This window comes from Synechococcus sp. CS-1333, assembly GCF_025128015.1.
GTDB lineage: Bacteria > Cyanobacteriota > Cyanobacteriia > PCC-6307 > Cyanobiaceae > MW101C3.
In genome coordinates this window covers 114220-165556 of the sequence record NZ_JAHLYO010000032.1, presented here as the reverse complement: position 1 = coordinate 165556, position 51337 = coordinate 114220, and the positions used below count along the sequence as shown (strand labels likewise).

The 51337-nt window shown below is 66.7% G+C and carries 56 protein-coding genes and 1 tRNA gene (1 of these 57 cut by a window edge); 26 read left to right on the top strand and 31 right to left on the bottom strand.

Annotated elements, in window-relative coordinates:
- From KQ303_RS13070 to KQ303_RS13060, 3 genes are all read right to left on the bottom strand, one after another.
- Positions 1 to 180 (bottom strand): DUF4331 domain-containing protein (locus KQ303_RS13070; protein WP_259730620.1); only part of this gene is annotated, 180 nt, incomplete at its 3' end.
- 361 nt (positions 181 to 541) lie between these two features.
- Positions 542 to 907: a hypothetical protein gene (locus KQ303_RS13065; protein WP_259730619.1), complete on the bottom strand. Its 366-nt coding sequence runs from the start codon at positions 905 to 907 to the stop codon at positions 542 to 544.
- A gap of 850 nt (positions 908 to 1757) precedes the next feature.
- Entirely contained in the window at positions 1758 to 2216 is a 459-nt protein-coding gene (locus tag KQ303_RS13060; protein WP_259730618.1) for a hypothetical protein, read from the bottom strand.
- Between the two features lie 22 nt (positions 2217 to 2238).
- Between KQ303_RS13060 and ruvA the strand changes: the two genes are divergently transcribed.
- The 6 genes from ruvA to KQ303_RS13030 all read left to right on the top strand — a co-directional run bounded on the left by ruvA (position 2239) and on the right by KQ303_RS13030 (position 4924).
- Positions 2239 to 2901 (top strand): Holliday junction branch migration protein RuvA, encoded by a 663-nt coding sequence (gene ruvA, locus KQ303_RS13055; protein ID WP_259730617.1) that lies wholly within the window; start codon positions 2239 to 2241, stop codon positions 2899 to 2901.
- Positions 2902 to 2972: 71 nt separating this feature from the next.
- Complete coding sequence (gene rpsO, locus KQ303_RS13050; protein ID WP_094513390.1) at positions 2973 to 3242, top strand: 30S ribosomal protein S15; 270 nt, start codon at positions 2973 to 2975, stop codon at positions 3240 to 3242.
- Between the two features lie 8 nt (positions 3243 to 3250).
- Positions 3251 to 3685 (top strand): PAM68 family protein, encoded by a 435-nt coding sequence (locus KQ303_RS13045; RefSeq protein WP_094513393.1) that lies wholly within the window; start codon positions 3251 to 3253, stop codon positions 3683 to 3685.
- Positions 3686 to 3964: 279 nt separating this feature from the next.
- Positions 3965 to 4273 carry a CsbD family protein gene (locus KQ303_RS13040; RefSeq protein ID WP_399233761.1) on the top strand — a complete coding sequence of 103 codons (309 nt, stop codon included), beginning with the start codon at positions 3965 to 3967 and terminating at the stop codon, positions 4271 to 4273.
- Between the two features lie 152 nt (positions 4274 to 4425).
- A complete protein-coding gene (locus KQ303_RS13035) occupies positions 4426 to 4572 on the top strand; it encodes a lmo0937 family membrane protein (protein ID WP_259730616.1) in 147 nt (48 codons plus the stop codon).
- Positions 4573 to 4633: 61 nt separating this feature from the next.
- Positions 4634 to 4924 carry a hypothetical protein gene (locus KQ303_RS13030; protein WP_259730615.1) on the top strand — a complete coding sequence of 97 codons (291 nt, stop codon included), beginning with the start codon at positions 4634 to 4636 and terminating at the stop codon, positions 4922 to 4924.
- A gap of 156 nt (positions 4925 to 5080) precedes the next feature.
- Here the strand turns inward: KQ303_RS13030 and KQ303_RS13025 are convergent, their stop codons facing one another.
- The 9 genes from KQ303_RS13025 to KQ303_RS12985 all read right to left on the bottom strand — a co-directional run bounded on the left by KQ303_RS13025 (position 5081) and on the right by KQ303_RS12985 (position 16240).
- The gene (locus KQ303_RS13025) at positions 5081 to 8623 is read right to left on the bottom strand and encodes a DNA polymerase III subunit alpha (RefSeq protein ID WP_259730614.1); all 3543 of its coding nucleotides are present in this window, start codon (positions 8621 to 8623) and stop codon (positions 5081 to 5083) included.
- Between the two features lie 93 nt (positions 8624 to 8716).
- Entirely contained in the window at positions 8717 to 10177 is a 1461-nt protein-coding gene (gatA, locus tag KQ303_RS13020; protein WP_259730613.1) for an Asp-tRNA(Asn)/Glu-tRNA(Gln) amidotransferase subunit GatA, read from the bottom strand.
- A gap of 30 nt (positions 10178 to 10207) precedes the next feature.
- Positions 10208 to 10435, bottom strand: a complete 228-nt coding sequence (locus tag KQ303_RS13015; RefSeq protein WP_399233757.1) for a DUF1816 domain-containing protein — start codon at positions 10433 to 10435, stop codon at positions 10208 to 10210.
- Between the two features lie 103 nt (positions 10436 to 10538).
- Positions 10539 to 12668 carry a 23S rRNA (guanosine(2251)-2'-O)-methyltransferase RlmB gene (gene rlmB / locus KQ303_RS13010; RefSeq protein ID WP_259730612.1) on the bottom strand — a complete coding sequence of 710 codons (2130 nt, stop codon included), beginning with the start codon at positions 12666 to 12668 and terminating at the stop codon, positions 10539 to 10541.
- 18 nt (positions 12669 to 12686) lie between these two features.
- Positions 12687 to 13067: a ribonuclease III domain-containing protein gene (locus KQ303_RS13005; protein ID WP_259730611.1), complete on the bottom strand. Its 381-nt coding sequence runs from the start codon at positions 13065 to 13067 to the stop codon at positions 12687 to 12689.
- Between the two features lie 22 nt (positions 13068 to 13089).
- Positions 13090 to 13440: an STAS domain-containing protein gene (locus KQ303_RS13000; RefSeq protein ID WP_094513062.1), complete on the bottom strand. Its 351-nt coding sequence runs from the start codon at positions 13438 to 13440 to the stop codon at positions 13090 to 13092.
- 115 nt (positions 13441 to 13555) lie between these two features.
- On the bottom strand, positions 13556 to 14692 hold the full coding sequence (gene carA / locus KQ303_RS12995; protein ID WP_259730610.1) for a glutamine-hydrolyzing carbamoyl-phosphate synthase small subunit: 1137 nt from the start codon (positions 14690 to 14692) through the stop codon (positions 13556 to 13558).
- The gene (gene trpD, locus KQ303_RS12990) at positions 14689 to 15753 is read right to left on the bottom strand and encodes an anthranilate phosphoribosyltransferase (protein ID WP_259730609.1); all 1065 of its coding nucleotides are present in this window, start codon (positions 15751 to 15753) and stop codon (positions 14689 to 14691) included. The genes carA and trpD overlap by 4 nt, the downstream gene beginning before the upstream one ends.
- Before the next feature lie 163 nt (positions 15754 to 15916).
- Positions 15917 to 16240 carry a DUF3288 family protein gene (locus KQ303_RS12985; protein ID WP_094513003.1) on the bottom strand — a complete coding sequence of 108 codons (324 nt, stop codon included), beginning with the start codon at positions 16238 to 16240 and terminating at the stop codon, positions 15917 to 15919.
- Positions 16241 to 16401: 161 nt separating this feature from the next.
- Between KQ303_RS12985 and KQ303_RS12980 the strand changes: the two genes are divergently transcribed.
- From KQ303_RS12980 to KQ303_RS12935, 10 genes are all read left to right on the top strand, one after another.
- Positions 16402 to 18150 carry an ABC transporter ATP-binding protein gene (locus KQ303_RS12980; RefSeq protein WP_259730608.1) on the top strand — a complete coding sequence of 583 codons (1749 nt, stop codon included), beginning with the start codon at positions 16402 to 16404 and terminating at the stop codon, positions 18148 to 18150.
- Positions 18151 to 18273: 123 nt separating this feature from the next.
- Positions 18274 to 18537, top strand: coding sequence for a hypothetical protein (locus KQ303_RS12975; RefSeq protein ID WP_259730607.1), 264 nt, complete (start codon positions 18274 to 18276; stop codon positions 18535 to 18537).
- Between the two features lie 25 nt (positions 18538 to 18562).
- The gene (gene msrA, locus KQ303_RS12970; protein WP_399233750.1) at positions 18563 to 19321 is read left to right on the top strand and encodes a peptide-methionine (S)-S-oxide reductase MsrA; all 759 of its coding nucleotides are present in this window, start codon (positions 18563 to 18565) and stop codon (positions 19319 to 19321) included.
- Positions 19322 to 19393: 72 nt separating this feature from the next.
- On the top strand, positions 19394 to 19750 hold the full coding sequence (locus KQ303_RS12965) for an MliC family protein (protein ID WP_233133014.1): 357 nt from the start codon (positions 19394 to 19396) through the stop codon (positions 19748 to 19750).
- Between the two features lie 5 nt (positions 19751 to 19755).
- On the top strand, positions 19756 to 19956 hold the full coding sequence (locus KQ303_RS12960; protein ID WP_259730606.1) for a hypothetical protein: 201 nt from the start codon (positions 19756 to 19758) through the stop codon (positions 19954 to 19956).
- A gap of 2 nt (positions 19957 to 19958) precedes the next feature.
- Positions 19959 to 20324, top strand: coding sequence for a hypothetical protein (locus KQ303_RS12955; protein WP_259730605.1), 366 nt, complete (start codon positions 19959 to 19961; stop codon positions 20322 to 20324).
- Positions 20325 to 20339: 15 nt separating this feature from the next.
- Positions 20340 to 20413, top strand: a tRNA-Pro gene (locus KQ303_RS12950).
- A gap of 133 nt (positions 20414 to 20546) precedes the next feature.
- Entirely contained in the window at positions 20547 to 20672 is a 126-nt protein-coding gene (locus KQ303_RS12945) for a hypothetical protein (RefSeq protein WP_259730604.1), read from the top strand.
- 81 nt (positions 20673 to 20753) lie between these two features.
- Positions 20754 to 20897 carry a hypothetical protein gene (locus KQ303_RS12940; protein ID WP_198948291.1) on the top strand — a complete coding sequence of 48 codons (144 nt, stop codon included), beginning with the start codon at positions 20754 to 20756 and terminating at the stop codon, positions 20895 to 20897.
- Between the two features lie 100 nt (positions 20898 to 20997).
- Positions 20998 to 21156: a hypothetical protein gene (locus KQ303_RS12935; RefSeq protein ID WP_259730603.1), complete on the top strand. Its 159-nt coding sequence runs from the start codon at positions 20998 to 21000 to the stop codon at positions 21154 to 21156.
- Positions 21157 to 21292: 136 nt separating this feature from the next.
- Here KQ303_RS12935 and KQ303_RS12930 read toward each other — a convergent pair whose 3' ends face one another.
- Positions 21293 to 22429, bottom strand: a complete 1137-nt coding sequence (locus KQ303_RS12930; protein ID WP_259730602.1) for a hypothetical protein — start codon at positions 22427 to 22429, stop codon at positions 21293 to 21295.
- A gap of 316 nt (positions 22430 to 22745) precedes the next feature.
- Between KQ303_RS12930 and KQ303_RS12925 the strand changes: the two genes are divergently transcribed.
- The 5 genes from KQ303_RS12925 (at position 22746) to KQ303_RS12905 (ending at position 27318) form a co-directional block, all read left to right on the top strand.
- Positions 22746 to 23108 (top strand): helix-turn-helix domain-containing protein, encoded by a 363-nt coding sequence (locus KQ303_RS12925; protein ID WP_259730601.1) that lies wholly within the window; start codon positions 22746 to 22748, stop codon positions 23106 to 23108.
- An 87-nt stretch (positions 23109 to 23195) separates the two neighbouring features.
- Positions 23196 to 23591, top strand: a complete 396-nt coding sequence (locus tag KQ303_RS12920) for a DDE-type integrase/transposase/recombinase (RefSeq protein WP_259730600.1) — start codon at positions 23196 to 23198, stop codon at positions 23589 to 23591.
- Between the two features lie 51 nt (positions 23592 to 23642).
- Positions 23643 to 23774, top strand: coding sequence for a hypothetical protein (locus KQ303_RS12915; protein WP_259730599.1), 132 nt, complete (start codon positions 23643 to 23645; stop codon positions 23772 to 23774).
- Between the two features lie 200 nt (positions 23775 to 23974).
- The gene (locus KQ303_RS12910; protein WP_259730598.1) at positions 23975 to 24607 is read left to right on the top strand and encodes a hypothetical protein; all 633 of its coding nucleotides are present in this window, start codon (positions 23975 to 23977) and stop codon (positions 24605 to 24607) included.
- A complete protein-coding gene (locus KQ303_RS12905) occupies positions 24604 to 27318 on the top strand; it encodes a nitric oxide synthase oxygenase (protein WP_259730597.1) in 2715 nt (904 codons plus the stop codon). Before KQ303_RS12910 ends, KQ303_RS12905 begins: the two co-directional genes overlap by 4 nt.
- Positions 27319 to 27393: 75 nt before the next feature.
- Here KQ303_RS12905 and KQ303_RS14820 read toward each other — a convergent pair whose 3' ends face one another.
- The 7 genes from KQ303_RS14820 to KQ303_RS12875 form a co-directional block, all read right to left on the bottom strand.
- Complete coding sequence (locus KQ303_RS14820) at positions 27394 to 27528, bottom strand: DUF1651 domain-containing protein (RefSeq protein WP_399233743.1); 135 nt, start codon at positions 27526 to 27528, stop codon at positions 27394 to 27396.
- A gap of 443 nt (positions 27529 to 27971) precedes the next feature.
- The gene (locus KQ303_RS12900; protein WP_259730596.1) at positions 27972 to 29045 is read right to left on the bottom strand and encodes a CHAD domain-containing protein; all 1074 of its coding nucleotides are present in this window, start codon (positions 29043 to 29045) and stop codon (positions 27972 to 27974) included.
- 31 nt (positions 29046 to 29076) lie between these two features.
- Complete coding sequence (gene corA / locus KQ303_RS12895; protein WP_259730595.1) at positions 29077 to 30180, bottom strand: magnesium/cobalt transporter CorA; 1104 nt, start codon at positions 30178 to 30180, stop codon at positions 29077 to 29079.
- On the bottom strand, positions 30177 to 30329 hold the full coding sequence (locus tag KQ303_RS12890; protein ID WP_259730594.1) for a hypothetical protein: 153 nt from the start codon (positions 30327 to 30329) through the stop codon (positions 30177 to 30179). The genes corA and KQ303_RS12890 overlap by 4 nt, the downstream gene beginning before the upstream one ends.
- A 122-nt stretch (positions 30330 to 30451) precedes the next feature.
- Entirely contained in the window at positions 30452 to 31564 is a 1113-nt protein-coding gene (locus tag KQ303_RS12885; protein WP_259730593.1) for a PstS family phosphate ABC transporter substrate-binding protein, read from the bottom strand.
- Between the two features lie 141 nt (positions 31565 to 31705).
- On the bottom strand, positions 31706 to 31960 hold the full coding sequence (locus KQ303_RS12880) for a hypothetical protein (protein WP_259730592.1): 255 nt from the start codon (positions 31958 to 31960) through the stop codon (positions 31706 to 31708).
- 128 nt (positions 31961 to 32088) lie between these two features.
- The gene (locus tag KQ303_RS12875; RefSeq protein ID WP_259730591.1) at positions 32089 to 33093 is read right to left on the bottom strand and encodes a 3'-5' exonuclease; all 1005 of its coding nucleotides are present in this window, start codon (positions 33091 to 33093) and stop codon (positions 32089 to 32091) included.
- A gap of 150 nt (positions 33094 to 33243) precedes the next feature.
- Between KQ303_RS12875 and KQ303_RS12870 the strand changes: the two genes are divergently transcribed.
- Together KQ303_RS12870 and KQ303_RS12865 are read left to right on the top strand one after the other, a co-directional pair.
- On the top strand, positions 33244 to 33711 hold the full coding sequence (locus KQ303_RS12870; protein ID WP_259730590.1) for a peroxiredoxin: 468 nt from the start codon (positions 33244 to 33246) through the stop codon (positions 33709 to 33711).
- A gap of 35 nt (positions 33712 to 33746) precedes the next feature.
- Entirely contained in the window at positions 33747 to 34544 is a 798-nt protein-coding gene (locus KQ303_RS12865; protein ID WP_259730589.1) for a DUF1350 family protein, read from the top strand.
- On the opposite strand, the gene KQ303_RS12860 is transcribed toward KQ303_RS12865, so the two are convergent.
- Both KQ303_RS12860 and acs read right to left on the bottom strand, forming a co-directional pair.
- Entirely contained in the window at positions 34493 to 35455 is a 963-nt protein-coding gene (locus KQ303_RS12860; RefSeq protein WP_259730588.1) for a hypothetical protein, read from the bottom strand. The genes KQ303_RS12865 and KQ303_RS12860 overlap by 52 nt on opposite strands.
- 21 nt (positions 35456 to 35476) lie before the next feature.
- The gene (gene acs, locus KQ303_RS12855; protein ID WP_259730587.1) at positions 35477 to 37441 is read right to left on the bottom strand and encodes an acetate--CoA ligase; all 1965 of its coding nucleotides are present in this window, start codon (positions 37439 to 37441) and stop codon (positions 35477 to 35479) included.
- Between the two features lie 825 nt (positions 37442 to 38266).
- Between acs and KQ303_RS12850 the strand changes: the two genes are divergently transcribed.
- Entirely contained in the window at positions 38267 to 38917 is a 651-nt protein-coding gene (locus KQ303_RS12850; RefSeq protein WP_259730586.1) for an HAD family phosphatase, read from the top strand.
- A 39-nt stretch (positions 38918 to 38956) separates the two neighbouring features.
- Here the strand turns inward: KQ303_RS12850 and KQ303_RS12845 are convergent, their stop codons facing one another.
- Together KQ303_RS12845 and KQ303_RS12840 are read right to left on the bottom strand one after the other, a co-directional pair.
- A complete protein-coding gene (locus KQ303_RS12845) occupies positions 38957 to 40183 on the bottom strand; it encodes a hypothetical protein (protein WP_259730585.1) in 1227 nt (408 codons plus the stop codon).
- Between the two features lie 50 nt (positions 40184 to 40233).
- Complete coding sequence (locus KQ303_RS12840; protein WP_259730584.1) at positions 40234 to 41703, bottom strand: iron uptake porin; 1470 nt, start codon at positions 41701 to 41703, stop codon at positions 40234 to 40236.
- A 276-nt stretch (positions 41704 to 41979) separates the two neighbouring features.
- Between KQ303_RS12840 and KQ303_RS12835 the strand changes: the two genes are divergently transcribed.
- Positions 41980 to 42780 (top strand): prohibitin family protein, encoded by an 801-nt coding sequence (locus KQ303_RS12835; protein ID WP_094512986.1) that lies wholly within the window; start codon positions 41980 to 41982, stop codon positions 42778 to 42780.
- A gap of 59 nt (positions 42781 to 42839) precedes the next feature.
- On the opposite strand, the gene KQ303_RS12830 is transcribed toward KQ303_RS12835, so the two are convergent.
- Together KQ303_RS12830 and KQ303_RS12825 are read right to left on the bottom strand one after the other, a co-directional pair.
- Positions 42840 to 43223, bottom strand: a complete 384-nt coding sequence (locus tag KQ303_RS12830; RefSeq protein ID WP_259730583.1) for a hypothetical protein — start codon at positions 43221 to 43223, stop codon at positions 42840 to 42842.
- Positions 43220 to 45748 carry a type II CAAX prenyl endopeptidase Rce1 family protein gene (locus tag KQ303_RS12825; RefSeq protein ID WP_259730582.1) on the bottom strand — a complete coding sequence of 843 codons (2529 nt, stop codon included), beginning with the start codon at positions 45746 to 45748 and terminating at the stop codon, positions 43220 to 43222. The genes KQ303_RS12830 and KQ303_RS12825 overlap by 4 nt, the downstream gene beginning before the upstream one ends.
- 148 nt (positions 45749 to 45896) lie before the next feature.
- Between KQ303_RS12825 and KQ303_RS12820 the strand changes: the two genes are divergently transcribed.
- The gene (locus tag KQ303_RS12820) at positions 45897 to 46892 is read left to right on the top strand and encodes a sensor domain-containing diguanylate cyclase (protein ID WP_255100765.1); all 996 of its coding nucleotides are present in this window, start codon (positions 45897 to 45899) and stop codon (positions 46890 to 46892) included.
- 59 nt (positions 46893 to 46951) lie between these two features.
- Here the strand turns inward: KQ303_RS12820 and KQ303_RS12815 are convergent, their stop codons facing one another.
- The 5 genes from KQ303_RS12815 to KQ303_RS12795 all read right to left on the bottom strand — a co-directional run.
- Complete coding sequence (locus KQ303_RS12815; RefSeq protein ID WP_259730581.1) at positions 46952 to 47815, bottom strand: RodZ family helix-turn-helix domain-containing protein; 864 nt, start codon at positions 47813 to 47815, stop codon at positions 46952 to 46954.
- A gap of 308 nt (positions 47816 to 48123) precedes the next feature.
- Positions 48124 to 49095: a solanesyl diphosphate synthase gene (gene sds, locus KQ303_RS12810; protein WP_259730580.1), complete on the bottom strand. Its 972-nt coding sequence runs from the start codon at positions 49093 to 49095 to the stop codon at positions 48124 to 48126.
- Between the two features lie 23 nt (positions 49096 to 49118).
- Positions 49119 to 49952 (bottom strand): glutamate racemase, encoded by an 834-nt coding sequence (gene murI / locus KQ303_RS12805; RefSeq protein WP_259730579.1) that lies wholly within the window; start codon positions 49950 to 49952, stop codon positions 49119 to 49121.
- A complete protein-coding gene (locus KQ303_RS12800) occupies positions 49949 to 51031 on the bottom strand; it encodes an N-acetylmuramoyl-L-alanine amidase (RefSeq protein WP_259730632.1) in 1083 nt (360 codons plus the stop codon). Before KQ303_RS12800 ends, murI begins: the two co-directional genes overlap by 4 nt.
- 35 nt (positions 51032 to 51066) lie before the next feature.
- Positions 51067 to 51337, bottom strand: the 3' portion of a protein-coding gene (locus KQ303_RS12795; protein WP_259730631.1) for a carbon-nitrogen hydrolase family protein. The gene runs 548 nt beyond the window's last position; only the last 271 of its 819 coding nucleotides appear in the window; the start codon falls outside the window, past its right edge — the gene reads right to left on this strand; it ends in the stop codon at positions 51067 to 51069.

Genomic DNA, 51337 nt, shown 5'->3' with positions numbered 1-51337 from the left:
GTCGATGTTAACGCGGTAGATGGCATCGGGATGGAGCGCGTCGGCCGTCGGATTGGCATTGAGGATGATCACGGTCCTCGACGGGTCCTTGGGCGACTGGAACGCATAGAGGTCACAGAGGTCGAGTCGTTGGTCCCCGAGAGGAGGACCGAGATTCAGTCCAGTGAAATGGTTCGACACTGCTGTTCTCCTTTGAGCCGAGATTCCCAATTATGGACCGGTTGCCGCTCCTGTGGCGGTGCGCACTGAGCCGCGCGCAGCCCTCTAGAAACGACATGAGCCTTCATGGGCGCGACGAGCGCTGCGGGGGGGCTGGAACGAGTGAGGTATCTGATTCATGATCATGAATCAATACAGCGCGGGAGAGCTGCTTACAGGCGAGGACGCCGTGGTACGCCTCGTGGGTTTCCTGGGCCAAGGCGATGCACGTTGTGTGCGGCACTTCCCATCTCTATGAGTTCCCTCGCGCCTGTGGCGCCTAACGCCCCGCATCAGCGGCGCGGGCCTCCCGCGTCCGCTGGATGGGGTTGTTGGGCTTACTTCAGCGGGACTTGTTGCGCCTGATCAAGCCAACGATCAGGACAATGACACCAAGTAGCACCCCTGTAGACGCAGGAATAGCCATGCTCATTGCGGCCCAGTACATAGTTTCAATCGCATATTGTCTGAATCCACATGGGTAAGTCTCACCGAGCCAGCCTCCGCATCGACCGGAATAGGCGGGGAGCCACACCAAGACGCTGAAGACAAAGCCGGCAATGAAGGGTCCGATCAACGCAAGCGGGAGCTGAAACCATGCCGACCGACCGAAGGCTTGCCGAAAGACAGAGAGCCACACGGCTAAGGGCGGCAAAAAAATCAGCACCTTTGAAATGCTGATGAAGGATAGAGCGATAACGATGTCCATGATGTTTGAACTATCCGTGGAGCCTTACCTAGCGACAAGTCGATCGAAATGCTTTTCTCACTAGGCAACCCTGATGCCCAAGGCCGAATGGGCGGATCCGCATAAAACGCCCTTCAGACCTCTTTTGCAGCATAAGCGGGGAATCCCCTGACGCAACATGACCAGATTCCTTTCTTAGACTGGTCTTTCTGATTCCCCTGCAGGCCCTTGGCGACTTAACCGGGTCCGTATAACACTGTTCAATACGATACAACTTGAGAGACTTCATCCCTCCCTCTGGCAACCTGGAATTGTGACCCAATGGCCTTCAAGTGTCCTTGTTGGTCTGCAAGCTTCTAGATCTGATCCAGTCTTCCCACGCGATTGCCTGGGCGATTGTCCAGAGATGCTCATTGCCACTTTGGCTGGAGGCTCCCTATGGCGGCCCGGCAATCTCCATCACATCGTGCTGATGATGGAGGAGATCACAAACTCCCCTGCTTGGAAACTCCCGAGCCTTCGAACTCCACAATCAGCGGCTCCGTGACTCGCACGAGCCTTTTCCCGCGGAGCACCCCCGCAAGCGTCCGCACAGGCGTCTGTTGTCGACCTCAGCGAACGCGTGGAGTTCCACATCAGTGCTGCTGCGCCGGCGTTCGCATTCCTCCCCGTCAACGCGAGCGATGTGCCGGCTGGCATCGTCGCCCCGGTCTTCCACCAGCACGCCGTTGGGGGTGCTCCCATTGAGCGGTTCCTAGGCGATGGCGAGGCGCACGTCTCACAGGTCCGCCAGGTAGCGGCAGCGTTGCAAGGCGCACCCGATCACCGCCCTTGTCGGCCGGCCGTCAGTCATTCGACATGGGCAGCGCGCTTACCCCTTCAGCGGCAGTGGATCGGTCACCCAGCCGGGGCGGTCGCCCTCTGCGCTGGGCCGCGCCAGGCGCCAGCTCTGCCCCTTTTCACCGCGCAGCAGATACAGCTCGAAGGCGCTGTCCACCCGGTAGGGGTCATTGGCGAGCCGCCAGTCGAACTGGCCGCTGAGGTGAAGCCCCTGGCGATCGCCGATTGGGACCTTCTCCTGATGGCTGACGCGCACCCGGCTCACCTGGGGCGCTCCGGGGGGATCAAGCGCGAGCGCCGTCGCGATCGAGCGCTGGGTGAGGGCGATCTGCAGCTCCAGGGCACTGAGCAGCACCTGCTGCGACGGCTGGCCCACCCCCTGGCAGCCGCTCAGCGCCAGCAGCAGCCCGAGCGCCACAGCAATCAGGCAGGCGCCCAGCGGTGGCAGCGCAGACCGCCCACTGGCGGAGAGAAGGGGACCGGGCAGCATGGGGGCGCCTCAAGATGTGCCCATGATCGGCTGGCTGCAGGGCGCTGTGGCGGAACGGTGGCAGCAGGGACACCGCTGCGGCCTGCTGCTCTGCTGCCAGGGGGTGGGCTACGAGGTGCAGCTCACCCGCCGCCACTGGGAACGGCTCCCGGGTGAAGGCGCCGTGCTCACCCTGCACATCCATCAGTCGATCCGCGAAGACGGCTGGACCCTGTTCGGTTTCGGCGGGCGGCAGGAGCGGGACCTGTTCCGCTTGCTGGTGGCGGTCAGCGGCGTTGGCCCCCAGCTGGCTCTGGCCCTGCTGGGCGCCCATCCGCCCGAGGAACTGGTGCGCGCAATCGTTCAGGCCGATCTGCGCAAGCTCTGCCAGGCGCCGGGGGTGGGCAAGCGCACCGCCGAGCGCCTGGCGGTGGAGCTGCGCGGCAAGCTGGCCGAGAGCGACGGCGGGGCGGCCGCGCTGGCTGGCGGGGCCTTCGGCCTCGATGACGGCGGCGCCGACGATGGCACCACCCCCCTGGCCGCCACCCGCGACGAGGTGCAGATCACGCTGGAGGCGCTCGGCTACGCGCCGCTGGAGATCAACCGGGCCCTGCACGCCGTGGGACGCGGCGGGCTGGAGCCGGCCGAAGGCCCCGATGCCTGGCTGCGCGAAAGCCTGCGCTGGCTGGCCCAGCAGGCCGCCTGACTCCCTCCGGCCCAGGGGGCGCCCACGGGGCGGTAAGTTGTCTGTTTGCACCGTCAGGGCCCGACGCCGGCATGCCGCTCGATACCACCAAGAAACAGGAACTGATCAACAGCCACCAAACCCACGGCACCGATACCGGTTCCGTCGAGGTGCAGGTGGCGATGCTGAGCGAGCGGGTCTCCCAGCTCACCGGTCACCTGCAACAGAACAAGCACGACTTCTCCTCCCGCCAGGGTCTGCTGAAGATGATCGGGCGCCGCAAGCGCCTGCTCGGCTATCTCCGCGCCCAGAGCGAAGATCGCTACGCCCAGCTGATCGCCAAGCTCGGCATCCGGGGCTGAGCGGATCCATGGCGGCCAAGCGCAAGCCCCGCCCGAAGGCCTCCGGTCTTGCCCCCTCTGCCACGGCCGGAGCGGGCAAGTCTGGCGGCGGCGCTGCCGCCAAGGCCAGTGGGGCCAAAGTGATTCCGCCTGCAGTGGCCAACCGCATGGCACGCCGCATCGCCCTGGCCACGGGGGTTCCCTCCGTGCTGGGCATGTCCGCGTTCGTGGTCAGCTACCTGCTGGTGAGCCGCAACATCTACGACGTCCCCCCGGTGCTCACCCTCGCGGTGTCCGGTGGCCTGTTCCTGCTGGGTGTGCTGGGCCTCAGCTATGGCGTGCTCTCGGCCAGCTGGGAAGAAGCGGCCGGCAGCCTGCTGGGCTTCGAGCAGATCGGTGTGAACATCAGCCGTGTGCGTGCCTCCATTCGGGCGATGCGCCAGGGCAGCAACGCGCCCGGCTGATTGATCCCCGCTTCAGCAGCAGCACGCCGCCAGCACGCCACACGCCCCCTGGGATTGCCCCTGCACCGCTCGTGCTGCTGAACGTGCAGCAGACAAGGTGCTGGCGAAGCGATGCGCCTGAAGGTGCTGCAGATCTGCCCTGGAATGAATCCTTGCTGAGCCGTTTGTGGTGCGTTCGTGGCCGCTTGGGGGAGCGCTGGCTAGGTGTTGGAGGTGCCCTTGCAGACCTAGCCCATGAAACGAATGGATCGGAGGTTCCCGATTTCCCTGATTCTCGCCGTGGTCGTGATGATCGCCTCCTGCGTGTTTCAGCCCCCTGCAATGGCCTCGACCAGCTTCGTAACCACCACCCCCTTTGCCGCCAGAATCATGTCCAAAGATCTCTCTGCCTCCGCCAAGCAAGCGGAAGGCCGGCTTGAAGCTGCCCACGGCGAACTCACCGGAGACACCGGCGAAAAGCTCAAAGGGCAGGCCAAACAGGTGCAGGCTGCAGCGATGCAGGCCGGCTCCGACCTCAAACAGGGCGTGAAGTCGACCGCTAACAAGGTGAGCGATGCCACCGCCAAGGCCGCTGACAAGATCAAGTGACCAGGGCCTGAAACACAAAGGCCAATCAGTGGAGTTCTCCGCTGCTTGGCCTGATCCGTTGCATCACGCCCGGGGGCCTGCTGCTAGGCCTGCTGTGGTGATCCACAGGATTCAATCCCAATAGCTACTTCAATCGTTCAGGAGTGCCTCCCATGCTGGAAACCGTGGCTGTCGTGCTGCTTGTGTTGTGGCTGTTGGGTCTGGTCAGTTCGTTCACATTGGGTGGGTTGATTCACCTGTTTCTTGTGGTCGCTGTAGTGATCATTGTGCTACGGCTGCTGCAACGCTCCCGGATCTGATGGATCTGATGGATGCGTTTTCAGGCCTTGCTGCAAGGCCGATTTCTTCTTGTTGCTCTCGATGATTCGGCTGCTGACAACCTTCAGGCTTCAGGTGGTGATAGCGGTGTCTGCATTCATCTCCGTGGTGCCTCTGGATATTCGGGCACAATCCATTGATGCCCGTAATCTAGCCATGCACTTCTGCCAGCTTGCTGTGAATAATGAAGTGAAGCGCTCGGGTCAGAGTGTGCCTGAAGGGTTAACACAATCCACTTGCCAATGCTTTCTCAGGCAGTTTGATTTCAACAGCAATCTCAAAGCGGCTGAAAGTGTCTGCCGGCAAGAGACGCTGCGCAAATACGGGCTTTGATGGCGTTCGGTTCACGGCTCAGCGCCCCACTCCGCGAACCTTTGCGTGCACGTCTCACCGCATCCAGGCCCGTGCGTGAGCCCCAGGTCCATGCGTAATCCAGCCAGGCGTCTCAAGCCACCGGTCTGGCAGCCACAGCATCAGCCCAGCCGCAGATCAGGCCAGCTGCAGGGGTGAGTGCAGCCGGGCGGTGAAGGCGGCGGCGTGGAGGGTGTCCACGGCGGCCACGCCATCGCGCACGCAGAACTGGTGGCCGAAGCGTACGTAGCGGGTCTGGTCGTGCAGCTTCACCAGCGCCACCACCGGCACCCGCACCCCCGCTTCGTCCTGCTCCGGCCGGTGCCGCACCAGGCATTCGCGCAGCTGATGCTGCACGGCGATGTCGGCGGCCTGCTCGGCCTCCAGTTCCACCAGCAGCAGCTGCAGATCATCGATGGCGCGGCAATCGTCCACGATCAGCTGCACCCGGTCGTCGCGTCGATCCACCGAGGCCCAGATCAGCAGGCGTGCATCCACCATCAGGTGATCGCAGAGCCGGGCGAAGGTTTTTGGAAACACCACCGCTTCGGCAGTGCCGGTGAGGTCTTCGATCTGCAGCACCGCCATGCGGTCGCCTTTGCGGGTGGTGACATTGCGGATCTCCGGCACCATCGCCACCACACTCACGCGCGCCTTGTCGGCCTGCTCCTCGAGCGTGGCCAGGCCGATCGGTGAGAGCAGCCGGATCGGCTGCGCGAGTTGCCTCAGCGGGTGATCGGAGAGATAGAAGCCCACCAGCTCCTTCTCCAGCCTCAACTTCTCCTTCGGCGGATAGTCGCTCACAGGAGCAGCTTTCGGCGCCATGCTGTGATCAGCGCCCCCAGCGCCGCTGCCTGCTTTGCCGCCGCCATCGGCAGGCGGGGGGGCAAACAGATCGAACAGGTTTCCCTGTCCACTGGCCCGGTCGCGGGCGCGAGAGCCTGCCCAATCCAGCACCAGATCGAGATCCGCCATCAGCTGGGCGCGGTTGGCGTTGGGCTCCAGCGCATCGAGGGCGCCGCAGTGGATCAGCGATTCGAGCGCCCGCCTGTTCATCAGGTTGGTGGGGATGCGATCGCAGAGATCAGCGAGCGAGGCAAAGGGCCCATCCATGTGGCGGGCCTCCAGCAGCTGACGGATGGCGCCATCCCCGAGGTTGCGCACCGCCGAGAGTCCGAACAGGATGCGATCGCCGGTGGGGGTGAAGTCGATTCCCGAGGCATTCACATCGGGTGGCATCACCTCGATGCCCATGGATTGGCAGTTGGCGATGTAACGCTGCACCTTGTCGGTGCTGCTGGCGTTGACGGTGAGCAGGGCAGCCATGTAGGCCACCGGATAATGCGCCTTGAGATAGGCGGTTTGATACGTCACTGCCCCGTAGGCGGTGGAGTGGCTCTTGTTGAAGCAGTATTCCGCGAACAGCACCATCTGCTCGAATAGCTTTTCCGCCACCGCACTGTTCACGCCGCGGGCCGTGGCCCCCTCCACGAACTGGCTGCTGTGCTTCTGCATCTCCGACACCTTCTTCTTGCCCATGGCGCGGCGCAGCAGATCCGCTTCCCCCAGCGAATAGCCGGCCAGATCCTGCGCGATCCGCATGATCTGCTCCTGATACACCATGATCCCGTAGGTTTCCTTCAGGATCGGCTCCAGGGCCGGGCAGGCGAAATCAATCGCTTCGCGGCCGTGCTTGCGGTTGATGAATTTGGGGATCAGGCCGGCATCCAGCGGGCCGGGGCGGTAGAGCGCCAGGATCGAGGAGATATCTTCCAGGGAAGAGGGTTTCAGATCGCGCACGATCTGACGCATGCCGCTGGATTCCAGCTGGAAGATGCCTTCCAGATCACCGCGGGCCAGCAGTTCATAGGTGCCGGGGTCATTGGCCGGCAGGGCATCGGGGTCGATGCGTTCACCGCTGCCCCGCTCCACCAGATCCACCGTCTTTTCGATCATGGTGAGGTTCTTGAGGCCGAGGAAGTCCATCTTCAGCAGCCCCATCGCCTCCACATCTTCCATGAAGTACTGGGTGATCACCTGGCCGTCGTTGTTGCGCTGCAGCGGCACCAGCGAATCAAGCGGTTCGGCGGCGATCACCACACCGGCGGCATGCACACCGAAGGTTTTGTTGGTGCCTTCGATGCGGCGGGCCATGTCCACCCAGCGGCGCACATTGGCGTCGTTTTCATACTTTTCGCGGAACTCCGGTGCCGGTGACTCCGGCCCGATCATCTCGGCGAGCTTGGCCGGTTTGCCCCTCACCACCGGAATCAACTTGGCCAGCCGGTCGGCATCGCCGTAGGGGATGTCGAGCACGCGCGCCACATCCTTCAAGACCGCCTTGGAGGTCATGCGGTTGAAGGTGATGATCTGCGCCACCTTGTCGTCGCCATAGCGCCGGGTGACGTACTCGATCACCTCGCCGCGCCGCTCGATGCAGAAGTCGGTGTCGATGTCCGGCATCGACTTGCGCTCGGGGTTGAGGAAGCGCTCAAACAGCAAGCCGTGCTCCACCGGATCGAGCGCCGTGATGCCAAGCGCATAGGCCACCAGCGAGCCGGCCGCCGAGCCCCGACCCGGACCCACCGGGATGCCCTGCTCACGGGCGTAGCGGATGTAATCCCACACCACCAGGAAGTAGGTGGGGAAGCCCATCTGCTCCATCACCTGCAGCTCGAAGGCCAGCCGCTCGCCATAGAGCGGCGTGAACGGCTCGGCGGCCGAGAGCCCCAGCCGCTTGCGCAGCCCCTGCTCACTCACCTCGCGCAGATAGCTCACCGCCGTGTGGCCATCGGGGATCGGGAAGCACGGCATCTGCTGGCGGCCGAGGATGTCGTAGGCCTCCACCTTCTCGGCCACCACGGCGGTGTTGGCGATGGCACGGGCCACCACGGCGGCATCGAGATGATCGGCGAACAGACGGCCCATTTCCGCCTCGCTCTTGATGTATTCCGTGCCGGTGTACCGCAGGCGCTTCTCATCGGTCACCAGCTTGCCGGTGAGCACGCAGAGCAGGGCGTCGTGCGCTTCCACGTCACCGCTGGTGAGGTAGTGGGCGTCGTTGGTGGCAATCAGCTCGATGCCGAGTTCGGCGGCGATGCGCACGATCTCCACGTTCACGATCCGGTCTTCCGGGGAGCCGTGATCCTGGATTTCCAGGTAGAAATCCTCCCCGAACAGCTCCTGATACCAACGGGCCACATCCCGCGCCACATCCGGGCGGCCGCGCAGAATCGCCTGGGGGATCTCACCGCCGAGGCAGGCGGTGGCCACAATCAGGCCTTCGCTGTACTGCTGCAGTAGTTGTTTGTCGATGCAGGCGCGGGCAAAGATGCCGCGCCCCCGCATGCCGCGCAGGTGGCTGATGCTGGTGAGCTTCACCAGGTTGCGGTAGCCGGTGTCGTTCTTGGCGAGCACCACCAGGTGGTAGCGGCGTTCTTTCTTCGGCTGCGGATCCTCGATCGAGCCGTTGATCACATACATCTCGTTGCCGATGATCGGCTTGATGCCGGCCTTGCGGCACAGCTTCAGCAGTTCGATCGCGCCATACATCACGCCGTGGTCGGTGAGGGCGAGGGCCGGCATGCCCAGCTCCACCGCGCGCTCCACCATCTGCGGCAACTGGCTGGCCCCGTCCAGCAGGCTGTAGTCGCTGTGGTTGTGGAGCGGAACGAAAGCCAAGGGCGTGGGGTGGCTGAACCACTACGGGGTGTGCTTACCCTACGGGCACAACACTAGATCTGGCGTTTAGTTCCCTGTCAAGGCACCGCCGGCTCAGGCCACCAGGGCCGCCTCAGGCCGGCTGTCCATCACCCGCGCCGCCTGTTCGTAGTGGTGAGCCACCTGCAGCAGGCGCGGCTCCTCCAGCACGCCGGTGATCAGCTGCAGACCGATCGGCAGGCCGTCGGCGTCGAAGCCGCAGGGCAAGGAGATCGCCGGCAGGCCCGCCATGTTGGCCGGAATCGTGAGCAGGTCGGCCAGGTACATCGCCAACGGGTCGTCGGCGTGGGCGCCGAAGCGGAAGGCGGTGGTGGGTGAGGTGGGGGTGAGCAGCACGTCCACCTGGCCGAAGGCGGCGTCGAAGTCGCGACGGATCAGGGTGCGCACCTGCTGGGCCTTCTTGTAAAAGGCATCCACGTAGCCGGCGGAGAGGGCGTAGGTGCCGATCAGGATGCGGCGCTGCACCTCGTCGCCGAAGCCTTCGGCGCGGCTGCGGGCGGTCATCTCCGCCAGGCTGCCGGCCTGCTCGGAGCGGAAGCCGTACTTCACACCGTCGTAGCGGGCCAGGTTCGCCGACGCCTCTGACGGGGCGATCACGTAATAGGTGGCGATGCCGTCGTTGAAACGGGGGCAGCTCACCTCCACCAGCTCGCAGCCGAGGGCCTCCAGCTGCGCGGCGGCCGCCAGCACCGACGCCTTCACCTGGGGATCCAACCCCTCCTGTTCAAAGCATTCGCGCACGAGACCCACGCGCAGACCGGCGATGGGTTGCCGCAGCGCGGCCCGGTAATCCGGCACGGGGGCCTGCAGGCAGGTGCCATCGCGGGGGTCGGCGCCGGCGATCACCTGCAGCAGCTCGGCGGCATCGGCCACGCTGGTGCTGAACGGACCCACCTGGTCGAGGGAGCTGGCGAAGGCCACCAGCCCCCAGCGGCTCACCCGGCCGTAGGTGGGCTTGAGCCCCACCACGCCGCAGAAGGCGGCGGGCTGGCGGATCGAGCCGCCGGTGTCCGATCCGAGGGCCGCCATCGCTTCACCGGCGGCCACAGCCGCCGCGCTGCCGCCGGAGCTGCCGCCCGGCACCCGTTCGGGGTCCCAGGGGTTGCGGCTCGGGCCGAAGGCGGAGGTTTCGGTCGAGCTGCCCATGGCGAACTCGTCGAGGTTCGTTTTGCCCAGCAGCACCGCGCCGGCCTGCCACAGCCGTTCGGTGACGGTGGATTCGTACGGCGGAACGAAGTGCTCCAGCATGCGGCTGGAGCAGGTGGTGGCGATGCCCTTGGTGCAGAGGTTGTCCTTGATCGCCAGGGGGATACCGGCCAGCGGCGGCAGCGTCTCACCGGCGGCACGGGCGGCGTCGATGCGATCGGCATCGGCGCGGGCCCGTTCCGCCGTCACCTCCAGGTAGGCATGCACGGTGGGATCCACCGTGTCGATGCGGGCCAGGTGGTGATCGGTGAGCTCACGGGCGGACACGTCTCCGCTCTGCAGCCGCTCACGCCATTCGGCGATCCCCATCCCAAGCCCATCGTTGCTGGTGGGACGCTATCAGCCGGGCTCCTGAACGTCGGTGAGGGGTTCGCCCCGGTGCGTGCGGAGGATTTCATGGCTCAGCCCGCCGGGTGCCTCTGCCTGAAGATCGGCGAGAAAGTGCTCCAGTTCCACTTCCAGCTCCTGGCGCCGCATGAACGGGCCGAACCAGTAGATGACGTTGGGATCGTGGGTTTCAACCCGCGCCCACCATGCCATCCCCAGACCATTGGCCAGGCTGCGCAAAGGCCGGATCAGGGCGTCCATTCAGGCTTTTCGTACCGATCCATTGTGCCCTCGCATGGGGCCGTCCACAGCCGTTTTTCCCGAATGGTGTGCACCGTCGGACTCAGAGCTGGATGTCCCCCTGAAAGCCCGTGGGGCTGGTCGGCGAGAGCTCCAGGGTGAGCTCCAGAGGCGCTGAAGGAGGTGCTGGGGCAGCGGTGGATTCGCTGCTGGTTCCAGGCTCCTGAATGGTTGCGGTCTTCTCACTGGCTGCAGGCTCCACAACGGCTGCGAGCTCGTTGTGGGCCGCGGGCACCGCGTCCTCTGCGGGTTCCTGCACCTGCTCCGGGTCGATGCCGGCGAGGGAGTCGTACGCAGCCACTGCCTCCTCCACCATCAGCTCCCCATCAATGCGCAACTCCTCATCCACGGGGAACTCCCCATCGACGCGCTGTTCTTCAACGACGATCAACTCCTCTTCGACGATCAACCCCTCATCCACAGCCAGGAGCCCATCCACAGGCAGCTCCTGATCAGCGGTCAGCAGCCCCTCATCGGCCGGAAGCGCATCGCCCGGGCCGTCAGCAACGGCGGCCGGTTGGTCAACCGCCGCCGGGACTGCTTCTGTGTTGCTGGCTGCCGCCTTGCTCGGCAGCTGCGGACGCACGATGCGCGGAGCCGGGGCATTGCCGGTGATCGCCTGCATCCAGCCGCGGCGGGCTACCTCATAGAGCAGCAGGGCCGTGGCCACCGAGGCGTTCAGGCTGGGCGTGGCGCCCCGCAGCGGAATGCGGATGAGCTGGTCGCAGTGTTTGCGGGTGAGCATCGAAAGCCCCTGGCTCTCCGAGCCGGTGACCACCACCAGCGGGCCGTCGAGATCGGCTTCCGTGAGGCTTACCGTGCCTTCTTCAGCCAGGCCCACCACCCGGTAGCCCTCCTCCTTGAGCTGCTCCAGCGAGCGGTTCAGGTTCACCACCCGGGCCACGGGCAGGTGCTCCAGGGCGCCGGCGGCCACCTTGGCCACCGAGCCGGTGAGGCCCGCATTGCGGCGCTGTGGCAGCACCAGGCCATGGGCGCCAAGGGCTTCGGCGCTGCGCACGATCGCGCCGAGGTTGTGGGGATCGGTGAGTCCGTCCACCGCCATCAGCAGGGGCGGTTCGCCGATGCCGCGGCAACCGTCGATCAAGGTGCCGAGATCGAGGGTCTCGGCGGCGGCGACCTGCAGCACGATCCCCTGGTGCACCGCTCCACCGGTGAGCTGGCCGAGGCGGGCCCAGGTGACCTCCTCCACCAGCACCCCACCGGCCTTGGCTTCGCGCAGCAGCTGCAGGAAGCGGGGAGCGAAGCGCAGCTCAGGGGTGCACCAGATGCGGTGAATCGGCCGGTCGCTCTCCAGCGCGGCCTGGGCGGGATGGCGTCCCCAGATCAGATCATCGGCCGGTTCGGCGCCGAAGCGTTCCGATTCGCCCGTTGCTTGCGGCTCGCTGGCACCACGGTCCACGAACATCCCGCCGGAACCGCCGGGGCCATCAGGCCGGGGGGCGGAGAAGGGGGGCTTGCGGAAGGGCGGCCGGCCCGTGGGGCGGCCGCCGAAGGAAGGACGGCCGCCGAAAGAGGGACGGCCACCAAAGGAGGGGCGACCTTCCGGCCTGCGATCGCCGAAGCGGCGCTCACTGAACGGGCGGGCGCCCGAGGGCCGATCGCCGCCAGGGCGGTCGCTGGAGGGGCGATCGCCGGCTGGGCGGTCCACAGAGGGCCGATCACCTGCAAGCCGCTCCCCACCGGGCCGCTCGCCAAAGCGCCGCTCACCCCCGGCGCGATCGTCCGTGCCACGACGGGGGCCGAAGCGGGCACCACCACCAAAGCGGGCGCCGCCACCAGCGCCACCGAAGCGCGCACCGCCCCCGGCACCACTGCCGCCGCCGAACCGTGCACCACCGCCACCGAAGCGGGCGCCACCCCCCTCGGCCGGGGCCGCTCCCGCTTCCGGCCGGCGACCGGCGGGGCGCGAACTGATCACCCGGGCCGGGCGGCCTTCGCCGGCGGGGCGCTGCACGCGCTCACGCCGCTGCTTGCGCCATTCCTCACCGCCCCGGTCGGGGGCTTCGCGGCCGCCACGCTCCGGGGCCGGACCGCGGCGCTCAGGCCGCCCTTCGCCTGGACGGGACGGCCGCGCGCCGCGCGGGCCTGCTCCGGGCCGATCGCTGCCCCCGCCTGCGCCATTGGGCCGGCGGCGCTCGAAACGTTGGTTCATGGGTACGGAGGCAAGGGGTCAGGGGTCGGTCTGTTCCAGATGATCCAGCAGCTGGGCGAGCCGTCCGGGATTCCGTAAAAAGAGCCAGCCCACCATTGTCTCAAACCCTGTGGCCTGTCCGTAGCGTCCCGCATCTCCCCGGCGAGGACCACGGCCGGCTTTGTTGCGGCCACGCCGCACCCATTCCCGCTCTTCCGGCTCCAGCAGCGGCTCAAGCCGCTCCAGCGCCCGCGCCTGGGCATCGGCGCGCACTTCCTCCACCACGGCCCGGTGCAGCACATCGCTGCGGCCGGGGCTGCGGCAGTGGCGCAGACGTTGATGCAGTTCCCACACCGCATCGCCCAGCCAGGCGAGTTGGAGCGGCCCCAGCGCCTCGGCTTCCGCCGGTTGCAGGCACATCAGCCAGCGGACGGCCTCGGAATCAGGCGGTGGCAAGGGCACCCAGTGCCGTTTCCAGATCGGGCTGCAGGTGCAGGAAGCTTTCCAGGCGCACCAGTTTCACGGTCTGGATGACGCGGGCGTTGCCCACCACCACGAACTGGATGTTGGCTTCGGTGCACTGCTTCGCCAGCTGCACCAGCACGCCGAGGCCGGAGGAATCGATGAAATCGATGTGGGTCAGATCCAGCAGCAGCGGCAGCTTGTTGCTGCCCATCTGTTCGGTGATGAACTCCTTGAACTGCTTGTCGGAATAGGCGTCGAGCTGGCCAGTGAAACTGCACAGCAGGCAGTTTTCGCGACGCTCACAGCCGCCCCGTAAGGAAACGGTCAGTCGATGCAGTTCTGGAATCGCCCCAGCCCTCGATGCGAAACGAGCGACCGAAGTGTAATGAGCGATGGCAAGGCCCAGACCGCTCGCACACAAAACCGGAACACCCGCCGGTCGATCAGGCGCGGCGTTCAGCCATCAGGGCCACGAAGCGGCCGAAGTGGTGGTCGGCGTCGTGGGGGCCAGGACTGGCTTCCGGGTGGTACTGCACGCCGAACACGGGCCGGTGGCGATGGCGCAGGGCTGCCACCGTGTTGTCGTTGAGGTTGGTATGGGTGATTTCCACCTGTGCCGCATCCAGCGAGGCGGCCGCCAAGGCGAAGCCGTGGTTCTGGCTGGTGATTTCCACCACCCCATGGCCGCCGCAGGGATGGTTGAGGCCGCGGTGGCCGTAGCCGAGCTTGTAGGTGCTGCCCCCGAGGGCCAGGCCGAGGATCTGGTGGCCCAGACAGATGCCGAACACCGGCAGGCTGGGTTGCTCGATCAGCCCCGCCGCCAGCCGGATGCCGCTCTGCACGGCGGCCGGATCTCCGGGCCCGTTGGAGAGGAACACCCCCTCCGGCTCCTGGGCCAGCACCTCGTCGAGGCTGGCGCCCGCCGGAAGCACCGTGACCGTGCAGCCGTGGGCGCTGAGCCGCTCCAGGATCGCCCGCTTGATGCCGAAGTCGATCGCTACCACCCGGTAGGGCTCAGCCGGCGCCACCTGCTGGCGCTGATCGAAGCCGGCGCCGCAGAGCTGCTGCCACACGTAGCTGGTGGGTGTGCTGACGGTTTCCGCCAGGTTCAGGCCTTCCATCGAGGGGCTCCGGCGCACCTGCTCCAGCAGGGCGGCGGCGACGGTGCCATCGCTGCTGATCGCGCCGTTCATGGCACCCCGCTCGCGCAGGTGGCGCACCAGCGCGCGGGTGTCCACGCCGGCGATGCCCACCACGCCGTGCTCCGCCAGCCAGTCGGCCAGCAGGCCTTCGGAGCGCCAGCTGCTGGCCACCGGCGCCAGCTGGCGGGCGATCACGCCGCGCACCTGCGGGGTATCGGCCTCACGGTCGTCGGCGTTGACGCCGGTGTTGCCGAGCTCCGGGTAGGTGAAGGTGACCAGCTGGCCCGCGTAGCTGGGGTCGGTGATCACCTCCTGATAGCCGGTCATGCCGGTGTTGAACACCACCTCACCGATGGTGGTGCCCACCGCACCGAAGGCCGTGCCCCGCAGCACGGTGCCATCGGCGAGCACGAGCAGGGCGGCGGAGGGGGCGGTCAAGGGGCAGGGGTAGCGCTGGTCTGATCATCCTCCTGCGCCAGGACTGCACGCAGGTCCTCGAGCCGCTGCCACGGGGCCGGGCCCGCCAGCGCCGCCAGCGCCTGCGCCAGGCCGTCCTCCACGCTCTCGGCCCTGGCAGCGGCCCAGAGCACCAGCGCCGTGTTCAGCGCCACCACGTCGCGCTGGGCGCTGCTGCCCTCCCCCCGCAACACCGCCGCCAGGATGCGCTGGTTGGTCGCCACATCGCCGCCGGCCAGCGCCTCGATCGGCGCTTCGGCCAGCCCCAGGGCGGTGGGATCGAGGCGGAGCGAGCGGATCTGCCCCTGCTCCACCAGGCGCAGCTCGCTCGGACCGGACAGCGAGGCCTCATCGAGACCGCCATGGCCGTGCACCACCACCGCCCGCTCCAGGCCGAGGCGGCAGAGGGCATCGGCCATCGGATCGAGCAGGTCGGCGCGGGCCACGCCCAGCACCTGGGCTTCCGGCCGCAGCGGATTCACCAGCGGGCCGAGCAGGTTGAACACCGTGCGCACGCCCAGACGGCGGCGGATCGGTGCCAGCCCCACAAGGGCCGGATGCCAGCCGGGGGCGAACAGAAAGGTGACACCGCTCTGCGGCAGTGCCCCCACCACGGTGGCGGCCGACGCCTTGAGGTTGAGCCCCAGCGCCTCCAGCACATCGGCGGAGCCCACCTTGCCGCTGGCGCTGCGGTTGCCGTGCTTGGCCACGGTGGCACCGCAGGCCGCCGCCACGAAGGCCACCGCCGTGGAGATGTTGAAGCTGTCGGCCCCATCCCCGCCGGTGCCGCAGGTATCCACCAGGGGAAGATCGGGGCGGGGGCAGGGCAGGGGTGCCGCCTCGCGCAGCACCGCGGCCATGGCCGCCAGTTCCCCGCCGCTGACCCCCTTGCTGCGCAGGGCCGCCAGCAGCGCACCGGTGAGTTCCGGTTCGATCGCCGCGGCGATCCAGCCCTCCATCAGGGCGGTGGCATCGGCATCGGCCAGCGGCTGGCCCTGCAGCAGGGTTTCGAGCAGCTGGGACCAGGAAAGGGTGGAACGCATCGAGCCTGAGACGTGGTGGCCTGGTTGCGGGGAAAGGGCGCCCGGCCAGAAAAAAAGCCCGGGTGCAGGACACGCCGGGCCAGGTGATGGGGACGCTTCCACTATCACCTGAGAAACGCAAATCCGCTGATCATCGGAGCACACTGAGACCGATTCCCGTCGTTCAGGGCGTGTCCTGCGCGGCGGTGTCGAAGCCGCTGCCCACCGCCTGGCCCTCGGCGGCCGCAACCGGGCCGGGCCGGTAGCCGCCTTCCCACAACGCCCGCGTGCGGCGGTGCAGCTCCTCGCGGTTAAGGCCCCAGTGGGCCAGGGTCTTGGTGAGATCGGCGCGCAGATCCTCGGCGCCGGGAAAGCCGTCGTAGCGGTTCAGCAGGCGGGCCAGATCCACCAGCTGGCCGTCGCCGGGTTGGTCGCTGGCCAGCAGGCCATCCACCACCTGGCGATCGGTGCCATACAAAGGATGCGACTGGCTCTCGGGTGACGGCATGGGTAGGGGTGTGTTCGGGGCAGGGTGAGGCGCTGTGTGAGGCAGTGCGGGCGGCGGTGTGGGCGGGCCGGGGTGCTGATCTCCGCGGGGCCCGGCTCGAAGGCCTGCCACTCTCGCCCGGCCGGCGCGATCCGTAGGTTGGAGCCATTCCACCCCCCGCCATGGCCGCCATCCGCCTGGGTCTGATCTGGCGCTACCTGCGCCCCCACCGGCGGGTGCTGCTCGGCGGTGTGCTGGCCCTGGTGGTGGTGAACCTGCTGAGCGTGGCCATCCCGCTGATGGTGCGCGGGATCATCGACGACCTGCAGGACGGCTTCGCCGTGTCCTACGTGCTGAGGCAGGCCGGCTGGATCGTGCTGCTGGCCTCGCTGATGGGGGTGGCGCGGCTGGTTTCACGCCTGCTGGTGTTCGGCGTGGGGCGCCAGGTGGAGGCCAGCCTGCGCCAGCGGGTGTTCGACCACATGCTGCGCCAGGAGCCCGGCTGGGTGCAGACCACCGGCAGCGGCGAGGTGATCAGCCGCTCCACCAGCGATGTGGAGAACGTGCGACGCCTGCTCGGTTTCGCCGTGCTGAGCCTCACCAACACGGCCCTCGCCTACGCGCTCACTCTGCCGGCGATGCTGATGATCGACCCGCTGCTGACCCTGGCGGCGGTGGGTCTGTACCCCTTGATGCTGATGGTGGTGCGTCTGTTCGGCGGCCGCATGATGCGGCAGCAGCGGCGCCAGCAGGAGTGCCTGGCCAGCCTCAGCGACCTGATCCAGGAAGACCTTTCCGGCATCAGCGCCATCAAGATCTACGGCCAGGAGGTGCACGAGCAGACGGCCTTCGGCGAACGCAACGGCCGCTACCGCGACTCGGCCCTGGCCCTCTCCCGCACCCGCAGCACCCTGTTCCCGCTGCTGGAAGGCATCTCCTCGATCAGCCTGCTGCTGCTGTTGGCGATCGGCAGCGGCCAGCTGGAAAGCGGCCGCCTCAGCATCGGCAACCTGGTGGCCCTGATCCTGTTCGTGGAGCGGCTAGTGTTCCCCACCGCCCTGCTCGGCTTCACCCTCAACACCTTCCAGACCGGCCAGGTGAGCCTGGAGCGGGTGGAGGAACTGCTCGGCCGCCGGCCACGGGTGGAATCCCCGGCCGATCCGGTGCCTCCCGCCCGTGAGCGCCATGGGGCTGTCGAGGCGCGTGGTCTCACGGTCCGCTACGACGACGCCCTCCGCGAGGCCTTGAGCGACGTGAGCTTCCGCATCGCTCCCGGCGAACTGGTGGCGGTGGTGGGCCCGGTGGGCTGCGGCAAAACCACCCTGGCCCGGGCCTTAGGTCGCATGGCGGAGGTGCCGTCCGGGCAGCTGTTCATCGATGGCGTCGATGTCACGGCTCTGTCGCTGGCCGACCTGCGCGCCCAGGTGGCCCTGGTGCCCCAGGAGGGCTATCTGTTCACCGCCACCCTGGCCGACAACCTCCGCTACGGCGACCCCGACGCCAGCCTCGAGCAGGTGGAGGAAGCGGCCCGCGAGGCGCGGCTGGAAGGCGACATCCGTGGCTTCCCCGATGGCTACGGCACGCTGGTGGGGGAGCGTGGCATCACCTTGAGCGGTGGCCAGCGCCAACGCGCGGCGCTGGGCCGGGCGCTGCTGGTGGATTGCCCCCTGCTCGTGCTCGACGATGCCCTCGCCAGCGTGGACAACAACACGGCGGCGGCGATCCTGCAGTCGATCCGCGCCCAGCACGGCCGCACGATCGTGATGATCAGCCACCAGCTCTCGGCCGCCGCCGCCTGCGACCGCGTGCTGGTGCTGGAGGACGGGCGGCTGGTGCAGCAGGGCCACCACGAGGATCTGCTGGCCCTGCCCGGCACCTACCGCCGCCTCTGGGAGCGGCAGCAGGCGGAAGTTCAGCTCCAGTTGGCCTGAACCGAGACGCTCAGCTGCAGCTGGCTGAACCAAAACGAGTTGTTGAACGGAGCAGACAACCTGCCCCGGGGCGGCTTAGCTGGGGGCCGGGATCTCCCGGCCGCCAACCGTTCCCTCGTTGTCATGGATCCCCTCAAGGGCTACAACCTGCGCTGCACCCTCACCTTCGGCGACATCTACGGGCAGGTGCTGGCCTGGATGGTGGTGATTTTCGTGAGCCTGGCGGCAGGGCTCGCCTTGATGGGCTCCAGCAAGCCGATCTTCGCCTTGGTGGGCGTGGGCGTGATCCTGGTGCTGTCGCTGCCCTTCCTGCTGTTTGCGTTCACCACCACGCTGCTGAACCACATCGCCCTGCAACCGGCGGCGGACACGGAAACCCCTGCCTAGGCTCCGTTCAGCTTCCAACGACCCGTTGTTCGGACTCTTCACGACCGGCACCAGCAGCCCAAAGCAGCGGATCGTTTCCGCCACGGAGGCCCTGCCCGGTCGGGCCACGCCAATCCCCACCGCCGAACGCCACGTGGTGCTGGGCACACCGCTGCAGGCACCGCTGCAGGCCCATGAACAGGAGGCCAGCTTCGGCTGCGGCTGTTTCTGGGGCGCGGAAAAGGGCTTCTGGCGCCTGCCCGGCGTGGTCACCACGGCCGTGGGCTACGCCGCCGGCCACACCCCCAACCCCACCTACGAGGAGGTGTGCTCCGGCCGCACCGCCCACACCGAGGTGGTGCGGGTGGTGTGGGACACCCGGCGGGTCGATTTCGCCGATCTGCTCAAGCTCTTCTGGGAATGCCATGACCCCACCCAGGGCCTGGCCCAGGGCAATGACACCGGCAGCCAGTACCGCTCGGCGATTCTCTGCACCACGTCCGAGCAGCTGACGCTGGCCGAGGCCAGCCGCCGGCACTACCAGGAGCAACTCAGCGCCGCCGGCTTCCCGGCGATCACCACCGAGATCCTGATCCACAAGCCCTTCTATTTCGCCGAAACCCACCACCAGCAGTACCTGGCCCGCCCCGGCAGCCGCCCTTACTGCTCCGCCCGCCCCAGCGGTGTGCGGCTCACCGCCTTTGCCGGCGGCAACTTCCTGCTGGCGCCCGAGGTCTGGGCGCAGTACGACTGGTCGGTGCAGCACTGCGTGCTGCGCAGCTCCAACGAGCCAATCCGCCTCTGACCCAGCCTCTGGGCTGGCCCGAGCGGTTCGGCGGCCCTCCTCGACCCTTCGCTTCCACACTGGTTCTTCCCGATGACGACCGGACCCGCTGCCAGATCCGCTGCCAGCCTCCTGGCCGCCGGCCTCAGCGCCACCGTTGTGGTTCCGTTGATGCCGCCGGTTCTGGCGATGAGCTCCCCTTGGTGGGAGCACTACGAGATCCGCGAGAGTTTTCTCTGTCGCGACCAGGGACGCCTTGTGGTGGAGCGCAATGACGCTCAGGCCTCGCTGATCAGCGGCGGTTCCCGCGCCACCTTGTTCCGGGAAACCTCGCCGCTGCCGGGGGTGCGCTACGGCGACGACAACCTGCGGTTGATCCTCAGAGGCGATGAGCTCACCGTGGAGCGGCTGCCGCAGCGCTTCTCCTGCTTCCGCACCGATCAGGCCTGACACCGATGGGTTCCCTCTCCGACCGCACGGTGATCGTGTCCCTGCTCTGCACCCTGGGCCTGGTGTTTGCCCTGGTGTTCTGGTACGGCAAGCTCAACCCGGCGACGGAGGCGCCGCTGCTGTGGAAGGAGGCGCCGCCATCGCGAAGCACCCCCGCCCCCGGGCTGGAGCCGCGCGTGCCCCGGGCCAACGGCAGCGTGATCTGAGCGTGGTCGATCCCCCAGGCGAGCCCCAGGGCAAGCGCAAGCTTCACCCCCTCCCCCGCGGCCTCGTGGAGCTCTACGGACTGCTGGCCGTGCTGTTCGTTCTGGTGCCGGAGTGGATGGCCGGGGGAGCGCTGCTGGGCCTGCCTGGGGCCTCGGCTGGCGACCCGATGCCCGTGCGCGCCAGCGCCTGGCGGCGGGTGCCGGAGCTGCGGCTCGCCTCCCTCTCCCTGGCCGAACTGCGCCACACGGCGCGCCGGCTGCGGCTGTGGGGCTATGCCGGTGCCCGTCGCGAACAGCTCAGCGCCCGGGTGCTGCGGCGGCTCAAACGCAGCAAGCACTGGGAGCGCTGGCTGCCACCGGAGCTGTGATAGTTTCCATCTCGCCGGGGCGTAGCGCAGCTTGGTAGCGCACCACTTTGGGGTAGTGGGGGTCGTGGGTTCAAATCCCGCCGCTCCGATTCAGTCACACCGGTAGATCCCAGTCAGACAGCCACCTCTTCCCTAGGGGTGGCTTTTCTGTATAGGCCCGTTTAGGCCTAAACAGGCGACAGAATCGGTCCGCCTTCCGGGCCGCCCGTTTCCCTGGACGCAGTGCTCTGCGATCTGAACGCCAGGCTCAAGGCCGGTCGCCACAGGTGTGCGGTGGAGCGACGCAAGGCCAGCCTTGTGCTGCGGGCCACCCCAGCAGCCCTGCTGCAACTGGTGCGGGACCGATGAAGCATTGAGGGCTGGCACTGGATCTGCGACACCCAGCTCTACGAGGACGACCACCGCTGCCGCGGCAATGGCGCCGGCGCAATGGCCACGCTCCGAACCGCAGCGCTGAACCTGCTGCGGTTGGCCGGTTTCCAGTCGATCCTCGCTGGGATGCAGGCGTTGATGCACGGCATCACGGCGCTGCTGGTGATGGAGCGACGGCAGCCACAGCAAGATCCTTACTGAGGCTTTGAATCAACCCTGCCTTGCTGCTGGCCGCGCGGGTGCTTCGCGTCCTGCGCTGCTGCCCAATGGCTGCTGTTTTGTTTCTTCGTCCGCCCGCTCCGTGTCGCGCTCCAGAACCGTTCGCCAGCAGGGAGAGGCCCCGCCTGCCGCCAAGCTGGTGGAGGCGATCATCCAGCTGCGCTGCATTCTCTTCAGAGGCGAAGACCTGAATGTCGCTGCAGAGAAGAATGATCCCTACCTCACTGAGCTATACTGCTAACTCGACTTCAATATATTCAAAGCCGTTTAAGCTGGCGCCCGGGTGGTGAGCGCCCAGCCGGAGGCTTAAGTGTCGGCGGGGGTGTGGCGCTAAGGTCACCTCACACCAGGCGATCAGCCCTGCTTGATGAGAGCAGTCATAACAGCCGACTGACAAAATCGAGCGGAGTCAGGCCGCTGTTGCCGTCTGGATAGTTAGCGAAGCCAACCGTCACGTCGCCATACAGGGAGTTGGCTGTACTCAGCACGCTTATTGCTCCATCGCTACTGCGCGTCACATCCAAATCCTGCCAACTGGCCTTGGCACGAAATTCACCCTTTTTGTTGCGTTTGACAGTGACCTCCGAGGCGATTGCCAGGTCGCCCTCGTCGTTCAGGGCAACACTGGTGGCAGGCAAACGGTAGCTGCCGTTGTCTGTACGATAAATCCCTTCAAAGTGGGTGATCAGGTCGGTGCGATCTCGATTTCGATAAGAGAACGTCGTGTAATTCGAAAACTGACCAGTGATGCTGTCGTAATCGATCAAATAGGCCTCACCGGCAGAGACCCTGCTGGCCTCTTCGTTGAGCACCTCGCCCGACCCACCGGCAATGGTGTACTTTCCGCTGCCGTTGGCCCAAATGCCATAAGCCGTGTGCGTTACCAATGGATCGCGCTCGCCAGGGAAGCGGATGGGGGTTTGACGGCCCGTAGCCAGCTCGACGATGAAAGCAGTGGAACTGAGACTGAAATAACCCGTGAGATCGTCGACATCGGCGTTGTCGGTATTACCGACAGCCAGACCGCCATCCACAGAGTGGACAAACGTATAAGAACCCTTCACGCCCAACTGAATGGTGCCCTGCACGCTGCGCCAACCAGTGGCCGTGGAGCCGTTCAGAGCACCGGTATAAGTGAAGCCAACGATGGCAGGGTTATCAGAGCTAGGCGCTTGGTTCCCCAGGCTCCGGGTATACGCGCCCACAAGATTGCCCAGGCCGGCACCAAAGTTGTCGGGCCCATAGACGCTGGTGCCTGCAGCACCAAATCTTTTCGGCACTGCCACTGTGCTCCAGGTCCCGGAGCCACTGACACCTCGCCTCATCACCCTATCCAAGGGCCCCTGGTACACCAGGCCCACCGGGGTGGGACCCGGTGAATTGTTGGCGCCGACCAACACAAAAGTGCCCGGTGCATCACCACCCTTGAGGCCTTGTAAATAGGTGATCACCGAGGGGTCATTCCCCGGGTTGTACTGGAAGGGGGAAATAAATTGACGACGCTCGGCGGTCATGGTCAGGGGGCTGCAAAGGACTGCCGGCAGTTGGCCGTACACTTCCAGCTTGACGCACACTCCATAAGTTGGCAAAGAATGGTTAACTCCTGACAACACAACCGAAGGATCCAGCGTGCCTAGCTGAGGTCCCTATCGTTCCAACCCGAGTTTAATAGCCTTTCTTGCGACGCCTTCTTTCCCTGTCCGCCGGCGTCATTGCTCTGGCCCTCGTTGTTGACCTAACTGTCTAATGCCACAGATTCTTCCAGGTCACAAAGGTTTGTGAGGTTGACAGGGTGGTGGTGCGACCCAACAAACCAAGACCTCACACCCCATGCATCCACACCCCACTATCCGCCTGACACCGATCGATCGTGAACGCCTGATCCGTCAGCATCTCGACCAGGGCCGATGCCTTGCTGAGTTGGCTGCTGAGAACGGCATCAGTGAATGCACCACCCGCAAGTGGCTGGCACGCTTTCGCTCTGATGGACCAGCGGCACTGGCGGATCAATGCAGCATTCGCCGCAGCCAGCGGCGGAGACTCGATCCGGAGCAACAGCAGCAGGCCGTGGAACTCAAACACCAGCGCTGCAGCCTCCGAAGGATCGTCCGGCTGCTGCTGGCGCCGGTCAGCACCCTTGCCCGGGAGATGCGGCGCCTGGGGCTGAACCGACTGCGGAACCTCAACCCCTAGCGCGAAGTGCTTCTGCGTTGGCAAAGCCTTCTCAAAGAGAAGCAGTGACCGCCGGTGCAGCGATACCAGTGGGTGCAACCGGGAGACATGATCCATGTCGAGAACAAACAGCTCGCCTGGCTCAACCGTGTTGCGTACCGGCTCACCGGTGATCCACGCAAAGGACGATCCCCCGGCGCCGGCTACGAGAAGATCCATGTGGCCGAGGATGACGCCACCGATCTGTCCCACGTCGAGGTGTTGGCCGACGAGAAGGGCTCGACCACGGTGGGCTTCTTTAGCCGAGCGGTGGCCTGGTTCAACGGCCAGGGCTACCGCTACGCGGAAGCCAAGCGCTACGAATGCCGACGGGTGCTCAGCGACAACGGCTCGGCCTCCAAGTCCCATGGGTGGCGAAAGGCCTGCCAGGCCATGGGGTTGACAGCCAAGAAGACCAGGCCCTTCACCCCAGTGACCAACGGCAAGGCCGAGCGACTCATCTAGCCGCAGGCTTCTGCGAAGCAGTGGACCCTGCTGGAGGAGCGGGCCTACGTGATGCCTTACAGCAACGCAGCGGCTCTCAATGAGCCGCTGCTGGCCAACCTGCGGATCTATATCGGCCTCAGGTACCACATGGCTCTGGGTGGTCTCACCCCTCAGCAGCGGCTCGCTCAGCTGCAGGAATGAACAACCTGGTGAGAAACCACATCTAGGGCTTTGAAGTCGCGGCTGAGGTTGCGATGTTTGCTCATGAGTGGGAGCCGCCTTTCAGAGGCAGTGCCCCACCTCACCGGTTAATGGTGGGCCCTAGCCAGAAACACCGTGGCGCTCCTCACGCGGCATTGGCGCTAAGCATTAAAGTAATCTTGAATGCATGATTTGCTGTCGTGAACAGTACCGTTCAGGAGATGGGTGAGTCTGGTCAAGACGACCACGGCAACTGTAACAACGACAGCATTTTAGAGGCTGAAACCGGTCTGGCTACGCTCATCGAGGACTGGCGGAGTCAGCTGGTGGTGTGGGCCGGCAATGGAAAGCTCAGCCATGCCGCGCAGGTCGCACTTCAGCTCCCTGCAGACCACTCCGGCCTGCAGGGATTCGTGAGCAGAATCAGACGGCGTGACTTCAGCGACCTTCCCCCGGTTCGTTGTCTTGATCCAGAAGCGATGGAAGAAAGCCCCTGCGCCTATTCACCAGAGCGGCCACTGATCCTGATCAACCGGGACTGGTTGGATCATGCATTGGCGGAGCAGGTGATCGCCGTACTCAGTGAAGAGCTTGGGCATCACCTGGATGTCCTGTTTAATCCGGTGGACACCCCAGGAGATGAAGGAGAACTGTTCCTTGAATGCCTCCGTGGGGACCTCTCTGCCGAGACCATTGTGATGTATCGCCGTCACAACGAGGAAAGCGGCGTGGTGCATCTTGAAGGGGAAGATCTTATCGTTGATGAGGTAGGAGTTGGGGCTATGTGTCTGGACCTGCGCGACCTGCCCCACCAGGACGCTCCCCAGCCTTGACCTGTGCACTGATCTGCGCCGATCCTTATCACCCCCTCAGCCAGGCCCTGGCCCTACGGCTCGGGCTCCAACCGCGCCGAGCCGACGACCCGCTGAACCCAAGCGACAGCCGGGTGGTCATCCTTCAAACCGCCTCCGTGTCTCCCCTGCGCTGTGATCCAGGCCCACGGCCACTGCTTGAAGTGGCCCCCTGGCATCTCACCCTGCCGGAGTTTCGTCCTGATGCAGCTCGGCTACGGCACGCGTTCCTGTTGTCGGAGCTTAGCCACCACGACGATGCCCTCACCTTGGAGCGGCTGCTGCTCTGGCCCTACGGAAAGAGATCGATCGCCTGGCTGGACGATCAAGAACTCCTGAATGTGATCGATGCCTGGATTGACGATCCTTGGAGTGGTGAGCGCTGCCTAGAAGGACCCGAGGCTTTTGATGCCGGCCAGATGGCTGCTGCCATCAGCTCGGCTCTTCAGAATGCCATCAGCAGCGCCGCAGGGTTTGCCGCGCTGAAGTTTGAAACCTGCGACCGCGATGGCGACCAGCTCCTCGATGTTGAGGAACTGCGTGTCACACTCCTGCATGCCGGCGTGAGCGCCAGCGAGGTGAACTGGGTCTTGAACGAGCTGGGCAAGCTCGATGGCATTGACGCAGTTCAGTTCAGTCAGGGTCTTGGCCATGCCCTGGAGGAGGCTTTGGCCGAACAGCAGGCCTCTGTTCAGGTCGTACAGCTCGAGTGCCCGGCTGCCGTGAGTGAACTGCTGCTTCAGGGTTGGAGGGAGGAGGCTGCCATCGCTCTCCACCAGGCATCCCCGCCCACTACAACACCGGATGCTCCCTCCGGCGTGATCCGCTGCAAGGGCAGCACCGCGCTAGCGACCTGGCTGCGCTCCAGGGTGATCGACTGGATTCCGGTGGAGATCCTGCCGGCCCTCGGTGTTCTCAGCCGGCGGGCGGGCCGCACCGAAGGCCACCCCGCTCTGCTATTCACTTACCGCCTCAGCAATGGTCAGGTCGCGCTGATTGAGCGCACGATCGATTTTCGCCACGTTGCACTGCGCTGGCGGGATGGCCCTGACGGTGGTGAGGAAATCACCTGGAGCCAGGGGGATCTCGTGCGCAGCCTCACGCTGATGGAACAGCGGATCGTGGCGGTCCGGCTGCGAGGCCATTGGGCTGAGTTCAACCGCGTCGAGGGGCTCTTCATTAAGGGCGAGCCGCTTCCCCACTGGATGGTGGTGCTGTTTCGCCGGAGCGGCCGGTTCCAGCTTGAGCAGGAGCAGCCCCGCGGACCCGCCGATCCAATCTGCCGCTGTGCTCACGTCAGCTGTGGCCGCCTGGCGGAGTTGATCAGCCAGGAGCCCGGGCCTTCCCTCACCAGCCTGGCCCGTCAGACGAAAGCGACCACCGTCTGCGGCGGTTGCATTCCCACTATCGAGAGCTGGCTGGCGGTGGGCGGCCCGATGCCTCCCGGGGTGGACGCCTCGACCTCGCCACTGAACCCGCCACTGGGCCCGTCCTTGCAGGCGCCGTCCATACAGCCGGTGGTGGCCTCCAGCCCCAGGCTGCTGCCAATCCATGATCGCCCCGCAGAGGCCAGAGCTTTTCTACAGCAGTGCTATGGGGAACAGCATCTACACGAGGTGCTCAGCCCACGCCTCAGCGAGGTGGAGGACCATCTGCAACGGGATGGGGATTATCACCACAGCTATGACGAGCTTGCTTACGGTGCGCGGCTGGCCTGGCGCAACAGCACCCGCTGCCTGGGCCGTCACCTCTGGGAAGACCTTGATGTGCGCGACCGCCGCGACCTTGAAAGCGAGGAACAGATGTTCGCCGCCATTGTTGAACACATTCAGGCGGCCACCAACGGCGGGCAGTTGCTTTCCACGATCACCGTGTTCAAGCCGGATGGGCGTCGCATCTGGAACCCCCAGTTCTGTCGCTATGCCGGATATCGACAGCCCGATGGCTCGGTGCTCGGTGACCCGATGCAACTGGAACTCACCGAGGCCCTGCTGGCCATGGGCTGGAATCCTGGCGTGTGGACCCGCTTCGATCTGCTGCCAATCGTGATCCAGCTTCCGGGCCGGCAGCCGCGCTATTTCGAACTGCCGCCGGATCTCATCCTGGAAGTGTCCATCAGCCATCCACGCTACAGCTGGTTCTCCGATCTCGATCTGCGCTGGTATGCCCTGCCAGCCGTGAGCAATTTGGCCTTCGATTGCGGTGGCATCCAGTACACCGCAGCACCCTTTAACGGCTTTTACATGGGCACTGAGATCGGCGCCAGCAACCTTGCCGATATCGATCGTTATAACCAGCTTCCGTTGATCGCAGCAAAACTCGGTCTTGATACCAGCTCCGAGCGCACACTCTGGCGAGACCAATGCGTGGTGGAACTCAATGTGGCGGTGCTCCACTCCTTCGAGCAAGCAGGGGTGCGAATGGCGGATCACCACACCCTCACGCGATCATTCATGGACTTTGCCGCCAGCGAGCACCAGTGCGGTAGACGCGTGCAGGTGGAGCCTCGCTATGTGGTTCCGCCGATCTCCGCATCACTCACTCCCACCTATCACGCCGACTTCGATGGTTCCCAGATCCTCAAGCCGAACTTCTTCCTCCAGCCCGATCCCTGGCTTGACTGCGGGGGGAATGCCACTGACGGCATCGAACCAGAGCCATCACCTGTCTGTCCATTTCACCGTGGCGGCTGAATCACTCGCACACTTCAGGGTGATAGGACTGTCTCCACCAGCCATTCAAGAGGAGTGGGTAGCCAGGAGCAGCAATCACCACTGTGGGCTACACCCAATCCACCCGGCCTTGCGCTTCTCCCTCCAAACCTTGATCGCCTCATCCCTGCTGATCTCTCTGCGGCGCTTCAGGAGCGGGATGGATGAGCCTGGCAACAGTTCACGAGACACCAGCTCGTTTCACCCGCACACACGGGATTGCCATCGACTCGGTGCTGACGCGGGCGCCAAGGTGCAGCGGGGACTTCGCCCCGCCATGCCCCGCTCCCCCGTGCCAGTCCTCAGCTTCTGAGCGGGCCCGCTCCGGCCATCGTCAACAGCTGCTGGAGGTGCTGGCATGACCACCAGCTGTGCAGCCCCCTTGCCGCTGGGGCCGTGTCCGAAACAGGCAAGGGAGGGCTCGTCACACAACGACATCGCTCTGCCAGCGGTCCACAATTGGTCCACCCCCTCAGCTGATTTGCTCCGAACCTAGGAATAGCAACGCATCTCAGCACTCTGTCTGCACTTTTCTGCCACTGAACCAGCCTTCGGGCTCACCAGCGGCAGCAACGTTCTCTGTTAAGCCGGCCCTGAGGCCGGCTTTTTTTGGCAAGGCGGCCAGTGGTGCCTCCCTAGGAGGCAGACTGGCGGCTGGCGTCGAGCAAGGTGACCTGGAGCTCCTGGCGGGCGGCGGCGCTGTGCAGCGTGCCGGCCAGCTCCCGCCAATTTCGCCACTGCTGCGCCTGCTCCTTGGCGATCTCCGCCTCCAGCCCCGGCAGGCTTTTTTCCTGCTGGCCGGGCCGCTGCGGATCGAACAGCCCCTCGCTGAGCACCTGCAGGTCGTGCAGTTCGCCCAGGTGATCCTGGGCCTGGCGCAGCAGGGCGATCCAGCGGCTCAGGGAAGGCCCCACCAGGTCTTCGAGCGGCTCGAGGGTGTAGCGCAGGGCCTTGAGGCGCTTGCGCAGCTCGTGCAGAGCCGGATCGTGCGGATCGGTGGCGAACCAGCCGTTATGCAGAAACAGGCTGGCGGCGGCCGCTGCCTGCCATTCGAGCAGCCAGCTGCGCAGCGGCTGCTCCCCCAGCGGGGTGAAGCGCGGCTGGGCCTGCCAGTGGTGCAGACGTGCCAGCAGCTTCAGGTAGGGGCCACTGCGCAGCGCCTCCTCCAGCCCCTCGAAGGCCTGCCGGCGCTCCCGCTTCAATCGCTTCAGCACCGGCCGCAGGGCTTTCTGCTCCTCTGCCGGCAAGAGGGGCATCAAGCTGCCGTGCAGCCGCTGCTGCAGCACGTCGAGGTCGCGGGTGAGGCCGGTGTGGCGCGCCACCTTGGCAATGCGCCGATCGCTGATCGTGTCGGGCAGCACCAGCGCCGGGGCGAACTGCTGCAGCACCGTACGCAGGCGTCTGAGGCTCACCCGCAGCTGATGCAGGGGTTCGGGATCGTGGTCGGCGAGGACGTCCGGCTGCAGCTTGCCCAGCCGGCGGGTCTGGCGCTGGATCAGCAGGGCGGCATGGGCGCCACTGCTGCTTGGCGGCTGCACCTCGCCAGCAGCACCTTCTGCGTCGGCGGTGTTGTCACGTTCATCCGGCGAGCTGCCGGACTCGTCGTCGGTCGTGGGTCTGTCCGTCTTGTTGTTCTTCATGGTGTTGATCTCGGCATCCATCACGTCACCCATCACGCTCTTCATCACGGTGGTCCTCACGCTGTTCATCACTGGGCGGGAGCTTGCTTGTCAACGCCGTTCAACGCCGGCCGGTTGTCCAGTCCTGGAACCAGCCGCGGCGCCACAGCCAGTAGCTCTGCAAGGCAGCCACCAGCAGCATGAACATCACAACGGCAGCGTAGCCAAAGCGCCACTGGAGTTCCGGCATGTTGACAAAGTTCATGCCGTAGATCCCGGCGATGAAGGTGAGCGGAGCAAAGATGGTGGAAACGATGGTGAGTGTTTTCATTACCTGGTTCATGCGGTTGCTGATGCTGGCCATGTAGGCCTCCGTCACGGAGTCACATTGGCGTCGCAACAATTCACAGGCTTCGAAAATCAGCCCCACCCGTTGCTCCATGTCCTGGAACCCGTGCAGGGCATCAGGACCCAGCAAGCGCTGGTTCTGGCGCACCAGCACCATGATCTGGTGACGCAGGGGCCACACCTGGCCGCGGATCTCACGCAGAGTGCTGCGGGCCCTGTAAGCGCGGTTGAGCAAGGTGGGTTTCGGCCGCATCAAGGCCGCTTCTTCCAGTTGCTCCAACAATTCTGAAAGTTGCTCCAGCAACGGGAACAAGGCATCCAGCAGTTCGTCGATCAGAAAGTGAAGGATGTCGTCGAGATCTTCCTTGGCTGGAGCTGGATCAAGGCAAGAGAGCCACTGGGTAAGCTCCGGAAAGGAGCTCGGCTTGGGAACTTCCTCGATGCTGATCAACAGCGTGGGCAGTAGCAGCAACCCCACCTGCTCGCCGATCAGGCGGTCGGGGGTGTCGGCAAAGCTGAGGCGGTGCAGCACGGCCAGCACCATGTCGCCGGAGGAATCGACGCGCGGCCGTTGGGGCAGATCCAGCAGCGGGCTCTGGAAGTGCGCCGGCACGCCAAGCCGGTCAAGCACCGAGCGGATCAGAGCTTGGTTGCCCATGCCCTGAACCCGCACCCACAGGGGCAGGCCGCGCTCCAATAGGGCGTTGAGCTCTTCAGGTTGCAGGCCGTCGCGTTCTTCCAGGCCGGAGGGGTGAAAACACAGCACCGAGAGCCGGGTGGGCGCCCTGCCGCCATGGATGAACAATTGGCTGGGGATCTCACCAGGCCGTTCACCCAGGCGTCTAGAACGCAGCCGGCCTGGATCGAGTCGGGTCATCCCTGCGTTCTAGCGGTCGTGGTGCCGCCAGGGAAAGGGGCCGGCGGCTGCAGCCATTGCTCCAGCCCCACCCCCGTGGCGAGCACGGCGGCCTGAATCAGCAGACACCAGCCGACCTGTGCGCGGCGTTCCCAGAGCAAACCGATCATCGGAGCAGCGCAAGGGTTGGCATTTCAGCTGTGATTACGCCTGCCGGCTGCTTTCTGGGCCACGCCCGGGGGCATTGAGCAGCACGCTGGCCGCCGGCGTTCAGCGGCCGGCGGCCCATTGATCAGCGGGCCACAGGTTTGCGCAGCTGGCTGAAGCTGCGTGCCAGGGCCTGGCTGATCGTGAGACCCACCGGCAGATCCCCACCGAAGGAGGTGCCTAGGACATGGCGATAGAACTTGGTTTCAACCAGCCTGTAGGTGTCATCTTCAAGCGGAATGAACCGAGCCTGCTTGACGAACTGGGGCCCCCGTTGCAGGTAGAAGGTGACGAAACGGCGCACGTCATCCTGCCCGCGCACCATGCTGTCGTTGATGTAGATGAACAACGGCCGCGAGAGTGGGCTGTAGAGCTCATCCTGCACGTTCTGAATTGATGGGCTGATCAGACCCTTGCGGCCGTTCACGGCCAGGGCTCTGAGTTTGTTGGTGTTGGAGGCATACCAGCCGAAGCCGAGGTAGCCGAGGGCTTGCGGATCCTTGGCGATGCAGTTCACCACCACGGCATCATCTTCGCTGCTGGTGTAATCACGGCGGGAATCGCTGGCGTTGCCGTTGATCGCCTTGTTGAAGTAGTCGAAGGTGCCCGAGTCCTTGCCAGGGCCACACAGGCGGATCGGGGTGGCCGGCCAGGCGGCATTCACCTGATTCCAGCGCATGATCTTGCCCTCAGCGCTGCGGCGCCACAGCCGCGACAGCTCCGTGGTGCTGATGGCCTTCGCCCAGGTGTTGCGCGGGTTCACCGCTACGGTGAGCGCGTCGAAAGCGATCGGCAATTCCAGGAACTTGATCCCTCTGGCGGCACAGGCCTTGAGTTCCTCGGTGCTGATCGGCCGCGAAGCGTTGCTGATCTGCACCTTGCCGGCACAGAAATCCCGGAAGCCTGCGCTGGTGCCTGTCTCCAGCAGCTGAACGCGCACATTCGCGCCTGGCTTGGTGGCACGGAAGGCGCTGATCGCTGCAGCTGTGATCGGAAAGACGGTGCTGGAGCCACTGATCCGAATCAACCCATCCTTGGCCGGCGCTGATTGGGCGGAGGCTTCGGCGAGAGGAAGGGCCACAGACCCTCCAACCAATGTGCCGAGCAGGCAGAGCGCCATGCCGAGACGCATGCGGGTTCCGCCGCTGGTCCCGGAGCGCTGCGCTGGGCGGCAACGGAGGTTGGATCGGCCGGGCATGGAGAAAGGGAACCGTGCGCCTCACTCTGAGCAGAGCGGCACAGGGCGAGGATTAAGCCCCGGTTAGGGCTTGGTCATCATCCGCCGCAGCTCTGCCAGGGCCCTGCCGATCCTGTGCCGAGACCCAGCCCCCGGCCAGGCTCAGTGCAGGCGGGTGCGGGCCCGGTAGCCCCCCAGCCAGCGGTTCACGCGCGGGCGCAACGAAGGGGGAACTTCATGCAGCAGCTGGTCGAGTTCCAGGGCGCCGAGGCGCCGCAGATCACGCACATCCACATGCCACAGCGCTTCGGCCTCGCGCACCAGCCGGGCCCAGGTGCGGGCCCGTTGCCAGCGGCGCAGTTGCCACCGTTTCGGCAACGACGGCCCGGCGCCTTCAAGCAACCGGGGAATGGACATCCGATCACCGTGCTCTTTCACCAGCTTGTGTGGGCGTTGGCCTGATTGCGCGAACGCAACAGGAGACTTCCGCTTTGCCACGCACACTGCTCGCCGATTGACTGGCCGCTCGCAGGGGTTGAGGCAGGTCAGGCGGCGGTGCTGTTGATCGGGTGGGCGATCGGGCTGCCGCTGCTGCTGCCAGCGAGGGGTCCCACCGGTGCCACGGGAAAGCTCAGGCCCGCTGCTTCCCGCTCGCTCAGGCGCCGGGTCCAGGCTTTGGGGATGGGGTCGTTCCAGCGGAAGCCGGCCTGCCGGGCGCGGTGTCGCTGCTCGTAGGGCAGCTGGGCCCGGTAAAGACGTCGCGGCTCCAGGCCTGCCAGCAGAAGTCCCTCCAGCTCGTCGCAGCGGGAAAACACCTGGGCCAGGTAGATGCAGTCGGTGAGGGCCCGGTGCGCAGCCCACACCGGCACTCCATAGGCCAGCGCCAGATCCCGCACCGACGGCGTCGCCCGCAGCTGCCGCTCCGCCGGCCAGCGCAGATCCTCCATGCTGCACAGCCAGGGTTTCGCCAGTGCGGGCAACACTCCCCGCCCGAACCACTGGCGATCGAAGCTGGCGTTGTGGGCCACGATCACATCGGCGGCCTCCACCAGCGCCCGGAAGTAGGTCAGCGCGTTGTCCCACGGCTGGCTCAGCCGGGTAACGGCGGCGGGGATCCCGTTGATCGGCGCAGCCGGATTGCTCTCGCAGGGAAGCAGGAAGGAGAGCTGGCTCAGAACGGCGCGGCTGGGGACATGGAAAAGGATGGCCCCGACCTCGATGCAGTGGTCCTGCTCCGGCTCCAACCCGGTGGTCTCGGTGTCGAGGATCAGCAGCTGGGTGGGGCAGCCTGCCGCCGCGTCGGCCGGCCGCTCCGCCGCCTTCAGGGGATCTGTGGCGGCGGCCAGGGGCGGCAGGCTGAGGCGTGGCTTGGCCATGCTGGTGAGTTCCGCCGCAGAGCTCAGCGGCGGTGGCCCAGCAGCGGCGCCTACCGGGGTGGCTGCAACGAGATCCAGCAGGCTCACCTGTTCCCAGCAGCCGGAGGCCTGCCGGCCAGCGGCCGGGTCGTGGCTCGACCCTATGGGCGCTGATTCCATCGGCGGTTCTGCCATCGGGAGGGACGCTGCGGGGCGGGTGCCATCGATCGATGGCCTGAGGCGGATGCCCCCGGCCATGCCCAGGTTGCTGCCATGTTCCCAGCCCGCAGCCGTCCCGCGCCAGTGGGCCGCGTTCCTAGGGTCGGGACAGTTGCAATGGCGTGCGTGGCCCGTGCCCTTCAGGTGGGTGATCCGATCCCTTTGATCGCCCTGACCGACCAGGACGGGGTGGAGCGCCGCAGCGACCAGCTCGGCGGCCGGCCGCTGGTGCTGTTCTTCTATCCCAAGGACGACACCCCGGGATGCACCGCCGAAGCCTGCGCCTTCCGCGACAGCGAGGCCGAACTGGTTGCCCTTGGCGCCTTGGTCTGGGGCGTCAGCGGTGATGACGCCGGCAGCCACAGCCGCTTTGCCGCCCGCCACCGGCTCACCTATCCCCTTCTGGTGGATCAGGGCAATGCCCTGCGCCAGGCCTTCGGTGTGCCCGGCGCCCTGCTCAACCTGCTGCCGGGCCGTGTCACCTATGTGATCGATGGTGATGGCGTGGTGCGGCACATGTTCAACAACCTGCTCGATGGGGCCGCCCATGCCCGTGAGGCCCTCACGGCGCTGCGGCGGCTGACGGTGGCCTGAGTGGACGCGCCCGTGCAGCCTCACGGGGCCGACCCATGAGCCGCTGGCAGCAGCAGGGCCCGCTCTGGAGCCTCGCCCCGCCCACCGCTGAAGCCTTTCCCGGTGGCGCGCAGGTTCCGCCCGTCGGCGTGGTGGAGTTCATCGGCGGCACGGTGCTGGCCGCCAGCCCCCAGCTCAGCTACCGCCGCCTGCTGGAGGCGCTGGCGCTGCGGGGGCTGCTGGTGCGCGCCTGGAGCTACGTGCCCGGCTTCGATCACCAGGCGCAGGCCACCGAGGCCTGGCGCTGCTTCCGGGCGGCCCGCAGCATGGCCACTTCCACCGCCACTTCCACTGGCGCGGCCCCGTCGCCGGTGCTGCGGCTCGGCCACAGCCTGGGCTGCAAGCTGCACCTGCTGGCGCCCGATGGCGGCCGCGGTTGCCGTGGTCTGGCGGCGATGAGCTTCAACAACTTCTCCGCCGATCGCTCCATTCCCCTGCTTGCCGACCTCGCCCCCCGCCTGGGCCTGCGCACCGAATTCAGCCCTTCACCGGAGGAAACCCTGCGGCTGGTGGGCCTGCATTACCGCCAGCCGCGCAACCTGCTGATCCGCTTCGGCACCGATGCACTCGACCAGAGCCGGCGGTTGATCGGCGTGCTGCAGCAGCGGCCTGATGACGCCTCCACCCTGCTGGAGCGGCCTGGCGATCACCTCACACCCGCCAGTGCCGGCCTGCGTCAGAACCTGCTGGGAGCCTGGGCCGATGACCCGGCCCGGCAGCGGCAGATCGATCGGCTGGCCGATCAGCTCACCGACTGGTGGCTGGGCCCGACCAGCCAGGACTCCCGCAGCTGAGCGAGAGGCTGCTCCACCCAGGCCCAGAAGTCCCAGCTCGGATCAAAGAGATCGAGGGGCATGGCTTCCCCCTGCGCCCAGGCGTGCCAGAACGCCTCAGGATCCAGCGCCCCGTGCGCTGATCGGGCCACGTCGTTGAGCTGGGTGTCGAGATGCCAGGAGAAGATCGCCGGCAGCACGTGCCCGGAGATCGGATGCCGCGGATGCATCGCGGCGGTGAAGGTGGACACCAGGATTTCGCCGTGGGGCGTGGTGTCGTAGCCGGTGAGCACGTGGCAGGTGTCGTGGGGAGTGGTGAACCGTTCGTTGAGAGCCCCCGGCTCCCCCGGCATGGCGTAGCCGTTGCGCTGGAAGTGGTCGTGGAAGGCACGCCCGAGCCGGTCGTGCGGGAGTGCGGCCAGTGCCCGGTACCGCGCCGCCAGGGCCGGATCCGCCCCTTCCCCCTGGTAGGGCTGCAGCCAGGCGGCGATGTCGGCCTCCGGGCTCCAGGGGGAGCCGGTCAGGGAGCTGAGGTTGTTGCGGGCCATCAGAGCCAGCGCCTCCTGCAGGTGCCCCTGGGCGGCAGCGGCAATCTCCTCCATCGAGGCGGTGTGGATGCCGAGTGCCGCCGCGTAGGCGAGCACGCGCTTGATGCGGTCCGGGTCCAGCCGATCGCCGAGGAAGGCCATCACCGTGAGGAAGCGGATCGCCTCCAGGCGCAGGTCCGCCGGCTGCAGGGCTGCGGCCAGCAGCGCCGGGCTGGTGGGTGGAAGCGGGCGTGGCAGTCCTTCAGCCCCGAGCCGGAAGATCCAGTGACCGGCCGCCTCCACCGCGGTCGCCGCGGCCGGCGGCAGTTCTCCGCCGCAGCCGCCCACATCCGCCATGGCGGCGAGGATGGCCAGGGATTCTTCCCGGTTGCTGGGGATCCGCATGTCGGGGTTCCGGTGTGGCCCTCAGACCCGCAGGGCATCCAGCACGGAGCGGTCTTCCAGGGTGCTGGTGTCGCCGCTCACTTCTTCGCCGGCCGCCAGAGCGCGCAGGATGCGGCGCATGATCTTGCCGCTGCGGGTCTTGGGCAGGGCATCGGTGAAGCGGATCTCGTCGGGGCGGGCGATCGGGCCGATCTCGGCGCCCACGTGGCGCTTCAGCGCGGCGATCAGGGCCTCGTCGCCGCTGGTGCCCGCATCCAGGGTCACGAAGGCCACGATTCCTTCGCCCTTGAGGTCGTCGGGCCGGCCCACCACGGCGGCTTCGGCCACGGCCGGATGGCTCACCAGGGCGGATTCGATCTCCATCGTGCCCAGCCGGTGCCCAGACACGTTGATCACGTCATCGACGCGGCCCATTACCCAGAAATAACCGTCGGCATCACGGCGGGCGCCGTCCCCGGCGAAGTAGACCCAGCTGCCGTCCGCCGGCCGGATCGCTTCCCAATAGGTTTTGCGGAAGCGTTCCGGATCGCCGTGGATGGTGCGCAGCATCCCTGGCCAGGGGCGCCGCACGGCCAGGTAGCCCCCCTCATCCACATCAGCACTGTTGCCGTCCATGTCCACCACATCGGCCACGATGCCGGGCATGGGCAGGGTGGCGGAGCCTGGTTTGGTGGGTGTGGCACCCGGCAGGGGGCTGATCATCACCCCGCCGGTCTCGGTCTGCCACCAGGTGTCCACCACCGGGCAGCGGCCATGGCCGATCACCTCCCGGTACCACATCCAGGCTTCCGGGTTGATCGGTTCGCCCACGGTGCCGAGGATGCGCAGGGAGCTCATGTCGTACTGGTCGGGCACCTCACGGCCGTTCTTCATGAAGGCCCGGATCGCAGTGGGCGCCGTGTAGAAGATCGTGACGCGGTGCTTCTGGATCACTTCCCAGAAGGCGCCGGGCTTGCTGGGCCGTGGTGCGCCTTCGTACATCACCGTGGTGGCACCGGCCGAGAGCGGCCCGTACACGATGTAGCTGTGGCCCGTGATCCAGCCCACGTCGGCGGTGCACCAGTGGATGTCGTCCTCGCGGATGTCGAACATCCACTGGAAGGTGATCTGGGCCCAGAGGTTGTAACCGGCGGTGGTGTGCACGATGCCTTTCGGCTTGCCGGTGGAGCCTGAGGTGTAGAGCACGAACAGGCGGTCTTCGCTGGCCATCGGCTCGGCGATGTGCTCGGCGCTGGCCGGCTCCACCCGGTCGTGCCACCAGTGGTCGCGCCCCTCGGTCATGGCGGTGGGGCTGCCGGTGCGCTTCACCACCAGCACGTGCTCCACGCTGGGGCAGCCTTCGGCGAGGGCCTGGTCGACGGCCGGCTTGAGCGCCACCGGCTTGTCCTTGCGGAAGCCGCCATCGGCGGTGATCACCGCCTTGGCCTGGCCATCGATCAGGCGGTCACGCAGCGCTTCGGCCGAGAAGCCGCCGAACACCACCGAATGGGGAGCGCCGATACGGGCGCAGGCCAGCATGGCGATGGCCGCTTCCGGCACCATCGGCATGTAGAGCGCCACCAGATCGCCCTTGCCGATGCCGAGAGCCAGAAGGGCATTGGCGGCCTTGCACACCTCGGCGTGCAGTTCGGCGTAGGTGAACCGCCGCTCATCGCCGGGTTCCCCCTCCCAGATCAGCGCCGTCTTGTGGGCGCGGGGGCCATCCAGATGGCGATCGAGGCAGTTGTAGGCCACGTTCGTGGTGCCCCCTTCGAACCAGCGGGCGAAGGGGGGGTCGCTCCAGTCGAGAACGCTTTCGAAGGGCTGGAACCAGTGCAGGGCTCCCCGCGCCTGCTCGGCCCAGAAGGCGTCCGGGTCGGTGTCCGCTGCCTCTGCCAGTTGCCGGTAGGCCGTGAGGCTGCCGATCCGGGCGCTGGCAGCGAGGGCAGCGGGGGGCTCGAACACCCGGCCTTCCTGCAGCACGGATTCGATCGTGACCTCGCTCATCGCCATCGGGACCAGGGCCCCCCATTCAAGCGGCCGCTGGTGGCGTTGCCGTTCTGGCGTCGCACGGGCTGGATTCCAGCAACACGCGGCTGCTGTTCGCCGAACTCTCCATTCGTTGCGCTGGTCGTTGCGCTGGCTTGACTGAAGCTCCACGTTGACTTCAAAAAATTCTCGCCTTGAGCCTCGACGTGGCTTCCCCTTTCGTCCTTGCTAGTTAGGGAAGCTCTGGGCAACACCGAACAGCAAAAAAGGAGCGGTGGCGAAGTGTGCTAATTGAACGATTGTGTGCGTGGCACGTCGTGAATCGGGCAATGTCCGCTGATTTTGGAATGATCTTGGCTTCAACTTGTCACCAGCAGTATCCGGTAAGGACCGGCGCTTGCCGGGGCGCATGGTGAACCAAAACTTGCTGGCCTTGTCCTCCATCTCTTCTCGTTGCTCATTTCCTTGGTAGCCAGCGTCCGCATACGCCACCTCCTCTTCACCAGGCTGCAGATCTGCTACTGGGTGAGGTCGTCCACATTGGCGGTTACGTCCAACTGGTAGCTACATCCACATTGGCAGCTACAGCGAATGCTGCATCTTTCCAGGCACGAGCTCAGCCCTATTGTCTGGTGCGAGTGGAGCAAACGACCCGGTAATGACGTGGCCGTTTGTAGCGAAACCCGGCTGCGGCAGCCTTAGCCCGTTCATTCGATATCCATCATCCAGGTGATTCCTCTGCGGCGGTGCTTCCCCAGCGCCGGGCCGCTGCTTTCCACCTGAGCAGGCCCTGATGCCCCGCCAGCCTGGGCGACTGGTCTTGGTAGCTGGGAAGATGGCGCCATGACCCGTCCCGCGGCCTGCCTGTTCGATCTCGACGGTCTCCTGCTGGACACCGAACCGCTGCATGCCCAGGCCTGGCAGGCCGCCGCCGCCCACTTCGGCCGCAGTCTCCGGCCGGAGGAAGTGCTGGCCCTGCGTGGTCGTCGGCGCCTCGATTGCGCCGATCAGGTGCGCCAGTGGATCCATCAGAGCGGTGGGCCTTCCCTGAGTAACGCTGAGCTGCTGGAGGTGCGCCAGCCGATCGCTGAGGCCCTGTTGCCGCAGGCCGCAGCCATGCCGGGTGCCCAGGCGCTGGTGGAGCGTTGCCATGCCCTGGGCATACCCATGGCCCTGGCCACCAGCAGCTCCCGTGAGGCGGTGACCCTCAAGAGTCAGCCCCATCCCTGGCTGCAGCTGATCGAGCGGCGGGTACATGGCGATGACCCGGAGCTCCTGGCTGGCAAGCCGGCCCCCGATGTCTTTCTGCTGGCCGCCCGCCGCCTCGGTGTCGACCCCAGTGACTGCTGGGCCTTTGAGGATTCGATCGCCGGTGCTTGCTCGGCCCAGGCTGCAGGCTGCCAGGTGCATGTGCTGTTGCCCAACGATGGGGTCTGCGCCCAGTACCCGCCTGAGGTGATCTGTCTGCAGTCGTTGGCGGAGCTGCGGCTCTGAGCCTGTGGAAACCCTTGAGGTGCGGGGACGGCTCCACGCTCAGGCCGGCGGGGCCGGTGGCCTTTTCTTGTCTGTCTCGATCCGCTCCACCAGCTTGAGCATCCATGAGCCGGCCCGGCCCGTTTCGCCCAGTCGCTGCTTGAGCTCCAGCAGGGCGGCCGCCCGCTGCTCCTCCCGTTCGCTCTCGGACGGAATCGCATCGCGGTACGGAATCTGGGTGCGCTGCTGCAGCCAATGGCCAAGGGCGCGTGGATCGGCGGGATCCCTGATCGCACTTTCAAGAGTGAGGGGTTTGCCCTCGGAGCGCAGCCCCTGCAGCTTGTACCAGCGGTCCCCGTCGCTGTCGGTGCTCTCCACCAACTCGAGGGCGTCCAGCTGGGCCACCTCACGCACGGAGCGGCCGAAGCGGCGCTGCACCACCAGCTGGTGGCGCTCCAGGCGCAGCTCACGCCGGCCCAGCAGCAGCCAGACCGTTCCCCAGCCGCAGCCCAGTGCCGGCAGGGCCAGGAAGGCCACCACTGGCCACAGGGATGGGTCGGCCAGGGCTGACCGGCCAAGCAGGCCCAGCAGCGCCAGCAGCAGCAAGGTGATCACGGCCGTGACGGCCGTCTGACGCCGCCGGATGCGGAGCGTGGGCACCAGCAACGGGGCGTCGCAGAACGCGGCCTCCAGCTCCTGCCATTGACGCGGCAGCTGGGCCGTCAGCGGCTGGGGCAAATCAGTGGCCACTGGATCCGCCGGCGCTGCTGGATCGAGAGCGAAGGCTGCGTTCAATGCGGCGGCGGCCTGCTCTCGTTCGCCAGCGGTGCCCAGCCGCGTGAGTTCGATGACCCGGTTCTCGAGTTCTGCCACCAGCGCACTGGGCTGCTGGTGGCGGCTGCGCACCGCGCAGCGGCGGATCTGGCCCACCCCGATGCGCTGCCGGCGCACGAACGGACCCAGCCGCGTGTGCAGCGTCAGCACATCGTCGGTGACAACCAGCCGCTCATCGGCCCAGAAACAACGCAGCCATTCGCGTATCGCCATCACCCCGCCCATGGTCCAGAGGCTCACCCACAGCAGCAGGAAGGCGGTCACCGCTGCGGCCTTCCCCACGCTCATGTCCATCGGGCCGGCCCCGGTCCACTCCCGCAGCAGACGGCTGAGCGTGAACAGCACGAACACTTCCCCGGCCGCCCAGCCGCCCAGCCAGAGGGTGAGGAAGCCCCCCACCGCGAAGCGCGCGGGGCCGCGGGGGCGGAAGTGAAAGGTGAGCGTGGCGGGCATGGCCGTGGGTCGCGCGTGGATTCGCCGGGGTGCGGTCTGGCCGGTTGGGTTCAGAACTGGAAGCTGGTGGTGATCAGGGCGCCGAACTGGCGGAACTGCTCTCCTGCGGGGGTGTCAGCGCCGAGCGGACGGCTGAGCAGAAACAGTGCCGGGGTCACGGCAATCCTGTCGCTGACCTGCAGCCTGTACCACCATTCGGCCACCAGATTGCTGTCCTGGCCGCCGCCGCCGCCGACCAGCCGCGTGGCCACGATCGGTTGCCCCACGGCCATCCCGAGCACATTTCCCTTGCCCAGCACGTCGCTCCACTGGAGGCCCACCGCCCACGACTGGCTGGTGGCCACGAGGCCGTTGCTGCCCCCAGAGCCACTGTTGCTCAGCCCACTGCTGAGGCCGCGGCTGGAATAGGTGGTGCTGTTGAGGCCCCAGCCGGCGCTGATCGAGGGCCACCAGCCCGCCCGTGACGGCTGCCAGTAGCCGCTCAGGCCGAAGGCCTCCGTGGTGCCCGGGACGCTGAGGCTGGCGGTGGTGAAGGGGCTGGCGGCACCGATCAGGCCGTTGGTGTTCTGCAGGCGGGTGTACACCGCCGCCACGGCCCAGGCCTTGTGCCCGTAACCCACCTGAACGGTGCCGGTGGCGCCGGCGTTGGCGGTGCCGAAACCCCCCTGGCCCGCATTGCCGGCATTGCCACTCGCGGCCACGTAGTTGGCGCTGATGCTGAAGCCCCGGTGGGCCCACCACAGGCCCACGCCTGCCCCCAGGTTCTCGCTGTAGGCGGCTGGAGTCCCGGCCAGGGTGAACAGGTCGAGCACGGCTGAAGCCGGGTAGACGCTGGGCCAGAGGGCGAGCATGTCGTCCTGCTCGACGCGGCCGCCGATGGTGGCGGTGAAGCCCGCCCCCAGGGGGAACTGATAGAACGCGCGATCGATCGCCAGCGCGTTGCCGCAATTACTGACGTTGAAGCCGCAGTCCTCCTGAAACGCGGCGGCGAGGGTCGAGAGGTTGCTGGGCCCGGCGCCACCGAAGCTGCTGGCTGCGAGGTTGCCCGCCCGCAGCGTGGTGCGCAGCAGGTCCTTGCCGTTGAAGCTGGTGTCGGCGATGAGCTGCAGGTCGTAGCTGAAGCTGGCGGCACCGAAGGCCTGCCGGTTCTGCTGTACCAGCCCTGCGGCTGAGCCACTGAAGGCGTTGGTGCCCAGCACGAAGCTGGCCTGGCCGCTGAGGGTGGTGGTGGTGGAGAACGCGGTAGCTTCAAGCGCTCGCAACCGGGCCTGCTCGTTGCCGAGCTGCCCCTGTAACACGGCCAGTTCGGTGGCGAGCTCGTGCTGCAGTTGCTGCAGGTCGCCTGTCGCCGGCGCCAGTTGCTGAAGGCAGGCCTGCAGCATGGCGGCCGCCTTCCAGCGGCTCAGGGCCCGCTGACCCCCGGCTGTTGTCGGCAGTCTGTTGGTGCGGCACCCCTGCGATGCCATCAGGTCCATCAGGGCCGTCTCGGTCCAGGCGATGGTTTCGGACGGGGCGGCCACAGGAGCCGCCTCCACAGGAGCTGCGGTCGCCGGCGCTCCTGCTGCCGAAGCCACAGCAAGCGACCACGGAACGAGGCTCAGCAGGCCAAGCGGGACGGGGCGCGGCACCGGAGGCAGCACTGTGACGCCCATCATCGGCGGTTGTTCAGTTCAACGCTTCCCTTTGCTCAGCGCCTGCCGGCGGCGGGATCCTGCTGGCGGTGGGATCCCGGTTTCCTGCTTCGCACTCCCGCCACAGGCTCCCCCTAGGGTGCGCACTCCCCACGCCCCACCACCATGCAAGGCTCGATGCGACCGGCCGGTGATGGCCCGGGCGCCATGTTTCAGCTGCTGATCGCCGGCGCCGTGGCGCTGCTGATCCTCTTCACCCAGACGATCTTCATCGTGCCGGCCGGCAACGTCGCCGTGGTCACCACGCTCGGCAAGGTGACCGGCAACCAGCGCGACCCAGGCCCCAACCTCAAGATCCCCTTGATTCAGGCCACCTCGTTCTTTGATGTGCGCACCCAGGTGCGGCCGGAGCAGTTCTCCACCCTCACCAAGGATCTGCAGGTGATCGAGGCCACCGCCACGGTGAAGTACGCGATCAAGCCCAGCGAGGCGGCCCGCGTGTTCGAAACGATCGCCACCGATAACTCCCAGATCTATCCACGGGTGATCCAGCCCTCGTTGCTCAAGGCGCTCAAATCGGTGTTTTCCCAGTACGAGCTGGTGACGATCGCCACCGAATGGAACGACATCTCCGCCCTGGTGCAGGAGAAGGTGGCGGAAGAACTCAGCAAGTTCAACTACGTGATCGTGCAGGGCCTCGACCTCACCGGTCTGCAGATCGCCGAGGAATACCGCGCCGCCATCGAACAGAAACAGATCGCCGAGCAGCGGCTGCTGCGCGCCCAGACCGAAGTGAAGATCGCCGATCAGGAGGCCAAGCGCTACCAGATCCTCAACTCCAGCCTCGATGACCAGGTGCTCTACAAGCTGTTCCTCGACAAATGGGACGGTCAGACCTCGGTGGTACCCGCCCTGCCCGGCACCGCTCCAGGCGGTGGCACGCCGGTGATCGTCAGGGGGCGTTGAAGCCTTCTGAGCCCGCGTCAGCACGCACTCAGCCGTCTGCGCCCCGCGCCAGCCCTCACTCAGCTGACAGCGTCGCTGTGACAGGGCGGCGTGAGACCGGGGAGCTGGAATTCCAGAAACCAGAGAAATTCCCGCGACCGCCAGCCCAGATCGAAGGGAGCGGTGGCCTGCCAGTCGTGCCGCTCCAGCCCGAACGCCTCCTGCAGGTAGGCGGGCACCAGCGCTTCAATCTCGTCCTGGCCTTCAGCTTCCTCCTCCTCGAACAGGCGGTCGAGATAGAGCGCGGCGAAGATCCCCTGCTCCTCGTCGACCACCACCACCTCAAAGGGGCCATCGGCGGCGGGCAGCGGGTTCACTTCGAAGAATTCATCCCGCTCCAGGGGGTCGGTGGGCGCCTGCTCCATCAATGTGGCCAGGGCCTGCTTGAACCGTTCGAGGGTCATGGGGCCACAGGCCTGGGGGCCTCCATCCTCAACCGCAGGCGTCCGCCCAGGGGCCACAGCCACAGGGTCACGGCCAGCCAATGGATCAGCACGGGCGGCCACAGCGAGCCGCTGAGCAGAAAGACGCCCGCGCACACGGCGCCGAGCCAGCTGCAGGAGAGCAGGAAGGCCGGATCACGGAACAGCTGCCGCCCCGGCCGGTACCAGGTGGCGCCAGCCAGTGGGTGGTAGGCCACGAACAGCCCCACGCTCAGGGCGCCCCAGGCCAGCGACGACCAGGGCCCCACCCCCTCCATTGCGGCTGCCGGCAGCAGGGCGGCGCGGAACACCGCTTCCTCCCCCAGCGCTGGCATCAGCAGCAGCAGCGGCGCCTGGCGCAGCATTGGCCCCAGCGGTCGCCAGCGCCAGCCCTGCCGCAGCAGGCCGCTGCGCCGCGCCAGTGGCAGGGCCACCAGTGCGTACAGCAGCATTCCCAGCGCCGCCACCAGCCCATTGCCGCCCAGCAGCGGCGTGCTCACCGCATCGGAGAGCCGCCGCAGCGGCACCGACAACCAGGGCCACTGGCCGAGCAGCAGCGTGGGTGCCAGCGGCAGCAGCTCGGGGTCGCGGCCCGGCACCTGGTTGGTGCGTTGGAACCACAGCTGCGAGCCGTTCTGGAGGAACACGCGGGCGATGTCGTCATGGCCGCGGCGGGGCAGCATCGAACGCCAGCTCAGCAGGGCATCGCGCACGCTCTGGCCGCGCACGAAGTGCTGCTCACCGCTGGTGAGCGTGTCAGCGCCGGCCACCACTGCCGCGTTGCGCACCCAGTCGGAGCGCACCATGCCGAAGGGAGTGAGCAGGTCGTCGAGTGACCGGCCCAGGGCCAGCAGCCGCTCGAAGCGCCGGCTGTCGCTGTCGTTGGGATGGGCGCGCCACCAGGCCATCAGCCCGGGATCGGCCAGCACCTGCTGGCGCAGCCGTTGCAGTGCGATGTAGAGGGTCTGGCTGGAATCCTGCACGCAGGAGGTGGCCGGCGTCACCGACGACAGGCCCGTGCCGTCGCCGCTGCGGTAACGGGCCATCATCACGTTGGCCTGCACCCCCAGTTCATCGAGCAGGGAGAAGCGGCGGTGGCCGAGCTGCACGTCGCTGAACAGGTCCTGACGGATCAGCACATCGGAGATCGGTCGCAGCCACAGCCAGCCCCGCTGCAGATCGCCGCTGTAGGCACTCCAGTCCTGGGTGCCGGCCACGATGCCGTTGGGGTTGTTGGCATAGATCTGGTGAAAGCGCAGCGCAAACAGCGGCTCACCGCTGAAGGGGTCGCGCCCCAGTTCGGCGTCACCAAAGGCGAAGTGGCCGGTCACGGTGCCGGCCACGATCGCTTCGCCAGCGGGCCCGCCGATGCCGCCGAAGCTGTGGATCAGCAGGCCCCGCTCGCCCAGCTGCCAGCTGCCTTCTCCCCCCACCTGCACCCGTGAGAAGCGGCCCTTGCGCTCGGGGGTGCGGGCCCAGTTGCGGTGCAGCACGTAGTCGAGGCCGGCGCCGCGGCCCTGCACCAGCTGATCGGCCTGGGGCTGCAGCAGCGCCCGGGGCAGCAGTGCCTGGGCCGTGAACAGGCCGCTGGCATCGGGCGCGCCGTACACCAGCCAGCCGGAGGCGCCGATCGGATCCCCCACCAGGCCATCCGGGTTGAACAGCCGGCGCCCATCGCGATCGGGTGGCTGCCGCGGAATCCGCACCACGTCCAGCGGGCCGCTGAATCCGCCCTGGCGCCGATCGAAGTGCCGCACCTCGAAGCGATCGCCGTCGGGGTTCTCGGCGGCGGCGGCTGGTTGCAGCAGTTGCACCAGGGCCACGTAGCGCCCGGTGATCTGCACCGGCGGCTGGGCGATCGCCAGGCCGGGGCTGCCGGTAGGGCTGGTAGTGAGCTCTACGTCCTCAAGCCGCACGATCACGTCGTCGTGGGGGCGAGCCCCGGCCAGCGATTGCAGCGGACCCACGCCGCGGCGGCCATCGAGCCGCTGCGGCACCACGTTGCCGGCAGCGATCGCCGCATGGGCCGCCGCATCCAAGCGGATGTCGGTGCTGACGGTGCGCACCATGGCCTGCAACGGCGGCCGCTCCTGCCAGCCCAGCCGCAGCCGCTGGCCCACCAGTTTCTCGTGCTGGGGAGGCGCGTGCTGCACCTCCAGCCACACCCAGTCGGCGCCGGAATCCTGGGCGCTTTGACCCTGACCGGCGGGATCCGCGGCGCGCGCCTCCGGCAGGATCAGCCGGCCGATCCAGGCGCCGTTCGGCTTGTAGAGCGCCGGATCGGGACGCTGATCAAGGGGGTAGTGATCTGGGCGGTTGAAGGGTTGCTCCCAGGCCAGGGCGTAGCTGGACGGCCTGGTCGCCGCCGGCGCCGACTGAAGCATGGGCAGCAGAACCGCCAGCAAGGCCGCCAGAACAGCGGCGAGACCGGCGGCGAAACCAGCGGCCAGGGTCGCCGCCCTTCTGGTGCTGGGCAGGGGCCGCAGCCGGCGCGTTCGGGGAGGCACGACGGCGACCGGGGGAAGAGCCGAGGTTACGGGAGCCACTTGGCTGCTGTTTTGCATGCCAGTCGGTTGCCAAGCCCACTTGTTCAGGGCGTGACGCAGCCCGGCCTGGCTACAACAGAGGCAGGAGCTGTCTGCGCGTGGCCTTGCAATGTCCCCCTTCCCCGACTACCCGGTCCCCGTCGATGAACTCCAGCGGTTGCGCTCGCTGGAGCGCCACGACCTGCTCAACCATCGCAAGGATCCGCACCTCGATCGCCTGCTGGAGCTGGCCACCGAGTTGCTTGACACACCGATCGGCCTGATCTCCCTGATCGATGCCGACCGCCAGTTGTTCATCGCCCGCCAGGGGCTGGAGATCGAGGAGACACCGCGCAAGATGGCCTTCTGTGCCCATGCCATCGCCGGCAACGGCGTGCTTGTGGTGCCCGATGCGCTCGAAGACCCGCGCTTCAACACCAATCCCCTCGTGCTGGAGGAGCCCAGGATTCGCTTCTATGCAGGCGCACCGCTTACCTCTGAAGACGGCCACAACCTCGGCACGCTGTGCGTGATCGACCGCAAGCCTCGCCAGCCCAGCGATCAGCAGATCCGTCTTCTGGAGCGCATTGCGGAATTGGCGATGCGGGAAATCGAGATGCGCCGCCAGTCGCTGCATTGCCCGATCACCCATCTGCTGGGGCGCAGCCTTTTCCTGCAGCTCGGCGAACTCGAACTGAGGCATGCGCGGGAGCGTCAGGTGCCGTTGTCGTTGGTGATTCTCGACATTGACAACTTCAGGATGATCAACAGCCGTTCAGGCCACAAGGCGGGCGATGAGGTGCTGGTGAAAGTGGCCGATCTCTGCCGCAGCCACGCGGCGGACCAGGATCTGATCGGACGGGTGGGCGACGAGGAGTTCGCGATTCTGCTGATCAACAGCACCGATGAGCAGGCCACCTGGTTGGCGGAAAGCGTGCTGGAGGGCGCCCACCATATTGGTGTGTCGTCCTTCCACAGCGAGCAGCAGATTCATCTCAGCGGTGGAGTCACCACCATGAGCGACACCGACGCCGATTTCGCCGGCATGTTCCAGCGGGCAACCAAAGCCTCCGAACTGGCCCGGATAAACGGTCGCGATCAGATTGTGGCGATGGAAAGGGAATGAAGGCCGCTCCGCCCCAACAACCCTGCGGAGGTGCCCCTTGGGGGGGTGGCTTCTTGTGCTCAGGGAGGCGGAGCGGACGGATCCGCTGCTGAAGTCTTGAAGGTGCGCCACTGCACCTGTTCGATCGAACCGAGGCGCTCAGCCGGTTTGCCTTCCAGACGGGCCGTCACCAGGTCGGGGCGCCCGGCCAGCACCTTGAGTCCATCGCCGAGCGGAAAGTGGCGCTCCCCCTTGAAGGTGCCGCGGAACACCACCTCCTCGCCGGCAGGGCCGCCCACCTGGCGCACTTCCAGCCAGCTGGGGGAACTGCTGCTCAGCAGCAGATCGCCAGGAGCTGGCGGCACGGCCACCGGGGCAACCATGGCAGGGGCTGGTTCGTTGGCCGGGGGCTCGGGCCGTGCAGGGGAGGGGGCAGCTGGCTGCGCCGAAAGCCGTGTCTGGAGGGTGCCGGCATCGAAGCGCCGCCAGCCCCACACCAGCGCCGATCCAGCGCCCACAATCAGAGCCATCACGGCAATGGAACGGACCATCACGCCTGCGGCGGCGGTCTTGGCGGACCCTGGCGCCGTCTGCTGTGTCGTTGAGGTGCTCGGGTCCAGGCAGCGGTGGGTGAGGCCACTTTTCTGCAGGTTGCGCAGCGGCTGCAACAACGGCGCCACATCCAGCCCGAGCACCCCGGCCACGCGCTGCGCTTGGGCAATCACGTACACCAGCTCGGGCAGGGCGGCACGGTCGCCGGCTTCAAGCGCGTTCAACTGCTCCTCGCGGAAGAACAGGCGCTTGGCAAGCTCCGCCAGGGCAATGCCCTTGGCCTCGCGTGCTTTACGGAGCTGGGCTCCCAATGCGCCCAGTGCATTAGCCGAGGCCTGATCCTGGGCGTCCACGTCGGGCACGGGTTGGTTGGAGGGACTGCCCTCGCTCATGGTGTGGATCTCTGAGAGGGGGAGGTCAGAGGATTTGTAGCTCGAAATGGTGCTGATTGATGTCCATGGGAGGGTTCCTTTTCAGCATGGGTAAAGCTGCCCGCCAATCGCTAGCAAAACGTGAGAGATCTTGTGGCTTTGAATCTTCACACCTGCCTGATTTTGAAGCAGCCTGTGTGAAGGAGAACTGGCTTCTCGGTGAATGGATCCATCCCTCGTGCAGCAACCTGCTCTGGCCATTGCATGAGAGCAGGTCAAACGGCCGTGCGATTCGGCGGAGCAAGCCCACTCAGCTGGGCAAAGCGCGCTCAATAGAGGCGGCTGAGCACGAAGTCCGGCAGGGCCTTGAGGGCGTCGCTGGAGGCGGAAGGCGGTAGCCACTGGAGCGCTTCGCCGGCCTCTCGGGCAAAACCTTCGGCCAGCGCGCGCGACCGGGGGATCGCTTCGCAGCCCCGCACCAGCTCCAGCGCCTGATCAAGGTCGCCGGGTTCGCAGAGCTCTCGCTCGATCAGCCCGGCCAGGGGCGGACGTTCCTCAAGGGCGAAGAGCACCGGGGCCGTGAGGTAGCCGGCGGCCAGATCGCTGGCAGCAGGCTTTCCCAGTTGCTGATCGCTGCCGGTGAAGTCGAGGATGTCGTCGACCACCTGGAAGGCCAGGCCCAACTGGCGGCCGAAGCGGTAGAGCTGATCGAGGCGATCGACCGGCAGGTTGCTCAGCACCCCGGCGGCGCGGGCGCTGTTGGCGATCAGCGAGGCAGTTTTGCAGTAGCTCTTTTCGAGGTAGGTCTCGAAGCTCTGGCCGGTGTCGTAGCGAAACAGCCCCTGTCGCACTTCGCCGTCGGCCAGGTCCATGATCACGCGCGAGAGCAGCTTCACCACATCGAGGTCGTCGAGGTTGGCGAGGTGCCAGCTGGCCTGGGCGAAAAGGAAATCGCCCGCCAGCACCGCCAGGCGATTGTTGAAGCGGCTGTGGACCGTGTCCACGCCGCGGCGGGTGGAGGCCTCATCGACCACGTCGTCGTGGACGAGGGAGGCGGTGTGAATCATTTCGGTGATCTCAGCCAGGCGCCGGTGCCGGCTGGAGAGCTCACCATCAGGGCTGAGAGCCCGTGAGAGCAGCAGAACCACGCCGGGGCGGATCCGTTTGCCACCGGCACTAAAGAGGTGCTCAGCTGCAGCCTGGAGGATCGGGTGGCCGGCGCCGATCAGGCTGCGCAGATCGCTCAGCAGAGTTTCGAGGTCGTTCTCGACCGGCTGGAGCAATTGCGCGACCGTGGCCATGACCCCTGCTCAGTGGATGGATCCTAGAAGGCCTGGATCGGCGCTGAGAGCGCCACCTGCTCCACCACCGGCCGCCAGCCCAGCCAGGGCATGGCTGCACGGGCGAAGGCCTCCGGATCGCCGGTCACGCAGAAGCGGCTGCCACTGGCCAGAGCGGGAGACGGGTGCAGGCCGCAGAGCTGCGGCACCGGCGCCGGCGTTCGGCCGATGCAGACCGACAGGCGCGCCACGGCGGCCTCGGCCGGATCCACCAGCACCACGTGCTGGGGCAGCAGCTCCCGCAGCAGGTCTTCCAGCAGCGGGTAGTGGGTGCAGCCAAGCACGACGGTGTCCACATCGGCGGCCAGCAGGGGCTTCAGATAGGTGTGGGCCGCCTCGCGCAGCTGCGGGTCGGTGAGATCACCCCGCTCGATCAGGGGCACGAAGGCGGGGCAGCCCACTTCCACCACCTTGATGAACGGACGCACGGCGCGCAGGGCGCGTCCATAGGCGCCGCTGGCTGCGGTGGCCGGCGTGGCCAGCACGCCCACCCGTTCCCCCTGCACCACGGTGGCAGCACTGTCGATCAGACCCAGCACCGGCACCTCGCGGCCGGCAATGGCCTCCACCACATCAAGGGCCAGGGCATGGGTGGTGTTGCAGGCCATCAGCACCACATCGACCGACTGCAGCTGCAGCCAGCTCACCACCTCGGCGGCAATCGAGCGGATCTCCCCCCTGGAGCGCTCGCCATAGGGCACCCTGGCGGTGTCGCCCAGGTAGATGTAGGGCTGGTCGGGATGCCGCTCCACCAGGCGGCGCAGCACGGTCAGGCCGCCGAGTCCGCTGTCGAGCAGGCCGATGCGTCGCTTGCTCATCCGCCCCCCAGGTAACGCATGATGCCGCGGGTGATGGCCTGGGCCAGCCGCTGGCGGTGTTCCGCATCCGCCAGCCGGGGGGAATCCAGATCGCCTGTCACGAAGCCGGTTTCCGCCAGCGCCGCGGGCATCACCGTTCGGCGGATCACGAAGAAGCGGCCGGTCTTGACGCCGCGGTCGGGGCTGCCGGGTGAAACCCGCAGCATCTCCTCCTGCACGGCCTCCGCCAGCGCCCGCGACTGAGCGCCCTGGAAGTAGAAGGTTTCGATGCCGTTCACATCCGGCCGGGCCATGCTCAGGGCGTTGGCGTGGATGCTGAGGAAGGCCTGGGCACCGCTGCTGTTCGCCAGCGCCACCCGCGGCGGCAGGTCGACGTCGATTTCGGAGGTGCGCGTCAGCACCACCTGCACACCCTTGCTCTGCAGCAGCTGGGCCACCTGCAACGAGATGTCGAGCACCACATCGGTTTCCCGCAGCCCGCCGATGCCCACGGCGCCCGGGTCGGGTCCGCCGTGGCCCGGATCGATCACCACCCGGAAGCGGCCACGCGGCACTGCGGGCATGCCGCCGGTGGAGGGGAGGGGGCGGCTGCCGCCGAAAGGAGTCGGCCGTACCCAGCCTCCGCCTGCCACCTCCACATTGCCTTCGCCGAGGGTGGAGATCAGCCGGTTGGAGCCCAGCCCGGTCAGCTCGAGGCGCCAGCGGTCGCGGGCGGTGCCCACCAGGCGCATGTTGCGCGGATCGAGCTGGGTGCCTGGGGCGAATTCGAGCACAAGGCGGGTGGTGCCGGGATCGGGCTTGCCGATGCGCACCTCGCGCAGGGCGCCGCTGCCGCGCAGGGTGCGAGGCCGCACCGGGGCGCCGGGGAGGTCGATCCACACCCGAGGACCCTGGGCGCCCCTGCCGCTTTCGTAGAAGGCCTGCAGGGAGATTGAGGGCGAGGTTCGCAGCTCAAGCACCCCATCCCGGCTGACGCGCCAGGCGGCCAGGGCGCTGGCGGCGTGGGCCGGCAGAGAGGCCAGCAGCAGGGCAGACGGCGCGAGCGTGGCGAGGGCGATCGCGCGGCACGACGCCCGCAGCGTGGTGAGCAGTGACGGGCAGGGCTTCCCCAGGGTCAGAACAGCGAAGGACGGCGGTGGTTCAGGCTCGGCATCTGGGTGCGAACCCGTTGGCCATGATCAGGGTCGACCGGCGCCACCGCCAGCCCGGGGGAAATTCCCGCATCCGCCAGCACCGTGCCCCATGGGTCGATCACCAGGGCGTGGCCATGGCTCTGCCTGCGTCCGTAGTGCAGGCCGGTCTGGGCCGGTGCCATCACGTAGGCCGTGTTCTCGATCGCCCGCGCCTGCAGCAGCACCTGCCAGTGGTCCTTGCCGGTGAAGGCG

Bases quoted from the DNA above. Each gene is read 5' to 3' on its own strand.
- KQ303_RS13065 (WP_259730619.1), bottom strand. From the start codon at position 907: ATGGACATCGTTATCGCTCTATCCTTCATCAGCATTTCAAAGGTGCTG.
- KQ303_RS13060 (WP_259730618.1), bottom strand. From the start codon at position 2,216: ATGCTGCCCGGTCCCCTTCTCTCCGCCAGTGGGCGGTCTGCGCTGCCA.
- ruvA (WP_259730617.1), top strand. From the start codon at position 2,239: ATGATCGGCTGGCTGCAGGGCGCTGTGGCGGAACGGTGGCAGCAGGGA.
- rpsO (WP_094513390.1), top strand. From the start codon at position 2,973: ATGCCGCTCGATACCACCAAGAAACAGGAACTGATCAACAGCCACCAA.
- KQ303_RS13045 (WP_094513393.1), top strand. From the start codon at position 3,251: ATGGCGGCCAAGCGCAAGCCCCGCCCGAAGGCCTCCGGTCTTGCCCCC.
- KQ303_RS13035 (WP_259730616.1), top strand. From the start codon at position 4,426: ATGCTGGAAACCGTGGCTGTCGTGCTGCTTGTGTTGTGGCTGTTGGGT.
- KQ303_RS13030 (WP_259730615.1), top strand. From the start codon at position 4,634: ATGATTCGGCTGCTGACAACCTTCAGGCTTCAGGTGGTGATAGCGGTG.
- gatA (WP_259730613.1), bottom strand. From the start codon at position 10,177: ATGGGGATCGCCGAATGGCGTGAGCGGCTGCAGAGCGGAGACGTGTCC.
- rlmB (WP_259730612.1), bottom strand. From the start codon at position 12,668: ATGAACCAACGTTTCGAGCGCCGCCGGCCCAATGGCGCAGGCGGGGGC.
- KQ303_RS13005 (WP_259730611.1), bottom strand. From the start codon at position 13,067: ATGTGCCTGCAACCGGCGGAAGCCGAGGCGCTGGGGCCGCTCCAACTC.
- trpD (WP_259730609.1), bottom strand. From the start codon at position 15,753: ATGCGTTCCACCCTTTCCTGGTCCCAGCTGCTCGAAACCCTGCTGCAG.
- KQ303_RS12985 (WP_094513003.1), bottom strand. From the start codon at position 16,240: ATGCCGTCACCCGAGAGCCAGTCGCATCCTTTGTATGGCACCGATCGC.
- KQ303_RS12980 (WP_259730608.1), top strand. From the start codon at position 16,402: ATGGCCGCCATCCGCCTGGGTCTGATCTGGCGCTACCTGCGCCCCCAC.
- KQ303_RS12975 (WP_259730607.1), top strand. From the start codon at position 18,274: ATGGATCCCCTCAAGGGCTACAACCTGCGCTGCACCCTCACCTTCGGC.
- KQ303_RS12965 (WP_233133014.1), top strand. From the start codon at position 19,394: ATGACGACCGGACCCGCTGCCAGATCCGCTGCCAGCCTCCTGGCCGCC.
- KQ303_RS12960 (WP_259730606.1), top strand. From the start codon at position 19,756: ATGGGTTCCCTCTCCGACCGCACGGTGATCGTGTCCCTGCTCTGCACC.
- KQ303_RS12940 (WP_198948291.1), top strand. From the start codon at position 20,754: ATGGCCACGCTCCGAACCGCAGCGCTGAACCTGCTGCGGTTGGCCGGT.
- KQ303_RS12930 (WP_259730602.1), bottom strand. From the start codon at position 22,429: ATGACCGCCGAGCGTCGTCAATTTATTTCCCCCTTCCAGTACAACCCG.
- KQ303_RS12925 (WP_259730601.1), top strand. From the start codon at position 22,746: ATGCATCCACACCCCACTATCCGCCTGACACCGATCGATCGTGAACGC.
- KQ303_RS12920 (WP_259730600.1), top strand. From the start codon at position 23,196: ATGATCCATGTCGAGAACAAACAGCTCGCCTGGCTCAACCGTGTTGCG.
- KQ303_RS12915 (WP_259730599.1), top strand. From the start codon at position 23,643: ATGCCTTACAGCAACGCAGCGGCTCTCAATGAGCCGCTGCTGGCCAAC.
- KQ303_RS12900 (WP_259730596.1), bottom strand. From the start codon at position 29,045: ATGAACAGCGTGAGGACCACCGTGATGAAGAGCGTGATGGGTGACGTG.
- corA (WP_259730595.1), bottom strand. From the start codon at position 30,180: ATGACCCGACTCGATCCAGGCCGGCTGCGTTCTAGACGCCTGGGTGAA.
- KQ303_RS12890 (WP_259730594.1), bottom strand. From the start codon at position 30,329: ATGATCGGTTTGCTCTGGGAACGCCGCGCACAGGTCGGCTGGTGTCTG.
- KQ303_RS12885 (WP_259730593.1), bottom strand. From the start codon at position 31,564: ATGCCCGGCCGATCCAACCTCCGTTGCCGCCCAGCGCAGCGCTCCGGG.
- KQ303_RS12880 (WP_259730592.1), bottom strand. From the start codon at position 31,960: ATGTCCATTCCCCGGTTGCTTGAAGGCGCCGGGCCGTCGTTGCCGAAA.
- KQ303_RS12875 (WP_259730591.1), bottom strand. From the start codon at position 33,093: ATGGCAGAACCGCCGATGGAATCAGCGCCCATAGGGTCGAGCCACGAC.
- KQ303_RS12865 (WP_259730589.1), top strand. From the start codon at position 33,747: ATGAGCCGCTGGCAGCAGCAGGGCCCGCTCTGGAGCCTCGCCCCGCCC.
- KQ303_RS12860 (WP_259730588.1), bottom strand. From the start codon at position 35,455: ATGCGGATCCCCAGCAACCGGGAAGAATCCCTGGCCATCCTCGCCGCC.
- acs (WP_259730587.1), bottom strand. From the start codon at position 37,441: ATGAGCGAGGTCACGATCGAATCCGTGCTGCAGGAAGGCCGGGTGTTC.
- KQ303_RS12850 (WP_259730586.1), top strand. From the start codon at position 38,267: ATGACCCGTCCCGCGGCCTGCCTGTTCGATCTCGACGGTCTCCTGCTG.
- KQ303_RS12845 (WP_259730585.1), bottom strand. From the start codon at position 40,183: ATGCCCGCCACGCTCACCTTTCACTTCCGCCCCCGCGGCCCCGCGCGC.
- KQ303_RS12835 (WP_094512986.1), top strand. From the start codon at position 41,980: ATGCAAGGCTCGATGCGACCGGCCGGTGATGGCCCGGGCGCCATGTTT.
- KQ303_RS12830 (WP_259730583.1), bottom strand. From the start codon at position 43,223: ATGACCCTCGAACGGTTCAAGCAGGCCCTGGCCACATTGATGGAGCAG.
- KQ303_RS12820 (WP_255100765.1), top strand. From the start codon at position 45,897: ATGTCCCCCTTCCCCGACTACCCGGTCCCCGTCGATGAACTCCAGCGG.
- KQ303_RS12815 (WP_259730581.1), bottom strand. From the start codon at position 47,815: ATGAGCGAGGGCAGTCCCTCCAACCAACCCGTGCCCGACGTGGACGCC.
- sds (WP_259730580.1), bottom strand. From the start codon at position 49,095: ATGGCCACGGTCGCGCAATTGCTCCAGCCGGTCGAGAACGACCTCGAA.
- murI (WP_259730579.1), bottom strand. From the start codon at position 49,952: ATGAGCAAGCGACGCATCGGCCTGCTCGACAGCGGACTCGGCGGCCTG.